54 protein-coding genes and 1 other RNA gene (1 of these 55 only partly in view) are annotated in these 49,301 nt (G+C 34.8%); 3 read left to right on the top strand and 52 right to left on the bottom strand.

Annotation, left to right across the window (positions count from 1 at the left end; translation table 11 throughout):
- Positions 1-169: 169 nt before the first annotated feature.
- The 6 genes from rnpB to ACFFIS_RS01255 form a co-directional block, all read right to left on the bottom strand.
- Positions 170-551, bottom strand: an RNA gene (rnpB, locus tag ACFFIS_RS01280) — RNase P RNA component class B.
- Between the two features lie 64 nt (positions 552-615).
- Positions 616-930, bottom strand: coding sequence for a cell division regulator GpsB (gpsB, locus tag ACFFIS_RS01275; protein ID WP_320379030.1), 315 nt, complete (start codon positions 928-930; stop codon positions 616-618).
- Positions 931-1,045: 115 nt separating this feature from the next.
- A complete protein-coding gene (locus ACFFIS_RS01270) occupies positions 1,046-1,456 on the bottom strand; it encodes a cytidine deaminase (protein ID WP_320379031.1) in 411 nt (136 codons plus the stop codon).
- A 65-nt stretch (positions 1,457-1,521) separates the two neighbouring features.
- Positions 1,522-1,884, bottom strand: coding sequence for a DUF1798 family protein (locus ACFFIS_RS01265; RefSeq protein ID WP_320379032.1), 363 nt, complete (start codon positions 1,882-1,884; stop codon positions 1,522-1,524).
- 90 nt (positions 1,885-1,974) lie between these two features.
- Positions 1,975-2,196, bottom strand: a complete 222-nt coding sequence (locus ACFFIS_RS01260) for a hypothetical protein (RefSeq protein ID WP_320379033.1) — start codon at positions 2,194-2,196, stop codon at positions 1,975-1,977.
- 284 nt (positions 2,197-2,480) lie between these two features.
- The gene (locus ACFFIS_RS01255; protein WP_320379034.1) at positions 2,481-3,443 is read right to left on the bottom strand and encodes a DUF2515 family protein; all 963 of its coding nucleotides are present in this window, start codon (positions 3,441-3,443) and stop codon (positions 2,481-2,483) included.
- A 111-nt stretch (positions 3,444-3,554) separates the two neighbouring features.
- On the opposite strand from ACFFIS_RS01255, the gene recU reads away from it, so the two are divergent.
- Positions 3,555-4,136, top strand: coding sequence for a Holliday junction resolvase RecU (gene recU, locus ACFFIS_RS01250; RefSeq protein ID WP_320379035.1), 582 nt, complete (start codon positions 3,555-3,557; stop codon positions 4,134-4,136).
- Positions 4,137-4,155: 19 nt separating this feature from the next.
- The gene (locus ACFFIS_RS01245; protein WP_390185818.1) at positions 4,156-6,831 is read left to right on the top strand and encodes a PBP1A family penicillin-binding protein; all 2,676 of its coding nucleotides are present in this window, start codon (positions 4,156-4,158) and stop codon (positions 6,829-6,831) included.
- 25 nt (positions 6,832-6,856) lie between these two features.
- Here ACFFIS_RS01245 and nth read toward each other — a convergent pair whose 3' ends face one another.
- The 15 genes from nth to ACFFIS_RS01170 form a co-directional block, all read right to left on the bottom strand.
- Positions 6,857-7,522, bottom strand: a complete 666-nt coding sequence (gene nth / locus ACFFIS_RS01240; RefSeq protein WP_320379040.1) for an endonuclease III — start codon at positions 7,520-7,522, stop codon at positions 6,857-6,859.
- A 1-nt stretch (position 7,523) separates the two neighbouring features.
- Positions 7,524-8,213, bottom strand: a complete 690-nt coding sequence (locus ACFFIS_RS01235; protein WP_390185817.1) for a DnaD domain-containing protein — start codon at positions 8,211-8,213, stop codon at positions 7,524-7,526.
- A gap of 90 nt (positions 8,214-8,303) precedes the next feature.
- Positions 8,304-9,596 (bottom strand): asparagine--tRNA ligase, encoded by a 1,293-nt coding sequence (asnS, locus tag ACFFIS_RS01230; RefSeq protein WP_390185815.1) that lies wholly within the window; start codon positions 9,594-9,596, stop codon positions 8,304-8,306.
- A 26-nt stretch (positions 9,597-9,622) separates the two neighbouring features.
- On the bottom strand, positions 9,623-10,801 hold the full coding sequence (locus tag ACFFIS_RS01225; protein ID WP_320379042.1) for a pyridoxal phosphate-dependent aminotransferase: 1,179 nt from the start codon (positions 10,799-10,801) through the stop codon (positions 9,623-9,625).
- Between the two features lie 30 nt (positions 10,802-10,831).
- Positions 10,832-11,374 (bottom strand): cell wall elongation regulator TseB-like domain-containing protein, encoded by a 543-nt coding sequence (locus tag ACFFIS_RS01220; RefSeq protein WP_390185813.1) that lies wholly within the window; start codon positions 11,372-11,374, stop codon positions 10,832-10,834.
- 144 nt (positions 11,375-11,518) lie between these two features.
- Entirely contained in the window at positions 11,519-14,293 is a 2,775-nt protein-coding gene (locus tag ACFFIS_RS01215; RefSeq protein ID WP_390185812.1) for an ATP-dependent DNA helicase DinG, 3'-5' exoribonuclease type, read from the bottom strand.
- 275 nt (positions 14,294-14,568) lie between these two features.
- Positions 14,569-14,964, bottom strand: coding sequence for an aspartate 1-decarboxylase (gene panD, locus ACFFIS_RS01210; RefSeq protein ID WP_320379047.1), 396 nt, complete (start codon positions 14,962-14,964; stop codon positions 14,569-14,571).
- 12 nt (positions 14,965-14,976) lie between these two features.
- Complete coding sequence (panC, locus tag ACFFIS_RS01205; RefSeq protein WP_390185809.1) at positions 14,977-15,840, bottom strand: pantoate--beta-alanine ligase; 864 nt, start codon at positions 15,838-15,840, stop codon at positions 14,977-14,979.
- Positions 15,841-15,850: 10 nt separating this feature from the next.
- Positions 15,851-16,681, bottom strand: coding sequence for a 3-methyl-2-oxobutanoate hydroxymethyltransferase (gene panB, locus ACFFIS_RS01200; protein WP_390185808.1), 831 nt, complete (start codon positions 16,679-16,681; stop codon positions 15,851-15,853).
- On the bottom strand, positions 16,668-17,681 hold the full coding sequence (locus tag ACFFIS_RS01195; protein WP_390185805.1) for a biotin--[acetyl-CoA-carboxylase] ligase: 1,014 nt from the start codon (positions 17,679-17,681) through the stop codon (positions 16,668-16,670). The genes panB and ACFFIS_RS01195 overlap by 14 nt, the downstream gene beginning before the upstream one ends.
- Positions 17,648-18,847 (bottom strand): CCA tRNA nucleotidyltransferase, encoded by a 1,200-nt coding sequence (locus tag ACFFIS_RS01190; protein WP_390185804.1) that lies wholly within the window; start codon positions 18,845-18,847, stop codon positions 17,648-17,650. The genes ACFFIS_RS01195 and ACFFIS_RS01190 overlap by 34 nt, the downstream gene beginning before the upstream one ends.
- A gap of 14 nt (positions 18,848-18,861) precedes the next feature.
- On the bottom strand, positions 18,862-19,986 hold the full coding sequence (bshA, locus tag ACFFIS_RS01185; RefSeq protein ID WP_390185828.1) for an N-acetyl-alpha-D-glucosaminyl L-malate synthase BshA: 1,125 nt from the start codon (positions 19,984-19,986) through the stop codon (positions 18,862-18,864).
- A 5-nt stretch (positions 19,987-19,991) separates the two neighbouring features.
- Positions 19,992-20,399: a methylglyoxal synthase gene (locus ACFFIS_RS01180; RefSeq protein WP_390185802.1), complete on the bottom strand. Its 408-nt coding sequence runs from the start codon at positions 20,397-20,399 to the stop codon at positions 19,992-19,994.
- A gap of 160 nt (positions 20,400-20,559) precedes the next feature.
- Positions 20,560-21,333: a 4-hydroxy-tetrahydrodipicolinate reductase gene (dapB, locus tag ACFFIS_RS01175; protein ID WP_390185800.1), complete on the bottom strand. Its 774-nt coding sequence runs from the start codon at positions 21,331-21,333 to the stop codon at positions 20,560-20,562.
- Between the two features lie 13 nt (positions 21,334-21,346).
- On the bottom strand, positions 21,347-21,670 hold the full coding sequence (locus tag ACFFIS_RS01170) for a nucleotide pyrophosphohydrolase (RefSeq protein ID WP_320379052.1): 324 nt from the start codon (positions 21,668-21,670) through the stop codon (positions 21,347-21,349).
- A gap of 146 nt (positions 21,671-21,816) precedes the next feature.
- Between ACFFIS_RS01170 and ACFFIS_RS01165 the strand changes: the two genes are divergently transcribed.
- Positions 21,817-22,689 carry a YitT family protein gene (locus tag ACFFIS_RS01165; protein WP_390185797.1) on the top strand — a complete coding sequence of 291 codons (873 nt, stop codon included), beginning with the start codon at positions 21,817-21,819 and terminating at the stop codon, positions 22,687-22,689.
- 148 nt (positions 22,690-22,837) lie between these two features.
- Here the strand turns inward: ACFFIS_RS01165 and ACFFIS_RS01160 are convergent, their stop codons facing one another.
- The 31 genes from ACFFIS_RS01160 to ypeB form a co-directional block, all read right to left on the bottom strand.
- Positions 22,838-23,530, bottom strand: a complete 693-nt coding sequence (locus ACFFIS_RS01160; RefSeq protein ID WP_320379053.1) for a zinc metallopeptidase — start codon at positions 23,528-23,530, stop codon at positions 22,838-22,840.
- Between the two features lie 63 nt (positions 23,531-23,593).
- Entirely contained in the window at positions 23,594-23,854 is a 261-nt protein-coding gene (locus tag ACFFIS_RS01155) for a sporulation protein YpjB (RefSeq protein WP_320379054.1), read from the bottom strand.
- Between the two features lie 60 nt (positions 23,855-23,914).
- On the bottom strand, positions 23,915-24,499 hold the full coding sequence (lhaT, locus tag ACFFIS_RS01150; RefSeq protein ID WP_390185827.1) for a lipoprotein heptaprenylglyceryl N-acetyltransferase LhaT: 585 nt from the start codon (positions 24,497-24,499) through the stop codon (positions 23,915-23,917).
- A gap of 73 nt (positions 24,500-24,572) precedes the next feature.
- Positions 24,573-25,349 carry a menaquinol-cytochrome c reductase cytochrome b/c subunit gene (locus ACFFIS_RS01145; RefSeq protein ID WP_390185795.1) on the bottom strand — a complete coding sequence of 259 codons (777 nt, stop codon included), beginning with the start codon at positions 25,347-25,349 and terminating at the stop codon, positions 24,573-24,575.
- Positions 25,350-25,364: 15 nt separating this feature from the next.
- On the bottom strand, positions 25,365-26,039 hold the full coding sequence (qcrB, locus tag ACFFIS_RS01140) for a menaquinol-cytochrome c reductase cytochrome b subunit (RefSeq protein ID WP_320379055.1): 675 nt from the start codon (positions 26,037-26,039) through the stop codon (positions 25,365-25,367).
- Between the two features lie 6 nt (positions 26,040-26,045).
- Positions 26,046-26,558, bottom strand: a complete 513-nt coding sequence (locus tag ACFFIS_RS01135) for a QcrA and Rieske domain-containing protein (protein WP_390185794.1) — start codon at positions 26,556-26,558, stop codon at positions 26,046-26,048.
- 138 nt (positions 26,559-26,696) lie between these two features.
- Positions 26,697-27,158, bottom strand: a complete 462-nt coding sequence (locus tag ACFFIS_RS01130; RefSeq protein ID WP_320379056.1) for a DUF2487 family protein — start codon at positions 27,156-27,158, stop codon at positions 26,697-26,699.
- Between the two features lie 91 nt (positions 27,159-27,249).
- Complete coding sequence (locus ACFFIS_RS01125; protein ID WP_320379057.1) at positions 27,250-27,810, bottom strand: ReoY family proteolytic degradation factor; 561 nt, start codon at positions 27,808-27,810, stop codon at positions 27,250-27,252.
- A 47-nt stretch (positions 27,811-27,857) separates the two neighbouring features.
- On the bottom strand, positions 27,858-29,111 hold the full coding sequence (locus tag ACFFIS_RS01120; RefSeq protein WP_320379058.1) for a tetratricopeptide repeat protein: 1,254 nt from the start codon (positions 29,109-29,111) through the stop codon (positions 27,858-27,860).
- Positions 29,112-29,262: 151 nt separating this feature from the next.
- Positions 29,263-30,543: a 3-phosphoshikimate 1-carboxyvinyltransferase gene (gene aroA, locus ACFFIS_RS01115; protein ID WP_390185793.1), complete on the bottom strand. Its 1,281-nt coding sequence runs from the start codon at positions 30,541-30,543 to the stop codon at positions 29,263-29,265.
- Positions 30,544-30,567: 24 nt separating this feature from the next.
- On the bottom strand, positions 30,568-31,641 hold the full coding sequence (gene aroB, locus ACFFIS_RS01110) for a 3-dehydroquinate synthase (protein WP_320379059.1): 1,074 nt from the start codon (positions 31,639-31,641) through the stop codon (positions 30,568-30,570).
- Positions 31,641-32,807, bottom strand: coding sequence for a chorismate synthase (aroC, locus tag ACFFIS_RS01105; RefSeq protein WP_390185825.1), 1,167 nt, complete (start codon positions 32,805-32,807; stop codon positions 31,641-31,643). Before aroC ends, aroB begins: the two co-directional genes overlap by 1 nt.
- 122 nt (positions 32,808-32,929) lie before the next feature.
- Positions 32,930-33,703, bottom strand: a complete 774-nt coding sequence (locus ACFFIS_RS01100; RefSeq protein ID WP_320379060.1) for a CheR family methyltransferase — start codon at positions 33,701-33,703, stop codon at positions 32,930-32,932.
- 64 nt (positions 33,704-33,767) lie between these two features.
- Positions 33,768-34,214: a nucleoside-diphosphate kinase gene (ndk, locus tag ACFFIS_RS01095; RefSeq protein ID WP_390185791.1), complete on the bottom strand. Its 447-nt coding sequence runs from the start codon at positions 34,212-34,214 to the stop codon at positions 33,768-33,770.
- Between the two features lie 77 nt (positions 34,215-34,291).
- On the bottom strand, positions 34,292-35,266 hold the full coding sequence (hepT, locus tag ACFFIS_RS01090; protein ID WP_320379061.1) for a heptaprenyl diphosphate synthase component II: 975 nt from the start codon (positions 35,264-35,266) through the stop codon (positions 34,292-34,294).
- A gap of 27 nt (positions 35,267-35,293) precedes the next feature.
- On the bottom strand, positions 35,294-35,995 hold the full coding sequence (gene menG, locus ACFFIS_RS01085; protein ID WP_320379062.1) for a demethylmenaquinone methyltransferase: 702 nt from the start codon (positions 35,993-35,995) through the stop codon (positions 35,294-35,296).
- Positions 35,988-36,758 carry a heptaprenyl diphosphate synthase component 1 gene (locus ACFFIS_RS01080; protein ID WP_390185789.1) on the bottom strand — a complete coding sequence of 257 codons (771 nt, stop codon included), beginning with the start codon at positions 36,756-36,758 and terminating at the stop codon, positions 35,988-35,990. The genes menG and ACFFIS_RS01080 overlap by 8 nt, the downstream gene beginning before the upstream one ends.
- A gap of 89 nt (positions 36,759-36,847) precedes the next feature.
- Positions 36,848-37,072, bottom strand: a complete 225-nt coding sequence (mtrB, locus tag ACFFIS_RS01075; protein WP_320379065.1) for a trp RNA-binding attenuation protein MtrB — start codon at positions 37,070-37,072, stop codon at positions 36,848-36,850.
- A 168-nt stretch (positions 37,073-37,240) separates the two neighbouring features.
- Positions 37,241-37,513 carry a non-specific DNA-binding protein Hbs gene (hbs, locus tag ACFFIS_RS01070; RefSeq protein ID WP_320379066.1) on the bottom strand — a complete coding sequence of 91 codons (273 nt, stop codon included), beginning with the start codon at positions 37,511-37,513 and terminating at the stop codon, positions 37,241-37,243.
- A 771-nt stretch (positions 37,514-38,284) separates the two neighbouring features.
- The gene (spoIVA, locus tag ACFFIS_RS01065) at positions 38,285-39,763 is read right to left on the bottom strand and encodes a stage IV sporulation protein A (RefSeq protein ID WP_390185788.1); all 1,479 of its coding nucleotides are present in this window, start codon (positions 39,761-39,763) and stop codon (positions 38,285-38,287) included.
- Between the two features lie 227 nt (positions 39,764-39,990).
- Positions 39,991-40,713, bottom strand: a complete 723-nt coding sequence (locus tag ACFFIS_RS01060) for a YphF family lipoprotein (RefSeq protein WP_320379067.1) — start codon at positions 40,711-40,713, stop codon at positions 39,991-39,993.
- Between the two features lie 19 nt (positions 40,714-40,732).
- A complete protein-coding gene (locus ACFFIS_RS01055; protein WP_390185787.1) occupies positions 40,733-40,930 on the bottom strand; it encodes a DUF2768 domain-containing protein in 198 nt (65 codons plus the stop codon).
- 254 nt (positions 40,931-41,184) lie between these two features.
- Complete coding sequence (locus tag ACFFIS_RS01050; RefSeq protein WP_320379069.1) at positions 41,185-41,439, bottom strand: stage VI sporulation protein F; 255 nt, start codon at positions 41,437-41,439, stop codon at positions 41,185-41,187.
- Positions 41,440-41,496: 57 nt separating this feature from the next.
- Positions 41,497-42,537, bottom strand: coding sequence for an NAD(P)H-dependent glycerol-3-phosphate dehydrogenase (locus ACFFIS_RS01045; RefSeq protein ID WP_320379070.1), 1,041 nt, complete (start codon positions 42,535-42,537; stop codon positions 41,497-41,499).
- A gap of 12 nt (positions 42,538-42,549) precedes the next feature.
- A complete protein-coding gene (gene der, locus ACFFIS_RS01040; RefSeq protein WP_390185786.1) occupies positions 42,550-43,860 on the bottom strand; it encodes a ribosome biogenesis GTPase Der in 1,311 nt (436 codons plus the stop codon).
- Between the two features lie 126 nt (positions 43,861-43,986).
- Entirely contained in the window at positions 43,987-44,574 is a 588-nt protein-coding gene (locus ACFFIS_RS01035; RefSeq protein ID WP_320379071.1) for a YphA family membrane protein, read from the bottom strand.
- A gap of 118 nt (positions 44,575-44,692) precedes the next feature.
- Positions 44,693-45,823: a 30S ribosomal protein S1 gene (rpsA, locus tag ACFFIS_RS01030; protein WP_390185785.1), complete on the bottom strand. Its 1,131-nt coding sequence runs from the start codon at positions 45,821-45,823 to the stop codon at positions 44,693-44,695.
- Between the two features lie 147 nt (positions 45,824-45,970).
- Positions 45,971-46,543: a lysophospholipid acyltransferase family protein gene (locus ACFFIS_RS01025; protein WP_390185784.1), complete on the bottom strand. Its 573-nt coding sequence runs from the start codon at positions 46,541-46,543 to the stop codon at positions 45,971-45,973.
- The gene (gene cmk / locus ACFFIS_RS01020) at positions 46,540-47,235 is read right to left on the bottom strand and encodes a (d)CMP kinase (RefSeq protein ID WP_320379072.1); all 696 of its coding nucleotides are present in this window, start codon (positions 47,233-47,235) and stop codon (positions 46,540-46,542) included. Before cmk ends, ACFFIS_RS01025 begins: the two co-directional genes overlap by 4 nt.
- Positions 47,236-47,268: 33 nt before the next feature.
- The gene (locus ACFFIS_RS01015; RefSeq protein WP_320379073.1) at positions 47,269-47,925 is read right to left on the bottom strand and encodes a flagellar brake protein; all 657 of its coding nucleotides are present in this window, start codon (positions 47,923-47,925) and stop codon (positions 47,269-47,271) included.
- 108 nt (positions 47,926-48,033) lie between these two features.
- Positions 48,034-49,301, bottom strand: partial view of a germination protein YpeB gene (gene ypeB / locus ACFFIS_RS01010; protein ID WP_390185783.1) — the 3' portion only. It continues 82 nt past the right edge of the window; the window shows 1,268 of its 1,350 coding nt (coding positions 83-1,350); its start codon lies off the right edge, out of view; the stop codon is at positions 48,034-48,036.

Here is a 49,301-nt window from a genome sequence, read left to right as displayed (position 1 = left end):
TTTAATTCTACAGGGAAACTCACTTGTTTTCTATTTTTACTAATACTAAAAATAGTGTTAGTGAATTTTTATCACCAACACTATTTATTGTAGAGCCAAATAACCTTACCATTGCGACATACAACAGTAAGGTTATGAATAATATATACGTTCAATAAACCATTGAATACTCGGTAAGCCATGTTCTGTTCCATTGTACTGCAAACGGTGGTTAGCCTCGTACTTTGGTCGTAATCATCTATCTACAAGTATTGTCAATACCTGTCCCTTTTTCGGTTCAATTCCCTAATCAAGGATGCCCCTACCATTATTTGGGTTGCTCACTCGTGGGGTTTACCGCGTTCCACCTAAATTGTTTCCAATTTAGTTCGTCACTGTGGCACTTTCAAGTATACTCGTCCATATCATAAGACTTAGGACTTTTTACTGCCGTTAACGTATATACGACGTTACCTTGACTTATGAATTCGTCAAGCACGAACACTACAAACATCGCAGTTTGTGTGAGCATGGACTTTCCTCTGCACAATGTGCAGCGATTACGTAAGTATTCAATTTGACTATGAGGTTATTATATCATAAATCTTTATGTTTAGCATTGGAAAATAATGTTTTTTAAGATTCAGTGTTAGCATTTGCATATTTAGCGCCAAACACAGCTTTTTCTAAATTAGATAATCTTTTTAAAACATCATAATTTACTTGATGATTCGGTGTCGCGCTTCTTGTCCTAGGTTGTTCAGTTTGTTGCTGTTTTAAACGTTCATTTTCTTCTGTCAAGGTTTGAATTTTTTGTTGAAACGCTTCATAATCTTGAATAATTACATCTAAAAATTTATCAACTTCTTCTTGATTATATCCTCGCATCGAGACTTTAAAATCTTTTTCAAGAATATCCTTTGCATTTAACTGTTTTTTACTTTCTGCCATTACATTTAACACCTCTCTTGAATTGAAATACAAGCTTTACTCTATTTTATTATAGCGTGTAAACAATATGTATAAATATTATACCATTAAAATAAGAAGCTGAGAAATCAGCTTCTTATTTGTCTACTCCATTATTCAAATCATCTGGATGAAATGAAAATGGTAACAAATCTTCCATTGTAACTGTTTTTATATCATCTTGTAAATTTGTTAAATGAATTTTCATATTTGGATCAAAGAATTCACTCATAACTTGTCTACATGAACCACATGGTGGTACAGGACGATTTGTATCTGCAACAACTGCCATCTCAGAAAAGGACGTTTCGCCATCTGAAAGTGCTTTAAAAATTGCAACCCTTTCCGCACAACATGAAACTGGGTAAGCTGCATTTTCAATATTACAGCCAGTGTACAATTTCCCAGACTTCGTTTTTATGGCTGCACCTACAGGGAATTTCGAATAAGGCACATAAGCTTTCTCTCTTATTGCTTTTGCTTCTTTCACTAATTGGTCCTTGGACATGTCTTCCCCCCTCAACTATATGTGGAACATCATTATAAAAAAAGAAAAAGGAAATGTAAAGCGCTTTAGCTCCCACTTTGTAAATCATGTAAAAGTTGATCCAAAACATACTGTACAGACTTATACATTTCCATATATATTCTTTTCCTAGTATCGATATAGTAACTATGCATGATCAATAATCTCATGTTTTCCTTCGAAGAAATAATTTGTTGTGGATACACATGTATTCCTTGTCGTTGTTTCAATGTATGAAGGGCCTTTTCCTCCCATTCCGCCAGTAAAATATGTATAGGCTCTGTTTGTGTTTTAACAAAGGAAAAGAACTCGTGGTCCCTTCTGTTTTTAGGTGGTTCATGACTTTCATAGTACGCTTTTAAATCCTTCATATGACGTTTTAACAAAGTTGTTAATTGTATCAAATCCATCATTTATTCACCTGACATCTTTATAATAATATACCTAATATCCTTATTTTAGCATTTCTTTTATAAAGATGATACGTATATTACGAGCTTTTAAAGAATTTGTCGTTTTATACTTGCATATTGTTGGTGCAATGAAGCTATGGTTTGCTGTTGAGTAGTATAATAAGCATGAATGGTATGCTCGAATTCCAGTACGGTCTTTTGTTCCATCATTTGTACCTGATCATATAAGGACTTTAAAATCACTTCCACTTTCTGTTTTGAAATACCGTTTGTGGCATAACTATCAATTTGTTTTAATAATTGTCCCATGATAAGCCTCCCTATTTTTTTGCTTATGTAAACCATTCTATCTTGATGCATAAACTCCTGCTCATTCGACAAAACTAGAAGTAATGTTTCAAAACTAGTGCATTTGTACAATTTTTATACAAAGGAGGCATCCCTGATATGACTGAAAAAAATAAAAACAAAAATAAACAACACGGAAAAGAAGAAACGTTTAAAGATTTACAAAAAGGTGACAAAAAATTATCTGGCCCGAATCGTCCTTCCACATAAATGTTATGAAGAGGATTTGCATTGTAGCAAATCCTCTATTTTTTTTGCAATAAATGCTTTAGTCTTACATAAACTTCAAAGAGCTTTCTTTTTCGATAAAATTGTTTGGAAATTACTTGGTACCTCCTAATTTCTATTTGTTTGAGCCATTTACTAACATTTTTTGTTTGATTGTACCAATCGGGATATTGCTTATATTCATGTTCTATTACTGGAAAAGCAGCACGTAGGTCTACTGTTTGTGACTTTAACTGATTACATGAAAACTGTTCATAATCATGACGTGATCCTGTATGGGGAACAGATAGACAAAAATCTTTCACGCGAAAATATATAGAAGGTGTAAATAATAGGTGAAAGATTTTTTTACCAAGTTTTATTCGATTCTCTACTTTTGTGAAGCCAGGAACAAAAAACCCATATAATTCCCTCTGTTTTGTTGGTAGCAAAACAGCATTCATTCTTAGTATATTTTGTAATAGATAAGGTATTTTTAAAAAAACATGTTTTTTATAATAGTTATTTTGCATAATTGGCCTATCAATGACGTACTGCTCGTTAATAATTAAAGCATATACCATTCTGGTTAAATCCTTTTTTCTCCAAAACAAATACCATTCCCTTATCATGAAAAGAGACACATTAAAATATTGTAATAAATGGAACTTAGCCTCGTTTTGTTCCGTAGATAATTGATATATAAGTAATTGTGGATATGCGTCGGAAAAAATGAGCCAATTTGCTTTTTCATATGTGTGAAATAATTGGTTGTTCTCTATTTCGCCTAAAGTTTGTTTAAAGACTGGTAATACTAAGTCCGTCATATTCCAACCAGCATTTCTAGACACGACACTAGCTAGAAATGCCCATTTTATCTCTGGATGCTTTAGGTAGAACGCAAAATATGCATTTGTACGTGAAATGTTATCCAAATTATGTTTTTTTGTCTCATTTGTTATAAAATAGATATAGTTGGTATCTTTACTTGCATCTGTCATGAAATCACCTATCTTTGCATGATATTCTACATTCTTGTTACATTTAAGGAAGAATAGTTATCAAAAATTGCTTTTTTTGGTATGATACTGTAATACACTAGGGGGATGTACATGAATTATCCAAATGGATTAACAAAAAAGGTACCTGCACCAGTAAAAAACAATACATCGTTTGCAAATCGTGGTATGTCACTAGAAACAGATATTAACGAAACAAATATGTTTTACTTGGCAACAGACCGTGCAATTATTCATAAAAAGCCAACACCAGTACAAATCGTAAATGTAAATTATCCAAAGCGAAGTGCTGCTGTTATTACAGAGGCTTATTTTAAACAAGCATCAACTACAGATTACAATGGACTTTATAGAAATAAATATATTGATTTTGAAGCGAAGGAAACAAATAATAAAACAAGTTTTCCTCTAGCAAACATCCATGAACACCAGATTAAGCATATGCATGCAATTGTAAAGCATGGTGGTATTTCTTTTATTATTATCCGATTTACACAATTAAATGAAACTTATTTCCTATCAGCAGAACACTTATTTACATACTGGGAAAATCAGTTTAATGGAGGTAGAAAATCTGTACCTTATGCAGATATTAAACAGCATGGATTTCAAATACCATTTCAATATCAGGCGCGAGTGAATTATTTAGCCATTATTGATCAGCTCTATTTTTAAACCTTGGAGGTAAAGTAAAATGACTGCAAATAACGATAGCCGTATGGCTCGTAGAACAAAAAAGAAAACCAAAAATAAACCATTATGGAAAAAAATATTGCTTTCCATTCTCTTATTATTTTTAGCAATTGGTATCGGAATTGGCGCCCTTTTTACATATTATATTGCAACAGCGCCATCCATTGATGCAGAAAAACTGTCCGATCCTTTTTCTTCGCAAGTATATGATATAAATGTTGATCTAATTGCAGATTTAGCACACGATGAAAAAAGAACTAAAATAGAATATGATGATTTGCCACAAAATCTAATTGATGCAGTTACATCAACAGAGGATGCTCGCTTTTTTCAGCATCATGGTATAGATTTGAGAAGAATTGGTGGCGCCGTTTTAGCAAACTTTAAACGTGGCTTTGGTGCTGAAGGTGCAAGTACAATTACACAACAAGTTGTTGAGCGTTCCTTTTTAACACCTGAAAAGAAGATTAAATTAAAAGTCCAAGAAATGTGGCTTTCTTTAAAATTGGAACGCCAATATTCTAAAGAGCAAATTTTAGAAATGTACTTAAATAAAATTTTCTATGGAAGTCATGCATACGGGGTTGCAAGAGCAGCGGAAGTATATTTTGGTAAAACAGATTTAAAAGAATTAACGTTACCAGAAGCAGCAATTTTGGCTGGGTTACCACAAAGGCCTACTGCCTATAACCCATTTCATGATCCAGAACTTACAAAAAAACGTATGAAAACTGTTTTAACTTTGATGGTGCGTCATGGAAAGATTACACAAGCAGATGCAGATGAAGCAATGAAAGTTGATATTAAGTCATTGTTAGTTGAAAAACAAGAGCAGGCAACACCTTATGAAGCATTTATGCAACAAGTAGAAAATGAGGTTAAAGAAAAGATTGATGGTGCAGACATCTACACAGATGGGCTCAAGATATATACAACATTGGACCCGAAGGCCCAAGAATATGTAGAGCATTTATTATCTAATAGTGAGGATAGTCCAATTAAATATCCTAATGATTCTATGCAATCTGGAATGGTTGTATTAGATACAAAAACAGGTGAAATTCGAGCAATTGGAGGACGAAGAAAAACTGAAGAAGGTCAAAAATTACTAAATTATGCTATACAGGGTAAATTTCAAGCGGGTTCTACTGCAAAACCTATTGTATCTTACGGTCCTGCTATTGAATATAATAAAATATCAACATATCACCAAATTAATGATGATAAACCATACCTAGTAAAAGGCACTACACATTCCATTCAAAACTGGAATCGCCGTTATCAAGGTTGGATGTCAGCACGTTATGCCTTAGCAAATTCATTAAATGTCCCGGCATTAAAAACTTTAGAGGAAACTGGTTTAGATAAAGCGAAAGAGTTTGCGAAAGGCATTGGTTATACATTTGCTAACGACCAAATAACAATTGGAGATGCAATTGGAGGAACTGATACAGCTGTAACGCCACTACAAATGGCTGGTGCATTTAGACCATTTGGTAATGAAGGGATTTACAATGAGCCTTACGCCGTAACAAAAGTAGAATTCCCTGATGGAAAAGTCGTTGATTTAAAACCTGAACCTAAAGCTGCCATGTCTGATTATACGGCTTATATGATGACAGACATGTTGAAATCTGTTATTCATGAGGGTACAGGTAAAAATGTAAATATCGCAGGTTTGCCAATGGCAGGTAAAACAGGAACGACAAATGAAAATAAAGATGCTTGGTTTGTAGGTTATACGACGAACTATACCATTTCGGTTTGGTCTGGTGGATATAATGAGGATGGAAAGAAACGTCAAAGTATTCCGGATGGATACACACACATATCCCAAGATTTATTTAGATTAACGATGACCGAGTTATCAAAAGATCTCGAAACTCCTGATTTTAAAATGCCAAGTTCTGTTGTTCGAGTTGGTGTAGAAAAGGGATCGAATCCAGCATCATTACCTAGTAGTTATACACCTAGTTCTCAAATTGTGACAGAGCTATTTGTAAAGGGTACTGAGCCTAAAGCGAGATCAGAGAAATTTGATAAACTGGATCCCGTTAAAGGTTTGAAAGCTGCATATGATGAAGACTCAAATTCGATTCAGGTGGATTGGCAATATAAAAATGATGCCGACGTTGAATTCGAGATTAGTTCTAGTGTGAATGGCGGTTCCATGAAAGTACTCTCTACAACAACAGATACAACATTTGATATTTCAGAAGTAGAACCAGGTGCCGACTACACCATTCAAGTTGTTGTTGTGGATAAGGGTGACAGCTCAAATCGTAGTGATGCTGTCACGACTAAACTAACACTTCAATCTGAAGAAACTGAAGAGCCCGACGAAGATGATGAACAAGAAGAAGTGAAAAATGTACCACCTGTTAGTAACCTAGATGCAAAATATGATGGAGAAAAGTTGATTGTGAAATGGAATTATGATGGACCACCCGCAAAGTTTGAAGTTTCCGTAAATGGCCAAACACAAACTGTCAAATCTCAAGGTATAGATATTAAAGGAGTGCAGCCGGGTCAATCTTATACAATAGTAGTCACATCTATTTCAGATCAGCAAGATAATATTAGAAGTGAACAAAAAAGTGTCACCATTCAAATTCCAAAGGATACAGATGAAGATGAACCTGTTGACGGTGATGGTGAAGACTCAGATTCCGATTAAAAAAAAGCGCCTTAGGGCGCTTTTTTTAATTGGCTTCATTTGCTAATTCTTTTTTCATACGTTTTTTACCTTCTCGACATAGAGGCAATAGCGGACATGCTGGGCAGTTAGGATTACGTGCTTTACAATGGTATCTCCCAAAGAATATAAGTCGGTGATGTGTTTCACTCCATTCATCTTTAGGTATCTTTTTCATTAAGGTTTTTTCTACTTCTAAAACAGAATCTTTCCATCTACAAATTCCCAATCTCTTGGAAACCCTCTCTACATGTGTATCTACTGCGATAGCCGGTTCGCCAAAAGCGACCGATGCTACAACATTTGCTGTTTTTCTACCTACCCCAGCTAACTGTACAAGCTCTTCTTTAGAGGATGGTACTTCCCCATTGTAATCATCTAGCAATTGCTGGCATAATATTTGAATGTTCTTTGCTTTATTCCGATATAAACCAATGGAACGAATATCATTTTGTAATTCAATGAGTGAGACTGCTAAATAATCTTCAGGAGTTTTATATTTTTTAAATAAATCCTTTGTTACCTTATTCACTAGCACATCTGTGCATTGTGCAGAAAGTAATACTGCAATAACAAGTTCAAATGGGTTATCATGAATAAGCTCACATTCCGCTTCTGGAAACATTTTCTTCATTTCATCTAAGCAGAAACGGATTTCTTTTTTATTTAACAATTTATTCCTCCCCTTTTAACCAATTATAATAAAGGGTCTTATCCCCTGTCGCTTCTTCTTTATATTCTCTTGTATTCGTTTGTCTTGTTTGTCTTATTGTTCTACTAGCATCTCTAGCCTGTTCAACCGTCTGTATACCTTTTTTTTGCCAATCCCGTAATATTCGGTCAATGTATTTAAAGTTTAACTTCCCCATTAAAACTGCTTCTCTTAAACCAGCCTTTATTAAAGAAGGTGCGATTTGATCTTCGTCAATCCATGCATTTATCATTTCTATTTCGAAAGGAGAAATAGGTCGTCCGAACTCTTGTTCAAATAAAACGAATATTGTACCAAAATGTTCTTCCTCGACTTTTTCAAGCTTTTCGTCATATAGGTTTTTCCAAAGAGTTTCTAATGAATATACTTCACTTACCTGATTTTCTGCATTTTCACCTTTTTCAATTGTTAGAAATTGCTTTCGTACAAGTTTTCTTAGTATTTTAGAACACTCATCTTCGCTTACAGACATACATGACGCAATGTCAAATGGTGTCGGAAAGAAATTTCCCTCATATGCAAAGCGATGAATTTGTATAAGAACCATTACTTCTTTTTCATCGAGTCCTAAAGACGTATAGGATGATAGTAGTGATGTTGAAATCGAAAGCTGATCTAGTAATATTTGTTGTATGTTATACCCCTTTGTCATTGTTTACACCTCTTAACTAGTATAGCATGTCTCATTCCATAAGCGACTATAAAATCCCTTGCGCATGTGGCAAGGGATTTATCATGTAGATCATGGATATAGTCGATTTAATAGTCTTGGGAACGGAATTGTTTCACGTACATGTTCTACTCCACTAATCCAAGCAACTGTTCTTTCAAGTCCCAAGCCAAAGCCGGAGTGTGGTACACTACCGTACTTTCTAAGTTCTAAATACCAGGCATAAGCAGGACCTGTTAAATGATATTGTTTATAGCGTTCTTCCATTAATTCAAAGTCATCAATTCTTTCAGAACCACCAATAATTTCACCATATCCTTCAGGCGCGATTAAATCGGCACATAAAACCAAGTCAGGATTTTCAGGATGTGGCTTCATATAGAATGCTTTTATATGTGCAGGCCAGTTAATAATAAATACTGGCATATTATATTCCTCTGCAATTGCAGTCTCATGAGGCGCTCCAAAGTCATCCCCATAATCGATGTCGGTAAAGCCCTTATCTTTTAATAATTGAATTGCTTCTTTATATGTTAGTCGAGGGAATGGTGCTTGTACCCTTTCCAATTTACTCAAATCACGATTTAAAGTTTTTAATTCTGTTTGACAGTTTTTTAACACAGACTGTACAATATGTGACACATATTGTTCCTGCACCTCTAAACTTTCCTCATGTTCCACGAAGGCCATTTCTGGTTCCATCATCCAAAATTCAATAAGATGACGTCTCGTTTTTGACTTTTCCGCACGGAAGGTAGGGCCAAATGAGAACACTTTACCTAATGCCATAGCCGCAGCCTCTAAATAAAGTTGTCCACTTTGTGATAAATATGCTTCTTCATCAAAGTATTCCGTATGAAATAACTCCGTTGTATCTTCCGCAGATGCACCTGTTAATATAGGTGGGTCGATTTTAACAAAACCATGTTCATTGAAAAACTCATATGTCGAACGAATGATTTCATTACGAATTTTCATGACTGCATGTTGTCTTTTAGAACGCAACCATAGGTGGCGGTGATCCATTAAAAATTCTGTACCGTGTTCTTTTGGAGTAATTGGATAATCAATCGCTTCATGAATTAGTTCAATATCTTTAACATGCATTTCAAAACCTAAAGGTGAACGGGTATCTTCAACGATTGTTCCCGTAATATACATAGACGACTCTTGATGCATATTTTTTGCTAACTCAAAAGTTTTCTCATCTACATCACTTTTTGCAACGACCGCTTGCATAAAGCCAGTTCCATCTCGTAGTTGTAGAAAGGCGATTTTACCACTTGACCGCTTATTCGCTAACCATGCGCCAATTTTTACTTCTTTTCCTTCATAATCTTTTACATTTACAATAGTAGTTTTCAACATTCATTCCTCCATTAAAACAATCATTAGTGTTTTTCTACAAATCGTTTAATTCTTTGAGCAGCTTCTACGAGCACGTCTTCTGAAGTAGCGTACGATAGTCGCACATTATTAGGAAATCCAAATCCAGATCCTGGAACGAGTGCAACCTTTTCCTCAATTAATAATGCTGCAACCCAATCGTCAACTGTGTCATAGCCACATTTTTTGGCAGCTTCTATTACGTTTGGAAACAAATAAAATGCTCCGTTTGGTTTTTTACAAGAGATACCAGGTATATCAATTAATAAATTATAAAGGACATCCAATCTTCTTGAAAAAACATCTCTCATTTTAATTGTTGGATCTGTTTCATTTTCATATGCTGCTAAAGCAGCATATTGTGCAATTGAAGTTGGATTTGACGTTGCATGAGAGGCATGATTTGTCATTGCTTTAATAATCACCTCTGCCCCCGCTGCGTAACCAATTCTCCAACCTGTCATTGCATGTGATTTTGAAACACCGTTAATGACAATCGTTCTCTCTTTTAGTTTCGGTGAAAGTTGGGCAATCGAAATATGTTTATCATTTGTATAAATTAATTTTTCGTATATTTCATCCGAAACAATAAATAATTCATGCTTTTCACATATATCGCCAATTTTTCTTAATTCCTCTGCTGTATACATCATACCTGTTGGATTACTAGGTGAATTGATGATTACAGCTTTTGTACGTGGTGTTATTGCAGCCTCTAATTGTTCTGGTGAAATTTTAAAATTATGATTCTCTAGACCATCAATATAAATTGGAACACCTTCTGCCAATTTCACCTGTTCAGGATAACTCACCCAATAAGGTGTAGGTATAATTACTTCGTCCCCTTCATTTAAAAGGACTTGAAATAGTGTATATAATGCGTGTTTTGCTCCTGATGTAACGATAATCTCTGTTTGCGTATAACTTAGTCCATTATCACGCTGAAATTTATGTATGATAGCTTGTTTTAACTCTTGAATACCTCCTGTGGGTGTGTATTTCGTCATTCCTTTATCCATTGCATCTTTGGCAGCATCTATAATAAATGATGGTGTATTAAAATCAGGCTCACCAACACCTAAACCAATTACATCATGACCTTCTTGCTTTAATTGTTTTGCTTTCGCTGAAATAGCTAAAGTGGAAGAAGGTGTTAAACTATTCACTCGATTTGCTAATTCCATAAATATTACCACCTTTACAAAGTTTTTAAGTTATTTATGAAGTGATGGTCGCAGACGTAATTGTTCATAAAGCGTTCCATCTTCCATTGTAAAGTATTCAAAGACATATCGTCCAGAATGATCATAATATGTGATCTCCCATATTGACTCTTTATTGACAATGCCAGGTTTGATGTCAACAAAACGACACTCATTACAACTACTCATCCATTTTTTCAAAATAACATCCTTCGATTTCACATCAGATTGATGAACAACTGTCAGAGCTTGTTTCTTCCCATCTTTAGATTTAGGAATAAAAACAATTAACTTTTGATGATCCTTTGTACTTCCGCTTACAACATGATAAAGTTGATTCCCATGAAAACGTTCAATGGATTCGACTGTTTCTATATTAGCTTCTTTTTTAGCTATTTGTTCGGATTCCAAAAAGCCTGTTTCTTTCGATACTAAAATGGAATGATATAACCAAATACTAAAAACCAAACAACTTATAAGCACAAGGGCCACAATGGAAAGCAGCCATATTAGCCGGTTTGATTTTTGCTTTTCAAATTGATAATAATTTTTCATCATAGCCACCTACATTTTACTCACTCTGTTTTTTATCAATATTTACTACTTATAACTAAACTTATCATGTGAACACTATATATAAATACACCAACCCATACCAATTTATCATACTGATGGCGACATCAGTATGATTTTACATAATTAAAACCACTCTTTTGCGTGTTCCATTAGTTTTGTAGTTGAAAGATGATATATCGGTACCTCTGGTATGGAATTAATAAAATATTGACCGTATCGACTATCTACAATGCGTGAATCACATATAAAAACGATACCTCGGTCCTTTTTCGAGCGAATAAGACGGCCAAATCCCTGTTTAAAACGAATAACTGCATGTGGTAATGCTAAATCCATAAAAGCATTTTTCCCTTGAGACTTCAAATGTTCTGCTTTGGCTGCATATACAGGATGATTGGGAGCTTGAAAAGGCAATCGTACAATCATTAAGCACGATAAATCTTCACCTGGAATATCAACACCTTCCCAAAAAGAACTTGTTCCGAGTAAAATAGCCTTCTCAAACTTTTGGAAATTCTTTTTTAAGCGCGATCTACTCCCACTAGAAATTCCTTGGGCAATCACCATATACTCTTCTTGATCCATTATTTCCTTCATTAAATAAAAACATTTTCTTAACATGTCATATGAAGTAAATAGAACAAGCATACGACCATTTGTAATTTCCGCTAGTGATAGAATGGCTTCCGTTGTGGAATAAATAAATTCATCTGTATCATTTTTAATATTTGGAAAATCACTTGGAATAAGTACTTGTACTTGATCCTTATAAGAAAATGGTGAAGAAATGCGATAACTTTGTGTATTTTCCTTTGGCAATCCGAGTCTATTTTCTATAAAGTGAAAAGAACCTTGCATCGTTAGCGTGGCACTTGTTAAGACGATACTCTGTTTTTTTGCAAATAGATGTTCTGACAATATATGTGATATTTCTTTTGGTTCACTATAAGTATAAACAGCATTTTTTGCACCATAGGAGTCAATTTCAATCCATTTTATTGTCGATGAATCTTCTGTGAGAAATAAAAATTCAAGTTCATCCAAATACAATTGTAACTGCTTCATACTTGTTTCAGTATTTTCTTTGATTGCAGAATCTGTACTTTTATATTGAATTAATGATAACAAGTGAATTAAATCACGAATATACCGAGTAAGTCGGGCTGCCATTTCCTTTATTTGTAACCAAGTTTCAGTTTTTTCATTATCCTGAACATGATATTGGATACGGCCAACATCACTTAATGATTTTTTTGCTCTCTGCTGGTCTGTAACATAGCGGTAAATGGTACGAAATAATATATCTAGTTCAAATTTTGCATCTTGATATATTTTATCCCATTCATCTTGCAAATCTTGAAAATTGAAGTTTTCCCCCGTATTAACTTTTGCAAACCATTTACTGTCCATCGTATGCCCTAATTGATTAAATGTAAATGCTATATGCATATAGTCAAGCTTTAATCCATAATGATGTGCAGCCGTATCTTCAAGATGATGTGCTTCGTCAATAATTGCCTTATTATATTTCGGCAAAAATTGAAAGTTATTTACCATATCTGTACATAATAATGCATGATTTGTTATAACTAGATGCGCTTGTTGTGCTCGTTTTCGGGCTCTTTGATAATATGACCTGGAAAACCAAGGAGACGTTGGATCAAATGTACCTTCTGATTCAGCTGATAATTTTTGGTAAAATAACGTACCCCTAGATGGTAAATGCACCTCATCTATATCGCCAGTTTCAGTCTCTAATAACCAAACAAGAATCATTGCTTTTGTTAGAACAATATCATAATTGTCGTCTTCTATTTGTTCTAATTCCCGTTCCAATTTTTCAAAACTAATGTAATGCTGCTTCCCTTTCAATAGTGTTGCTGAAAAATGAAAAGGTATAAGTGAACGAATTAAGGGTATTTCTTCTTCTAGTAATTGACTTTGTAATTGTGTCGTATGCGTACTTATTACAATTCTCTCGTCGTTTCTAACAGCTTCGTAAATTGCTGGAATTAAATAAGCAATGGACTTACCGGTTCCTGTTTCAGCTTCAATTAATACATGTTTTTTTGCATCAAAACCCTCTTGAATATACTCGGACATTTGTCGCTGACCTTGTCTTTTTTCATAATGTTTTAACTTAGTTTCCATTACACCGTTTGATTCATACAGTTCATCTAAAAAGTCTCCATATGAACAATCATACCCACCTGGATTTGGATTATCTTGGACAGGTTTTTTATAGGCAATTCCCCGATAAGTTTCAATATGTGTATAGATGTCTTCTGTATACTGTAAGGCCTTTTTCTGTGCATACAAAAGAGCAAAAAGATCTGAATGAAGCTTTGGTTCCAATTGAAGTAAATGGTCAATCGTTTCAATTGGAAGTGTATGAAGCTTTTCCTTTATTTTTAGAAATAACTTTGCAGTGACATATGCATCAGATAAAGCACGATGTGGATCTTCATGCTCAATATCTAGAAACTCTGCAAGCTTTTCGAGCTTAAATCCTGCCGAAGTTGGAAATAAAATTCGTGCTAATTCAACCGTGTCCAAGACGGGATTTTTTAGTTGAGGAATATTAAAATTTGCTAGTTCTGCATTTAGAAAACCAAGATCAAACGAAATATTATGTGCGATGATATAACAATCCTCAAAATAATGCGCAATTTCATATGCCTTTTCTTCAAAAGTTGGCGCATCTGCCACATCATCATTAGAAATACCAGTTAGATTAACAATAAATGGTGGAATTGTTTGCTTCGGATTTAAAAAAGTTGAATATGTATCCACTATCTCGTCATTTTCAATCACAACAATCCCGACTTCGATGATTTTATCATTATTCTTTGGTGAATGCCCCGTCGTTTCTAAGTCTATTACAACATATTTATCCATCAGCCTCTCCACCTTTCTTTCCTGCTTCAAAAAGAAGACTCTTATCAGTTGATAAGAGTCTTTGTCATCATAAAGTGAAACTCCATCTTGTGAAGAATTTTAAATAACTCTATTCTTCTCATGCAGATAGTTCGCCCACCGGAAGTGGGTTGTATAGACCTAGCCCACAGATGTAGCATGCTAATTCCAATGTAATATGTGACTTTTCGTGGCAGTTATTTCCCTGATAAACGTTTATAATTATCACTTTTATAACATAGGTATCGTATGAATACTTATGATAAATGTTTTGTTTTGGTTAACGGTGGCTCTTGTTCAATAAGTTGTGTAATTGTATTTTGTTGCGACATAATGGCAACTTTCGGTTTAAATGATGCTAATTCTTCTGCAGAGATAAGTGCATAAGCAATGATAATCACTTCATCACCTGGTTGTACTAATCTTGCTGCAGCTCCATTTAGACAAATAACACCAGAACCTTTTTGGCCGGCGATTACATACGTTTCAAATCTAGCACCATTATTATTATTTACTATTTGTACCTTTTCATGAGGTAAAATATCAACTTGTTCCAATATTGCTTCATCAATCGTAATACTACCGACATAATTTAAATTTGCTTCAGTCACAATTGCTTGATGAATCTTTGCTTTCATCATCGTTCGAAACATCTATCTATCCCCTTATGAAAATTTGTTTTCCAAATTTCCTTGTTCATTGAAAATTAGATTATCTATAATTCGTGCCTTTTCAAAATATAAAGCACCAGCGAGAATAACGCGTTGATTAATCTGATCAACTTTTTTTAAGTCTGGATATGATAATATATCTATATAATCTATTTTTGATGAGGTGTTGTTCTTCAAATAGTTTTTTACCTCTTTTTCTATCATAACAGGATTTGTTTCTCCGTCAACTACTAACTTCCTACCATAATTTAATGCTTTATACAGTTCTGTTGCTTCTTTTTTTTCCTGCGGTGATAAATGAACATTACGGCTACTAATTGCCAATCCTGACTCTTCCCGAACGGTAGGAACACCAACAAGTTCAATTGGAAAATTTAAATCTTGAATTAAAGCATCAACAACGGCAACTTGTTGGGCATCTTTTAAGCCAAAATATACTTTCGTAGGATTGACAATATGAAAGAGCTTAGCAAGAACAGTTAATACGCCATCAAAATGACCTGGGCGACTTTTGCCGCATAATTGGTCAATGCGCTCGTTAATACTTAATTTTATTTTCATCTTATTCGGGTACATATCCTGAACTTGAGGTATAAATACAATGTCTACTCCAATTTCTTTCGCAAGCTCTACATCTTTTACTTCATTCCTCGGATAAGTCTCGTAATCTTCCGTTGGTCCAAATTGTAATGGATTTACAAATATACTCACAATGACAAGTTCATTTTCTTGTTTCGCTCTTTCCATTAATGTCATATGTCCTTTATGTAAAAATCCCATCGTTGGAACAAAACCTATTTTTTTTTGCGTCGTTTTGGTTAATTGTTGTAATTCAGAAATAGAACGAATCACTTTCATGATCAATCACCTACTCTTTATGTGGTAGAAACTCTTCGTTTTTAATAAGAAACGAATGGTCATCGGTTGGAAAAGCAAGTTTTTTAACATCTTTCACGTAATTTTTTATAGCTTTTGTGCCATGTTCATTAAAATTGCCATATGCCTTTACAAATTTAGGCAAACGATCCACGCCGTATATTAAAAGATCATGGTAAACGAGAACTTGACCATCACAATGAATACCTGCCCCAATTCCGATCGTAGGAATTTCAATCTCAGCTGTTATCATTTCCGCTAATTCTTTTGGTACACATTCTAGCACAATTCCAATCGCACCAGATTTTTCGAGTTGCTTTGCTTCTTGAAGAAGTTTCTTACCAGTTGCTTGATCTTTTCCTTGTACCTTATATCCGCCAAGTACATTTACGGTTTGTGGAGTAAGACCGATATGTCCAACTACCGGAATACCTGCGCTTGTTAACTTTTCTACTAAAGTTACAACTTCTCTCGATGCACCTTCTACTTTTAAGGCTTGTACATTTGTTTCTTGAAAAAGCCTTCTTGCATTTTCTAATGAAGCTTCCAATGAAATGTGGTAGGACATAAAAGGCATATCTAAAACGATGAAAGTGTCTGGAGCCCCTCGTTTTACTGCCTTTCCGTGATGAATCATATCATCAACCGTTACTTGTATAGTAGAATCATATCCAAGGACAACCATTCCTAATGAGTCCCCAACCAATATCATATCCACGTTTGATTCTTCAGCTAATTTCGCAGATGGGTAATCATATGCGGTAAGCATCGTAATTTTATCATTTTCAGTTTTCATACTTTTTATTTTGCTAGTCGTTAACAATTCCATTTTCCCCCTTTTTAAACCAATCTATTTCAGCTGAATATAACTTGGTCTTTTCTCCTAACTTATTTGTTACGAGTAGAGCGCCATCTTCAGCAATTCCACAAAATTGACCTGTCCATTTTTCATGCATTGTTTTAATTGTAATCATTTCCCCGATCTTAAATCCATAACCTTCCCAGATTTCTTTTATAGTTTGAAAACCAAACTGAATAAACTGTTCATATTTTTTTTCAAATTGACTTAGTAATTTTTGAATGAGTTCACTAATAATTAATGATTCTTGGAGTTCTATTTTTAAAGAGGTTGCAATGTTTTGTATTTCTACCGGTAAATCAGTAATGGTCTGGTTTACATTGATTCCGATTCCGATTACGACATATTGTATCTGGTCTTGCTCGGCTTTCATCTCTGTTAAAATACCTGCAGCTTTTTTATTATTAATAATAATATCATTTGGCCATTTTATGTATGGTTGTAAACCAAGTTCACTGATAACGTGTGCTAATACAGTTGCAGTCAATAATGTTAATTGTGGTGCTTTATGTGGTAGAATGGCTGGCCTTAAAATAAGACTAAGCCATATCCCCTTCCCCTTTGAAGAATGCCAGGCTCGATTCATTCTACCTTTTCCAGCCGTCTGCTCGTCAGCTACAACAATTGTACCATGCTTTGCTCCATCCATTGCTAATTCATGGGCAATTGTTTGCGTTGATGTCGTAGAATTTTTATGAACGATATGTTGCCCAAGCCATTTAGTATTTAAGCCCCACTGTATTGTGTTTTCACTTAACTTATTTGGAAAAGATATAATTTTATATCCTTTTCTAGGTATACCTTCAATTATATAGCCATCCCTTTTTAATTCTTGCATATGCTTCCAAATTGCATTTCGAGATACGTTAAGTTCATCTGATAACTGCTGACCAGATATATACTTTTCTTGAGTGTCTGCAAGTAATTCAATTAATTTATTTCTGGTGGATTGCATAAGATCCATTCCTTTATCATCGTTTTATCATTTTTTATTTGACGAAGAACAACTAATTTTTCTACCGTATTTAATATTTCTTGTACCCATGGTCCTGGTTTAGATTGAGGAAACATATCAAGTAAGTCATTGCCATTTAACTGTAATTCTTTTCTTGAATGGATCGCTAAATCATGATAGAGAGAAAGAAAAGTAGTTTGATCAATCTCTCCGAACAATATTTTTACTAACCTAAAGAATTGCTTATGATAATCTTGTTTCACTTGATAAACAAGCCACGGATCAAGATCATGTGCTCTATAATATAATACGTTATCTACCAAATGTGTTGCTTCTTTTTTAATGACATTGGCACACTTCCATTTTTTTACCCATTCTAGAATCGAAATGTTTGGATGAACAAGATGGAGTAACGCTATTACCTCACTAAAAGATGAAAGTGGTAAAATATTTTCAGGTATTTTTTTAATCAATGTTAAATTGTCCTTAAAAACAGGTAGAAACTGGTAAATCTGAGTTGCATATAAATACCTTAAGCCTATACAGATGTGTTTCCCTGCAAAAAACTTGGTCATTTCATGTAATATGCGTTCAATTGCAACTTGTTCTATTTCGGCTTTTAGTTGTTGTATAGCCTGTAATGTATTTACTTCAATTGTAAACCCTAGTTGACTTGAAAAGCGCAATGCTCTTATCATTCTTAATGCGTCTTCATTGAATCTACTTAGGCTATCTCCAACCGTTCGAATCGTTTTCTTTTTCAAATCTTCTTTTCCAGAAAATAAGTCAATAATATTTTTCTCTCTATCCATTGCTAGTGCATTGATAGTAAAATCTCTTCTAGCCAAATCTAAATCAATTTTATCAATAAATCGCACAGAGTCAGGATGACGTTGATCTGAATAGTCCCCATCTATACGAAAAGTTGTTACTTCATAGGAATTTTGTCGGTGCCTTACAATGACGGTCCCATGTTCAATTCCGACAGGTATGACTTTCTCGAAAATTGTTTGTATTTGCTTAGGTGTAGCAGAAGTAGCAATATCAATATCACCAACATCTCGTTGCAACACATAATCACGAACACAACCGCCTACTAAATAAGCAGAAAAGCCGTGTTCTTCAATTATTTGTAAAACTTCAAATGCACGATGAAATGACTCATCCATTTTCATGTTATCACAATTCCTTATTCATTTAACAATTCATGATATAAATCTACATATTGTTGTACAATATTATCAGAGTAAAACATGTTATGTAACCTATTCATCGCAGCAGTAGCGAATGTTTCATGTAATTGGTCGTCTTCTAATAGTTCAATGGCATATTTGGCTGCTTGCTGCACATCTCCTAATTCAACTACAAAACCAGTTTCATTATGATGAATCACTTCTGGAATCCCGCCTACATTCGTACCTATACATGGAACCGCACATGCCATTGCCTCTAGTAATACGAGTCCAAAACTTTCCTTTTCTGACAGAAGTAATTTTAAATCGGAAATAGATAATAGGTCATTAATGTTCTTTTGTTTTCCTAAGAATAAAACTTTATCTTGTAGATTGTAAGACTCTACTACTTGAACAGCGGTCGAAAACTCGGGTCCATCTCCAACGAGTAATAATTTACTATCAATCGTTTTCTCGATAAGTGCAAAAGTTTGTATCACGTCCTCCATACGCTTTACTTTTCTGAAATTGGAGACATGAATAATCACTTTTTGTTCTGGTTGAATACCGTATTGTGTTTTAATCGATGTCATATTTTTTCTTTTGTACTCATATTCATTGACAAAATTATATATCACTCGAATATTTTTATCGGTGCCTGTTGTTTCTTTCGTTTGATTCACAAGATCGTGTGAAACGGCCGTTACGGCATCTGACTGATCAATTGCATATCGTATCATTTTATTAAATGTACGATCAATGCCAAGTACGGTAATATCAGTACCATGCAATGTTGTTACAATTTTAACATCACGCTGTGCAATTTCTCTTGCTAATATGGCACATATAGCATGTGGCATTGCATAATGAACGTGAAGGATATCCAACTTCTCACGGTCAATAACTTCGGCCATTTTAGATGCTAACATTAAATCGTACGGCGGATATTGGAAAACGGGATAATGACTTAGCTCCACTTCATGAAAATAAATAGCTGGATTTACTTGTTCTAAACGAAAAGGTAAGCTTGATGTAATGAAGTGAATCTCGTTACCAAGTTGTGCTAATCTCATCCCTAATTCCGTCGCAATTACTCCTGAACCACCTACAGTTGGATAACAGGTGATGCCAATTTTTGTCATACTCGTTAATCCTTCTTCCCTTTTACTATATTTCTCCATTCAAAATCACCACGTGCCAACCCGTGCATCATTATTTCACCAGATGCCATATTGGTCGCTAATGGAATTTGATGTACATCAGAAAGCCGCATCAAAGCACTAACATCTGGTTCATGGGGTTGCGCCGTCAGTGGATCACGAAAGAAGATGATCATATCAATTTCCTTTGTCGCAACTAGTGCACCAATTTGTTGGTCTCCACCATATGGACCAGACTGAAATCGATGAACGGGTAAACCTGTTGCTTCAGAAATTAATTTTCCAGTTGTACCAGTTGCATATAAGTGATGATGATGGAGAATATGTTGATAAGCGCTTGTAAATACAATCATATCTTGTTTTTTCTTATCGTGTGCAATTAACGCTATATTCATGATAAACCCCTCTTTTTTTAAAGTAAAAAATTAAGCTTTTGACACAATGAAAAATACCTTCTTGCCAGCTCTTGTAGAAACAACATGCCCAAAATTTTGCACACGCTGACATTGTTCATTAAAAGTCAACTTACTAACGAGAGAATGTAATATCTAATAGTTATTTTATAATATGTTCTAACCCATATACGAGCTGTTGTAACTCTAATACTTTTAATATAGAAAATTTAATTCCCGACATAAATGAATCACGATTATATGAATCATGTTGTACTGTCAATGTTTGTCCTGGACCACCAAATATGATTTCGTGGTGTGCAACAAGACCAGGTAATCTTACACTATGTACTCTTATACCATCTACTTCTGCACCACGTGCTCCTGGAATTAGTTCTGTTTCTTCTTTATGACCTTGGTGTTTGTTTCTTCTAGTTTCTTGAATCATCTGAAACGTTTTTATTGCTGTACCTGAAGGTGCATCCAACTTTTGATCATGATGCTTTTCAATTATTTCAACATCCGGGAAATATTTCGCAGCAATTTGTGCAAATTCCATCATTAATACTGCACCAATTGCAAAATTCGGTGCAATAATGCAACCAGTTTTTTGTTGTTCAGCAAGCTGTGATAATTCCTCTACTTGTTCCTTGGTAAAACCAGAGGTGCCTACTACCGGTCGGATTTGATGGAGTAATGCCTCTTTTGTATGATGATATCCAACATCTGGAACTGTTAAATCAATTAAAACATCTGCTTTAACATGTTGAAAACATTCCTTTGCATCCGTATAAACTGGTACATTAAAATCATAATTTTGTTTCAGTCTTCTATCGATACAAGCTACTAATTCTAGTTCTTTATCTTGGGATATCATGCTTAATGCCTCTGATCCCATTTTACCTCTAGGTCCAGCTAAAATTACTTTTATTGTCATATCAAGATACCTCCTATTTTCGGGTCCAGCGGTCTTTATCACGTGTTTCAAATTTACGCATAGAGCTTTCAAATGCTTCAGATAAGTCGATATTCAAGGAATTAGCAAAACAAGCCATCACAAACATGATGTCACCTAATTCGTTTTCAACTGTATTCTGTTCTTCTGATAATTTCTTTGGTTTTTCCCCATAATAATGATTAACCTCACGGGCCAACTCACCAACTTCCTCTGTCATCCGTGCCATCATACTTAATGGAGAAAAATATCCTTCTTTAAATTGTGAAATATATTGATCTACACGTTTTTGAATGTCATTTGTAGTATAGCAATTCATTATTTCTCACCTCATTATTCTTCTTTATGTTAGCTAAACGAACAAGATTTGACAAATTTTTTAGCTATTCATTGTTCTTAGTACTTAACTTTATTATAATAGTAAAAGCCCTACAAAGAGCGTATTACGATATAAGGAGAATTCAAATGGTTTTTGGTCTAAAGTTAAGAAACATATTTTTTATCCTTATAGGTGCAGCTATTTTTTCTTTCGGTCTTGTCCATTTTAACATGCAAAATAACCTTGGTGAAGGTGGATTTACAGGTATAACGTTAATCTTGTATTATTTGTTTCAGTGGGACCCTGCTGTAACTAATATTTTATTAAATATTCCTGTGTTTTTTATTGGTTGGAAGTTTCTGGGAAGAAAGACATTTTTTTATACAGTTATTGGTACCATTGCAGTTTCAATCTTTTTAAAGGTTTTCCAAGTATATTCCTATCACATTCATTTAGAAAATGATATGGTGCTTGTTGCACTTTTCGCGGGTGTTTTTATCGGGGTTGGATTAGGTATCATTTTTCGTTTTGGTGGGACAACTGGTGGAGTTGACATCATTGCGCGCCTCGTACATAAATATGTTGGTTGGTCTATGGGAAAAACAATGTTTCTCTTTGATTTTATTGTCATAACAACTTCTATTTTCACATCCTTAAATTTGGTTCAAGGTATGTATACTCTAATTGCAGTATTTGTTGGTGCACGTGTTATTGATTTTATCCAAGAGGGTGCATACTCTGCACGGGGAGCCATTATTATCTCCAATAAGAGTGATGAGATAGCTAGTAAAATACATCATGTGATGAATCGAGGTATTACCATTTTAAATGGTCGTGGAAGCTATACGAAAGAAGATAGAGATGTATTATATTGTGTTATCGGCAGAAATGAAGTCGTACGCTTAAAACAGATTATTGAAGCAATCGATCCCCATGCCTTTGTGTCTATGAGTGCTGTTCATGATGTATTAGGCGAAGGATTTACGCTAGATGAGAATAAAAAGCCAATCCGAGATTAACTAAAAACATTTGCCCCCTATATAAAATCGGTTGTAAAAGCTTTGATTTACATATTTAAAAAGAATTTAGAGCAGAAAGAAAGGAAGTTAGACGAAGCCATTTCAAAATAGGCCTACCTAACTTCCTTTTTTCATTTAATATTGAACTTTAATCTCTATTACTTGCTAAAATCATTAAAACAAAGCGTAATAGCTCAGCTACGGCTACTAATGCAGCAGCAACATAAGTGAGTGCAGCAGCATTTAGTACTTTCTTTGTTTGTCTTTCTTCGTTATTACGAATGATACCAGTAGAAACTAATTGTGCCATTGCACGATTTGATGCATCAAATTCAACAGGTAATGTAACAAGTTGGAAAAGAACAGCTGCAGACATAAAGATTACACCAGCGACTGCTAATCCTGTTAGATCTAACATAAAACCAGCTATGATTAAGAAAAACGAAGCATTTGAACCAAAATTAGCAATTGGTACAAGTGCACTTCTAAATCTTAAAAATGCGTATGATTCCGCATCTTGAATGGCGTGTCCAACTTCATGCGCAGCAACTGCTGAAGCTGCCATGGATTGACCATGAAAATTATTTGTTGACAATCTAACGACTTTTTTGCTCGGATCATAGTGATCGGTCAATATACCTTTCGTCTCTTCAATTGTCACGTCGTATAACCCATTATCATTTAATATCTTTCTAGCAACTTCCGCTCCAGTCATCATAGAAGATGTTGCTATTTTCGAATATTTACTATACGTACTCTTTACCCTTGATTGAGCCCATAAAGGAATAATCATTAATAGTATAAAGTAGATGAGATAACTACCACTAATTCCATAAAACATCATTGTTCCTCCACTTATCTTAGTTGTATCCTTCTAAGGTCAATTTTAGTCAAAAACATATGTTCAGTCAAATGTTTTATCTTTTTTTGCTCTTTTTTTTTGCTCTCCTTTATACTTTCTCCAACTTACATAAGATAATGTAACTGCAATACAACCACCTACTATAAATACCATCCAGTAAAATGGTACCATTTCAGAGCGATTTAAATTTGCAGGCTCAGTCGCAGACGCAAAAACTGTTTGATGATTGCTAAAGATTAAAAAGAATATCCCTATGACCCCTGTTACGTTAGGTTTTATTAATCTTTTCATATCGTTTATCATAGAGATCCCCTCACATGTCTTTTTAACTAATGTATGTGAGGGGAATTTAAAATATCACTTTTATTTATATGTCAATGTAGCATTCTTACGTAACGTCACACAATATGTAACAATGATTGTCACGATACTCAACCAAAAAGTAAAATATCCTATTTCTTGCATACGACTTGTTAACGAAGAATATATTGGCATCATGCCAAAAACATAGTCAATTATATCATTATGTAAAATCCAAATTGAAGCCACAACAAAATGTCGTAACTTTATTTTAAAATAAGATGCATAAAGTAGACCTTCCACCGCCATTGCTGCATGAGAGAAAATAAGCATATACCCTTCCCAACTCAAATATCCGTCCACATAAAGTGTAAGTCCATTCATTGCAACAGCCCAAATACCGTACTTGAATAAGGACATTATCGCCAATGCTTCAATATATGGCACATTCTTACGAAATATAAAAAATAAAAGAAAGATAGTGAAAAATAAACTTGCAGTCGGACTATCAGGGACAAAGGCAAGAAATATGGAAGGGGTTATTGCTAACTGGTAACGATACCAATAATAGCCATATATCGTTCCGAACAGATTTATGATAAATAACAGGATTAAAAATCGTCGATCCGTCAAATAATGTTTTAACATATTCATGATACCTTCCTGTAGTAAAATGGTAAAAAAGCACCCTTACCAATGTCATGGCAAAGGTGCTTGATTATTATTCTTCTTCATCAAGAGATAAAATAAAATTAACTAATTGCTCCAATTCTTCATCGGTACCTTTAAATTGATCTGCCGGCATGCTACCAATTCCGTTAACAGCGATGTCAGCAAGCTCTTCCGCAGTATGCCCAGAACCAATAAGTGGTGGAGCAGCAGCAGAACCTGATAAATCTTCACCGTGACAAGCCATACAACTTTGTTTGTATACATCATACCCAGGATCACTTTCATCAATATCAACAGTGGCACCTGGTGGTATTGGTTTATTTGCTTCCGCACGTTCTGCCCAATTTACATGTGATGCAGATTCGTATGTTAGCCAAATAACAGCAGAAAGCGCTAATAACATCATCCCTACAGCAACAGGTCGTTGGTGTGGACGACGTCCTGGACCATTATCTAAAAATGGCGCTAGGAATAATGCACCAAAGGCTAGCCCTGGTAAAACAATAACACCCATAATAACATAATCTCCACCAGCAAACGTATATTTCAGTAATTCATATAGAAATAAGAAATACCAGTCTGGTAAAGGTATATATCCCGGAGTTGTTGGGTCCGCAACACCTTCTAACGGAGAAGGATGTGCTAGCGTTAAGCATAGAAACCCTACTAAAAATACGGAACCTGCTAACCACTCTTTGAGAAGAAAGTTCGGCCAAAATGCTTCCGTTCTACCGGGATATTCTGAATAATCTTTTGGAATTCTGGATATATGCTCTGCGGAGACACGAGAGTCTCCAACAAACTTCATTCCTTTACCCCTTTTCACAGCTTACCCCTCCTTTTATAGTGGTCCGGATATACCTTGTCTACGAATTAAAATAAAGTGGACAGCCATTAAAGCGAACAATGCACCTGGCAAGAAGAATACATGAATAGCAAAGAACCTTGTTAATGTTAATGCTCCTACAATCTCAGTATCTCCTGCTAAAAGTGTTTTTAAATAATCCCCAATTAATGGTACTTCTGCAGCAATATTTAGTCCAACTTCAGTTGCAAAGTAAGCTTTGTTATCCCACGGAAGTAAATATCCCGTGAAACCTAAGCCTAGCATTACAAAAAATAGTAAAACCCCAACCATCCAGTTTAATTCTCTTGGCTTTTTGTATGCTCCCTGGAAAAACACACGTAAAGTATGTAATAATAGCATAACTATCACGACACTAGCGCCCCAATGGTGCATTCCTCTTACAATTTGTCCATGGGCTACTTGTGTTTGTAAGTAATAAACAGATTTCCAGGCATTTTCTATATCAGGAACATAATACATTGTTAAAAACATTCCTGATAAAATCTGAATAACGACTACGAAAAATGTTAATCCCCCGAAACAATAAACAAATGCTGAAAAATGATGGGCTGGGTTAACATGCTCAGGAACTTCATGATCCGCTATATCCCGCCAAATCGGCGTAATATCTACGCGTTCATCAATCCAGTCGTACATTTTTTGTAACATAAATGATTACGCCCCCTTCCTAGGATATGCTTTTCCGAGATACAGGACTCCATTTTCAACTTTATGTTCATACACATGTAAAGGCTCAGTCGGTGGAGTTCCTTTAATATTTGTACCATCTTTATAGTACCGCCCATCATGACATGGGCAAAAGAATTCATTTGGGTATTTTTCATTACCTTCCCATGAGACCATACAGCCTAAATGTGTACAAACTGGGGAAAGTGCTACAATTTCATTATTATCATCTTTAAATACCCAAGCAGACTTACTAACTTTTGATTCATACCATGCATCTACTTGATCAATCTTCCAATCAACTCTTTGTGGTTCTGTAGTGATATCGTTTACATCCAATCCTACGTTTGCTAATTCTCCACTAGAAGCTGGTTGTAATACAGGGTCAATCGCCATACGCAAAGGCGAAATAAGTAAACCAGCGGCCATAAAGCCACCAACACCAGTTAATGTGTAGTTTAAAAATTGTCGACGGGTTACTTGTTGCTTTTCGTCACTCATGATTTTCCCCCCCTCTTTTTTTTATCACGGACAATTAATTTTATTCATATTACTAGGACATAACCATGATAGCGTAAACTATTGGCTCGGTCAAACAAAAACATATAATTGTTAGAACTTGATATATTTTGATACTTTTCACCAATACGAGCGAATAAGTTCACTAATCTGCGATACTTGCTCACGAATCATTTTTTGCATCTCACTGGAATGAAGTTCTCCTGTTTGAATATGAGGAAACCACAATAGATTTCCATTTAATTCTTTTTCAACTTTTTTCCATGTTGCATCAAATGTGATTAGAAAGATATGTTCAAACGGTTGCTTTTGTATGTGAGATAGCCATTGATTAATCCGGATTATTTCCTCATCTAGCTTTGATGACTTCCAATATGTATAGCTTGGAATAAGTAATGTACGTCCTGACAATTCCTGTTCCAATTCTTTTGTGAGCACTGCTAGTACCTCTTTTTGATAAGCAATTTTACTTGGAGCTTGATCCGCTTCAAGGCCAAAGGGACTTAATGGCATAATGATTGTATCAATGTATTCCTTTGCTTCGAGATACTTTTCAACATCATGATGGTTTGTCCATTTCACTATGAACCTCTCCTTATTATGTACTAACTTCATGAAAATATAATCATATATGTCATCTTAGCGTATTTAAACAAAAAAAATCAACCATAATCTAAGGTTGACTTTTTCTGTTTACCTCTAATTGTTGCATTTCTACTGTCAATTGCTCAAATGCATGTCGGTCATTTTGATCTAATGCTTGATCAATTGCACGCTTCAGCATATCACGCTTTGATTCATATAGGACTTTATCCAACAATTGTTGGGCAATTTCTTTATCTTTTTTCGTAATAAAATATTCATCAGGTATAAAAGGATTATCTTCTAATACCGAAACATAATTTGGTGTTTGGTGCGCATTTTTAAAATTTAATTGTATATATAACTCTTTATGGCGATTCATCCGTATATCATGAAAAGATTTTTCGGCATCTGTTGTTACAACATGATTTTTGTAAAAACGGAAAGGAATTTGATCAGAACAGTAGCTAGACATTACGATACTCCTTGGACAAAACTTTGCATCACTAACAAAGTGCGTGTTCTTTAAAATATCTTCATGATTTACGATGTAATTGAGAATCCATACACTTTCTCTTTTTTTCAGTTGGTAATGATTTAAAAACCAAACGATGAAGCTTTTTTTATCTTTAACAGAAATTGGAGCTTGCATATCGACCGTCCCCTCCTTGCCACCTTCTTTTCCTTTTTGTTTTATGTTTAACCCAGTTGTTCGTTTAAACGGTTAACAAATTCGCGTGTGTCATCATCGTCAGCTTCATGTGATAAGTATAATGTAAGTACAGGTAATGCTTCGTTCATCCTCCCTTCCTCACTTAAAAAGAAACCATATTCTTTAAGAAAATCACTATCATATTTTAAATTAGTATATGCACGGTTATAAGCATTTAATGCATGTTCATATTTTTCTTCTTCTCGATAGGCACGTGCCAATTCCCAATTATAAATAGGATCCTCTGCTCCTGTATCTTGTATGGACACGATGAGCTCAATAATTTGGTCACCCGCATTTGTTTCTTTTAATATATCAATTAGGAGTAACACAGCTTGTTTATAATCTGGTTCTAATGCAATTGCTTGACGTAGCAATGATTCACTCTCAACGTTTTCTCCTAATTTATGTGATAATACACCCGCGTAATAATACAACTCTTTGTTGAAATCATCCCACTTCAAACCTTCTTTAACCATTTCATATGCTTTTTGAATATTATTTTCCTTTTCATAAGCCTCTGCCAGTACTCGGTATACTGTTTGATAATAAGGATCCTGCTCAATAACTTTATGCCATAATGATATCGCGATATCATATCTTTTCGCCTGAAAAGCGGTTAAACCATGTTTATATAATATGTCAATAGATGGTGTATCAATTTGTGAGAAATAATCTAACGCTTTTTCATATTCTCCACAGGCAGCGAGGGATTCTGCTAACCGTTCATGAATGGCTACATGTGCAAGTTGATCTGACTTGATTTGTTCGTAATAAAGTACTGCCTTTTTAAATTCACCAATGGAAAAATACAATTCACCTAAAGCTAAGTCAATTACTTCCTCATTTGGTGCTTTATTTTTTGCTAATAACAATTTCTGTTCAGCTACTTCGAATAGTCCTTGCGATTCGTATAAGTCTGCTAATTGAATGAGAGCCTGTAAATAAGCGGGATCGTCTGTCCCAATTTCATCTAAAATTGCAATAGCAGCTTCATCGTTTTCTAGTTCAGTATAAGTTTCCGCGAGTAAGATTTTAAATTCTGCCTCATCCGGATAGGATTCTAATAATGTTTGCAAAACTTTACTAGCTTCCAATAAAAAGCCCCATTCCATGTAGAATAATGCAATTGTGTATTTTTCTTCATCATTTGCAATCGGATAAAACTTGGTTAGTTCAGCCAGTGATTCCTCTACTTTGTTCTGTTCCATAAGCTCTGTTGCTTTCAAAATACGATCCATCTATTAACGCCCTTTCTTTTAAACGAACTCTCTTTATATAAATAGTATAGTTTTTTATAAAATAAGTAAATGGGGCTGGGACAAAACCAAAGTGTCAGATTCCTCAATTACTAAAACAAGGAAGTCAGACCCTTATGTCCCAGCCTCACTCTTATGACATTAATTGATTTAGATGCTGATGAAAATTAGGATATGAAATATTAATACATGTATCATCGTCCATTTGTGGCAATTCTTCCATAATCAACGAGGCAATGCTAATCATCATTGCAATACGATGATCATGATATGTAGAAACATATCCCGCATGTAACTTCGTTTTACCATGGATAATCATTCCATCATCTGTTGCTTCAATCTTAGCACCAAATGTTGTTAAAACTTCTACAACAGCATCAATTCGATTTGTTTCCTTTACCTTTAATTCCTCTGCATTTCGTACAATTGTCGTCCCGTTTGCTTGGGTCGCAATTAATGCTAAAATTGGCAGCTCATCAATTAATCGCGGTATGATATCCCCTTCAATAACTGTTCCACTTAACTCACTGTAAGTAACAGTTATATCACCAATCTCTTCACCGTATCCATTCTCTCTTTGCGCAATCGAAAGTGTAGCCCCCATCTCCTGTAAAACATCTAATATACCAGTCCGTGTGGGATTAAGCCCAACATTTCGAATAGTGATGCAGCTATCCTCCTTCAGTAAAGCCCCTCCAATAAAAAAGGCTGCAGAAGAAATATCACCAGGTATATGAATGCTTGTTGCATGGAGTTCTGCTGGTGGAGTGAGTATGATTTTATCATCGATAGACTGAACTTGAACACCAAATGCTCGCAACATCTTTTCCGTATGGTCCCTTGTGTTACTCTTTTCTTTTACAATCGTTTGTCCCTCCGCAAAAAGTCCAGCAAGTAAAACGGCTGATTTTACTTGAGCACTTTTAACTGGCATTTGATAAGAGATACTTGCTAATTTTTTTCCACGTATTGCTAATGGCAAATTGCTCGCATTGTTTCTACCATCTACTTTTGCCCCCATTTGCATAAGTGGCTTTACGACACGATCCATTGGCCGTTTTGTTAAGGATGCATCACCGTAGAGTACAGTAGAAAATCGTAATCCAGCTAGTATTCCTAATAATAACCTGGCTGTAGTTCCAGAGTTTCCAATATATATTGGCTCCAATGGTTCTTTTAACCCTTCTTTACCTAAACCACTTATTTGTATGCGAGAGCCTTCACTTTTAATATGGACACCTAACGATTGGAATGCAGCAACAGTACGCTGGCAATCTTCACTATCTAAAAAATTAGTGATGGTCGTTATTCCTTGCGCTATCGACCCTAGCATAATGGCGCGATGTGAAATTGATTTATCTCCTGGGACATTTAATTCACCTCGTAATGGTTTCTTATTCCATTGTTTAGGCATTTTGATCACCTTGTTTCTTCACGATTATACGTTATTTATTTTTTTGAAAAATTGTTCTAGTAATCCTTCTAATTCTGCTTCATCCATTTTTTGTAAAATAGGTTCACCGATAGCCTGTAATAAAACCATTTGTACATGATTACTAACAACTTTTTTATCTAACTTCATTTGTTTAACTAATGAAGTTGATGAGAGTTCCTGTAAATGAATTGGATAATCATTATCTAACAACCATCTGTACATATCTTTAGTCGGTAACTGCGCGGAAAGCTTTTTTTCGCTCACAAACATCGCGAACAAAATGCCAATCGCAACTGCTTCTCCATGTGCCAGGGTTCCATATCCTAGAGTTGTTTCTAAAGCATGACCTAGCGTATGTCCAAAGTTCAAATACTTTCGTTCGTTTGCTTCCTTTTCATCTTTTTCAACAAGATTAGCCTTAATCATGATTCCATTTCTAACATGCATTTTTAATTGCTCCACGACAATATTATTTATTTTAATAGACAAAATCGAGTTATAAAGAGTCGGTTCAGCAATTAATGCCTCTTTTAATAATTCTGCATAACCGGAACGCACCTCTTTAAGCGGAAGGGTCTGTAGTGTCTCCATATCATATATTACTGCTTGCGGTGAATAAAATTGACCAATTAGATTTTTCCCATACTCGTGGTTAATAGCAACCTTACCACCGACACTACTATCATGAGCTAGAATCGTCGTAGGCATTTGAATATAATCAATCCCGCGCATATATGTTGCTGCAACAAAACCGGCTAGATCACCAATAACCCCTCCGCCTAACGCGATAATCAATGACTGACGAGTTAATCCGAACTGTAGCGCTTTTGTATGGATGTCATAGAACGTCTGCAATTGCTTTACATGCTCACCTGGGGGCAAAGTGATTGTATAGACCTGTTCATGATGTAAACTGCATCGTATATCAGCTAAATACAACGTAGCAACATTTTCATCGGTAATCACGAGTATTTTATCGTAGTCCTTCGCTATATAATCGGAAAGTGAATGCCTTATTCCAGCTTGAATATATATTGGGTAAATATGAGTCGTCGCGTTTATTTGTAGTTTTTGCATTAGAAATTTCTAATCCTATCTCTATATTGAGTAATTTCCCGCTTTAACGTAGGAAAATGATCACTTGAGAATTGTTCTGTGATAGCACGTGCTAATTCAAAGGCTACAACATGTTCCATCACAACTGCCGCCGCCGGAACTGCACATGAATCAGACCGTTCGATACTAGCGTGAAAGGGTTCTTTTGAATCAATATCAACGCTTTGCAATGGCTTATATAATGTTGGTATTGGCTTCATCACACCTTTTACAATAATTGGCATCCCTGTTGTCATTCCACCTTCAAATCCACCTAATCGATTTGATGCGCGATAATAACCACGCTCTTTATTCCATAGAATCTCGTCATGAACTTCACTGCCAAATTTTTCAGCTGCTTCAAATCCAATTCCAAACTCCACACCTTTAAAAGCGTTAATACTCATTACACTACCTGCAATTCTACCATCAAGTTTACGATCATAGTGAACATATGAACCTATTCCTGCAGGCATTCCCTCCACTACTACTTCCGCAACACCACCAATAGAGTCGCCAGCTTTTTTTGCTTCATCAATGGCGTCCATCATTTGCTTTTCTACCTGTTTATCAAGTGTGCGTACTGGTGATTGTTCGGAAAGCTCTTGTTTTTCTTGTATCGTGAATTGATTTTTCTCCCCTGCTATAATACCTCTTATTTCTTTTACATAACCACAAACTTCTATTCCCAACTGTCTCAGTAATATTTTTGCAACGGCACCAGCGGCAACACGCGCTGCAGTTTCTCGTGCAGATGAACGTTCCAAAACATTTCTCATATCACGGTGACCATATTTTAATGCTCCATTTAAATCCGCATGGCCAGGTCGTGGTTTTGTAACAACCCTGCGCAACTTCGTGTCTTCTGATATAGGGTCTTCTCCCATAATACTTTCCCAATGTCGATAGTCGTCATTCGTAATTACTAATGAAATGGGTGAACCTAATGTTTCTCCATGACGTACACCACTCGTTATTTCAACAAGGTCTGTTTCTATTTGCATACGTCTTCCACGACCATATCCTTTTTGTCTTCGCAATAATGATTCATTTATTTCATCACGGTGCAGTGTCATTTTTGCAGGTACTCCTTCAATAATCGTAGTTAACTGCTTTCCGTGAGACTCGCCTGCAGTAAGATAACGTATCATTCTAATTCTCCTTCATACATATCATTCATATCATTATCATACATGTTGTATTTTCCATAATCTAATAATATATCTTGATGAAAAAACTCTTATCTATAGTTTAGATAAGAGTTTTCAATTCAGCTATTCTTTTGATAAAAGAACGTATCAATTAAAGATAAACGATAGTGATCTGCATTAAAAATTTGCTCAGTACTTCCAACAAATAAAATACCATTAGGACCTAAAGACTCACTAAATTGATGATAAATATAATCTTTAGCTTCGTCTGTAAAGTAAATTAATACATTCCGGCAAAGGACTAAATCAATATTTTTAGGGTATGGGTCAGCAAGTAAATTATGTCTTTTAAATTGAATAAGTTTTTTAATTGCCGGATCTATATGATGAACACCATTTTTATTTACAAAATATTTATTTTTCATTATCTCAGGTAAATCTCGCAAGGACTGTTCCGTGTATATTCCTAGTTTTGCTTTGCTAATTACAGCTTCATCTATATCTGTTGCAATAATTTCAAACTCCACATCTGGAAAATACTCATTCATTAGCATCGCAACACTATATGGTTCTTCCCCAGTAGAACAAGCCGCACTCCAAATTTTTACCTTTTTGCGATTATGTAATAGATTTGGAATGATTTTCTTTTCTAGCACTTCCCAACGCTTAGGATTACGATAAAACTCTGATACATTAATCGTCATTCGATCTAAAAACTCTTGTAACAATGTTTTATCTTTTGCTAAGGCTTGAAAATAATCTGCGAAGTTCTCATATCCCCGTTTTTCCCTTAAAGAAGTTAATCTTCTTTTCATTTGCGCTTCTTTATATAGGGATAGATCTATTCCGAGCTTTTGTTTAATTTGTACAGTAAATTGTTTGTAATCTCCCATGGTGTAGTCCCTCGATTATCATTTATAGTTTAAAAATACCCCCGTTTGTACGGAGGCAAATTTATTAATAAATCCATTCATCATTTATTTTTGTGTAAGAAACTAATTCTGCTTTTTTAAAGAACAAATTAATTTCTCGTTCCGCACTTTCAGGTGAGTCAGAACCGTGAATGATGTTTTTACCTACTGTTACACCAAAATCACCGCGGATTGTTCCAGGAGCTGCCTCAGCTGGATTTGTTTTTCCCATCATGTCTCGAGCAGTTTTTATGACATTTTCGCCTTCCCATACCATTGCAAAAACTGGGCCTGAAGTAATAAAGTCTACTAATTCCCCGAAGAATGGACGTTCCTTATGTTCTCCATAATGTTCTTTCGCCAACTCATCTGAAATTTGCATCAATTTGGCGCCAGCAAGCTTAAAACCTTTACGCTCAAATCTACTAACAATATCACCGATTAGATTACGTTGTACACCGTCTGGTTTGACCATTAAAAAAGTTTTCTCCATTTTTACACCCCTAATAAATTATGTATTAATGCCGATAAAATTTTATCAAAGTTCTTAGGAATTCACAACAATAAACACTAAAAACGTCTTTTTCCAATATATAACGCAATATTTACTAATGCTTTTTTCGCATCTGAGTTCGGGAAATCATTTAAAACTGTTAACGCTTTTTCCAGATACAAGTTGCTTACATGATACGAATAATCAATAGCACCTAACTCATTAATTTTTGTTATGATTTCCTTCATCTGATTCTCACTTATTTCTTCTTTTGTTAAAAAAAGATCTTGAATCATTTGTTGAAAAGATTTATTTTGAAGTGCATATAAAACAGGTAATGTAATGTTGCCTTGTATGAGATCATTACCTGCTGGTTTTCCGAGTTCCTTTTCATTGGAAGTAAAGTCGAGTATATCATCAATAATTTGATAGGACATCCCAATATAATAACCATATTTATACATCTGCAAAACTTGCTTACGATTTAATCCTGCTGCAATAGCTCCTAATTTACAACTTGTTGCAATTAGCAATGCTGTTTTCCGTTTAATTCTACGTAAATAAACACGGAGGTTTTGGTCCCATTTATATTTATATTTCATTTGTTCAATTTCTCCAGCACATACTTCAACAATCGTATGTGATAAACAACGCTGTACAGCTGGATTATTAATTTTTGTTATCGTTTCAAGTGCTCTTGCCAAAATGTAATCACCTGTGTACATTGCAACCCGATTACTGTACTGTTTTTTTACAGTGGGCTTACCTCTACGCAAATCAGCATGGTCAATCACATCATCATGTACAAGTGTTGCCATATGAATAAGTTCTAACGAAACAGCAATGATAGTTATTTGTTCAGCGTCATACTTTTCCCCTAATTTACCGGAAAGCAAAACAAAAGCAGGTCGAATCCTTTTCCCGCCTGCCTTAAGCAAATGTGTAGATGCTTCTCGTAATACGGAATGATCTGCTTGGATAACTGTGCCTAGTTCTTCTTCAATCAAATCCAATTCTTTTTTTAAAAAACTATATGTTCTGGCTAATTTCATGTCATTCACCTTTTGCCAAATAATAAATTATTTAATGCCCATATGCATGGCAGATACACCACCAGTATAACTCTTAACATTAACTTTTGAAAAACCTACTTCTAAAAACATCTTTTTTAATATATTCTTGTCCGGAAAGTCTTTTGCTGATTCATGCAACCATGCATATTCATTATAACTCTTTGCAAAAATCTTCCCAAATAATGGCATAATAAAACGAAAGTAAAAATAATATAATTGACGATAAACCGGAATAGTTGGTTGGGATGTTTCCAAACAAACTACAATACCCCCAGGTTTTACTACTCGATACATTTCCTTTAAAACTTTCATATAGTCTGGTACATTCCGGAGTCCAAAACCAATTGTAACGTAATCAAATGAATCATCAGCAAATGGGAGTTCCATTGCATTGCCATGAACATATGAAATGTTATTTAATTTTAGATTGTTAGTCTTTTCTTTGGCGACTTTCAGCATATTTTCACTAAAATCAAGACCAATTACTTCCCCTTCTGCCATTGCTTCCGCTAAAGCAATGGACCAATCACCCGTTCCGCAACATACATCAAGTGCTCTTCCATTCGTTTTAACATTCATTCGCTTCATAACATCCCGGCGCCAAGCCTTGTGTCGCTGAAATGAAATAATAGAATTCATGGAATCATAACGGCCATATATTGTTTCAAATACATGATGCACACGTTCCTCTTTTGACTGTTCATTCATTGCCAATCATCTCCCATGTTTTCCGATGGTTTAAAAAATTACTTAAATAGTTTTTAAAACGTTCATGTTCTCGTGGTAGTTCATTTATAAGATGCTCAAGTATAGCAAAACTTTTCAGTATTTCAGTTTTAATCCCAGGAACAGTTTTTAAGATTTCTTGAAAATCAAGATGATTCATTAAACGATTGTTCGAATGATGAGCAAGGGATATAAGCTTTTTTAAAAATAACCATTCTTCAATAACTTTCTTCAAATACGGCTTATTTATAAATTGGGCAATATGTACATATAATGGAGCTTCTATTTGTTTAACAAGGGTAGAAAAATCTTGAAACGTTTGAAATTCTTTATAATACAGCTTCATTTTCGCCTCATTAATATCGCGAATCGCACTCGCAAGTTTTTGAATTAATGACACCTCATCTATTTGCGAAAGCATCAAATAATACATACCACTATAATAATCTCCGGCCAACACGTAAAGTTGTTGCGCAATATATTGTTGTTCATGTTCATCGTACATTTTATCCGTAACCAGGTCATGTGTATCTAATGCTATTTGGATAAGCATTGTTGTCACTATATAAGTTTGTTTCGTTTCTAAGGGCAAGTTTACATTTAACATGACATCATGTAAGAAAAACAGCTTATCTTCATCGATTGAAACTTTTTGAATGTGTTGATCCATGTAAGAATGTTTAAGTTTCTCTGCTAGTAAATATTTTAAATCTCGTATCTCTATTCCAGTTATCACTTTTTTCACCTATGCCCTTTCAACCAATCCAAGCTAACTTTTGCTATTATAACATAATTTCATCTATGAGATAACAAGTTACGACAAAATGCGTGATTTTATTCGTTTTTTAATTCTCCATGGCTTGTTTGAATAATTGCTTTACCACGGATTTTTACCGCAGATGTATGTTCTGTAAATTGCGCAATCATCACTTCATCTTTATCCAATTTTTCGGAATGATGAAATCTTGTATCCGTTCCCCGGGTTAAGCCAATGACATTCACACCATCTTCTAATGCCTTGACTACGAAAAAATCGGTTTTATTTGTTATTTCACTCATAAACCCACCACCTACCTGTTTATTCGATATTTTTACGCCTATTTATACTATATATGAAAAAGTAATCCTTTGATATCACTATATATCATATTACAATGTGGTTATTTCAAATCAAAATAAAAAGGATGCGTTTAAACGCACCCTTTTTATACCCTATGTAAATTCACCTTATTTAACGGCATCTTTTAGGGCTTTTCCTGGTTTGAAAGCAGGAACTTTACTTGCTGGAATTTGAATTTCTTCTCCAGTTTGTGGATTGCGACCTTTACGAGCAGAACGCTCACGTACTTCAAAGTTACCAAAGCCAATTAATTGTACTTTTTCACCTTTACTAAGTGAATCCATGACAGCTTCAAAAACTGCATCAACCGCTTTACCTGCATCTTTCTTTGAAAGTTCGCTTTTATCAGCAACCGCATTAATTAAGTCTGTTTTGTTCATGACATTCACCTCCTCCCAAATAACTTCAGCATAAAGAACAAATAAAATCTATCTTCATTTGTTCACCAATTAGCCTGATTTTATACCTCGTGTTGCACCAAATTCAATGGCGACAAGGCTTATAATAACCGAGTTCAGAATAAAATTCAACAAAAACTTCTCATTTCTACTATTTTTTTATCATATTTTAAAGAGATTGTAACAATTTATTCCAATTTAATCGCTTTCATATATTTTTATGTAATTTTATCTATCATAAACAATATACGACATAAAGAAGGAAAGTCCTGCTATTTTTTAAAAAAATAAAAATTGTTTTTTTCACAAGTTGTGCTTTTAATTTTTATGGTTGTTGTTAGCGAAAAAGTAACGTTAGAATAAATAGAGCTACAAAAATATAGTTCACTTTCCGAGGAGGATATTGACTATATTCGAGCCTACCACATATAGACTCACAATCGTCGACTGATACACACAATGAATTCACGTCAACGTTATGTACAAACCTTGTACTTCGTCTATCTGCTAAATATAGCTTGTCCTGTACGTTGGAGGCTAACGCTATACATTAAGCATACAAAGTGTTTTGCCGAATGTGTATCAGCGGCAAACTAAGTTGGTGTATGAAAAAAACTCATCATAGCAATTGTAAGCCTGATTTAATCACCAAAAGGGAATTTTTAAGAACAAACTAAAATAAAACAGCAACTATATGAGTAGTTGCTGTTTTATTATAAATAAGGCCTTATAAAAAGTATTTTTAAATAAAATTTACAGGATAATGGCAATTAAGCCACCAGAACCTTCGTTAATAATACGCTCTAACGTATCTTTCAGTTTATAACGCGCATTTTCTGGCATAAGGGCAATCTTGGCCTGAATTCCTTCGCGAACGATAGAGCTTAATGATCTTCCAAATATATCGGATTCCCAAATAGATAGTGGATCTTCCTCAAAGTCTTGCATTAAATAACGTACAAGTTCTTCGCTCTGTTTTTCCGTCCCGATAATTGGAGCAAACTCTGATTCTACCTCGACTTTGATCATATGAATGGAAGGAGCAACGGCTTTTAACCGTACGCCATACCTTGAACCTTGTCTAATAATTTCTGGTTCTTCCAGTTCCATGTCTTCTAAACGAGGTGCAGCAATTCCATATCCAGTTTGCTTTACCATTTGTAAGGCACCTGCAACTTGGTCATATTCCCGTTTTGCAAAAGCAAAGTCCTGCATTAACTCTAACAGATGATCCTTTCCACGAATCTCTTCTCCTACAATCTCTTTTAATACTTCATCGTATAAATGATCTGGTGCGTGCAAATCAATTTCTGCAACACCTTCTCCCATTTCCATTCCCGCAATGTTTGCTTTATCTATATAATCAAATTCAGAGAAGTTTTGTACGATTTGATCTACATCCCGTAATCGTTTTATATTTTTTACCGTCGTTTGGATTGCCTCTTGGTAACTTTCTCTTAACCAATGCGTTTCACGTAACACCATTACCCAACTAGGCAAATTTACATTAACCTCTAATACAGGGAATTCGTACAATGCTTCCCTTAGTACGTTATAAACATCATGTTCTGTCATACTTTCGATACTCATGGATAATACAGGAATATCGTAAAACTCGGTTAACTCTTGTCTAAGCATTTCCGTTTCTTGACTTGTTGGTCTCGTTGAATTAATAACCATGATAAATGGTTTTCCTACTTCCTTTAACTCTTCTACCACTTTAGCTTCTGCTTCTTCGTAACTACTTCTAGAAAATTCTCCTATCGATCCATCCGTGGTTACAACTACCCCTATAGTAGAATGCTCCTGGATAACTTTTCTTGTGCCTATCTCTGCTGCATCGTGAAAAGGTATTGGATCTTCATACCATGGCGTGTGAATCATTCTTGGGCCATCTTCATCTTCAAATCCTTTAGCACCTTCAACTGCATAACCTACACAGTCTACTAATCTAACATTGACATCTAATCCGTCTTCTACATTAACCGTTACAGCTTGATTAGGTATAAACTTTGGCTCGGTAGTCATAATTGTCTTTCCTGCAGCACTTTGAGGTAATTCGTCATGGGCACGTACGCGATCATTTTCGTCAGCAATATTTGGTAAGACAACAAGTTCCATAAACTTTTTAATGAACGTTGACTTTCCCGTGCGTACCGCTCCAACAATACCTAGATAAATATCGCCATTCGTCCGTTTTGAAATATCTTTAAAAATATCGACCTTTTCCAAATAATCCCCTCCCGATCTCACTTACAATTTCTTCATGAACAAGCTACGAGTAATTGACATTACAAGTCTATGATGTTGTCCTACCCAAATATGACTTGATATGCTAAAAGAATAAAATTAATTGTCTTTTTATCCTTTTATAGTTACGGTCATGTTGAAAAGCTAAAGGCATGAAAGAAACCCTTGCAACAATATATTGTTACAAGGGTTTAATTATGCTAAATAAATTAATTTAAAAAAATTGGTTCTCCGCTTTTATCTATTGTGTACGGAAGAGAATAAACAGGAACAAATGGTGAGTGGTGAACTAAAATCTCTCGGATATCGTCACCTTCTTTAAAAGTATGTTCATACTTTTGGAGTGCATCAAATAAGTCGATCCGGTAATCAATAAAAAGATTTCCATCTTTGTCCATAATAATTGGTAAATTTTCTTGTGTAAATGGACTTCTGACGTAAGGTGCATGGTCTAAACCCATTTTTTTATAATCAATCGTATATAACCCTGGTGCTACTTCTTCAGCAAAAGGTGGATATAAATGTTGGTCGCGATATATTTCTAACTTTACATTAATATTTCGGATACCTTCAGCTAAACGTAAATCAATTAACTTAACAGTTGGCTTATTTTCAGGATCGATAATTGTGTATTGATAAATCCCGCCATTTTCAAAAGCATTCCCCGGTATTTCATTGATTAAATGACTTTCCTTTAAAGTTGTAAAATCAACCAAATATTTTTCGTAAATAGGTGTTTCCATTGGTTTAGTCTTAATAGGTACAAGCCCATTATTCTGCTGTTTATATGTTTCAATAGCTTTTTGGACTGAATCCAACTGCACTTCATTGGGAACCTGATTTTTTTCTAATTCACTATTAGGATATAAACAGCCACTCAACAAAATAACGAAAAGTATAGAAAATGCAGTTTTAAAATATGTACGTTTCATTATAAACCCCTTTCATACACTACTGTGTCGGACCACTAAATACGATATAAAATACAATAAGTGCACCGATAACGAGGCATACGTATGCGAGTAAAGATACGACAGAAGCAATAAATCCTTTTAATTTTTTCCTGCTTAATTCAATAAATACTATAGCCAAAATTAAGAGAGCGATTCCACCAAAAGAAATGATCTCTTTTAGTCCTGCTGTAGACATGTACTTCACTCCTAGTTTATTACATAATGTTGCACCGCCTATTATAACATAATCAAAACAACAACGATGAATAATATGTGTTTGTGCTGAAAGTTGTATAAGCTTGTCTAACACAATAAAAAACCGAAATAAAGTGGGGCTATCTTTATCTCGGTTTGACTAAATAATCCCTATGCAACTCTATCCATGAATGCTTGTGCGTTGTATTTTATGCGAGGAAGTTCTATTTTGTATCCTCACTTGCCCAGATATGACTATTTTTTAAATAGTTTATTTAAAGACTGCATATCCATCGGCATGTTGTTTGATGTGATCATACTAACTATCTGGTCTTCTTTATCTTTTGATATTGGCTTATTTGCCATTTGAGCTAATTGACGGATTAACTGTCTTACAGTTCGTTCATCTGAAAAATCAGCATGTTTTACAGAATCAGCCACCTTATATATTTCATTGGGACTTAAATTCGCTTGTTTCTTAATTTTCTCAAATGGATTTTGGTTACTCACATACTCGCCTCCTTGCATCGTCATTCGAAATATTATATGCAAGGTGAACGTAAGTTGTTATCGTGTATTTCTATTCCTAATTAAAGAGGCTAATGCATCCATTTCTTCCCTCTTATCGCGATTCATTAACTGCTCTACTATATCTTTTGGCTTCTTATCCTCAAATAAGATTTGATAGATTCCATATGTAATTGGCATTTCTACACCTTCAGCTTCAGCAAATTTATAGGCTGCTTCTGCAGTTCGAACACCTTCTACAACCATTCCCATTTGGTCTAAGATGTCGTCCAATTTTTTACCTTTTCCTAGCAAGTTTCCTGCACGCCAGTTTCGACTATGTACACTTGTGCACGTAACAATGAGATCACCGACACCTGAAAGCCCCAAAAAAGATAATGGATTTGCTCCCAGTGAAGTACCTAGTCGCGTAATTTCTGCAAGTCCCCTCGTTATTAATGCAGCTTTTGCATTATCTCCATAGCCTAATCCATCGGAAATACCGGCTCCTAGTGCGATAATATTTTTTAATGCTCCACCAAGTTCAATCCCAATCATGTCATTACTTGTATAAACACGAAATGCATCATTAAAAAACAGATGTTGTGCCTGTTTAGCATTTTCCTCAGAGAGAGATGCAACTGTAACCGTTGTTGGTTGCCGCATAGCTACTTCTTCTGCATGACTAGGACCAGATAATACGACAATATCATCATAGCTATATTGTTCCATTTCTTCACTTATCATTTGGGAGACTCTTTTTAAAGTACCGGGCTCAATACCTTTGGAGGCATGTATTAAAACTGGTTTATGCTCTAATTGTTCACTTAAGTTTTGACAAACCTCACGAATAGCTTTCGTAGGAACAACAAGTACGATTGCTTCTACATCTTTTATCGCTTCATATAAGTCGTAATAAGCTTTAATCTGTTCTGGAATCATAATTTCCAAATACTGCTCATTTTTATGTGTTTCATTAATTTTATTTGCTTGCTCTTCCCGAAATGTCCAAAGTCTTACGTCGTGACCATTATCAGCTAATACAATACTTAAAGCTGTTCCCCAACTGCCTGCACCTAACACAGCAACTTTAGTAGTCAATTTCATTCCTCCTTATTGACGCTTTCTAGCAAAAAGATTAATTGGTGTACCAACAAATCCGAAAGCTTCCCTAATTTTATTCTCTAAAAATCGTTTATATGAAAAATGTAATAACTCAGGATCATTAACAAAAATAACAAATGAAGGTGGCTTCACCGCTACTTGTGTAGCATATAATATTTTTAATCGTTTTCCTTTAAATGTTGTAGTTGGATTTAAAGCTATAGCATCCATAATGACGTCATTTAACACGTTTGTCGGTACTCGCTTAGCATGGTTATCACTTGCCATTCGAATTTCTGGTAATAATGTATGAATACGTTTTTTTGTTTTTGCAGATAAAAACACAATAGGTGCATAATCCAAAAATTGAAAGTGAGTACGTATGTTTTCTTCAAACGATTTCATTGCTTTTTCATTACTATCTACAGTATCCCATTTATTCACAACAATAATGACCGCACGTCCTGCATCATGTGCATATCCAGCAATGCGTTTATCTTGTTCACGGATACCAGTTTCTGCATCAATTAAAACTAGCACAACATCCGAACGTTCAATTGCTTTTAGTGCCCGAAGTACACTATATTTTTCCGTAGCTTCATACACCTTACCTTTTTTACGCATACCTGCTGTATCAATAATAACATAACTTTGTCCATCGCGATCTAATCGTGTGTCTACAGCGTCACGTGTTGTTCCCTCTATATCACTAACAATTACACGTTCCTCATTTAATAACGCATTCACTAATGAAGACTTACCCACATTCGGTCGGCCTATTAAGCTGAAATGTATCGTTTCGTCATCTTCATCTGTTTCATCGAAAGAAGGAAAATGTTTAACAACATCATCTAGTAAATCACCTAATCCAAGCCCATGGGCACCAGAAATCGGATATGGCTCTCCAAAACCTAACGCATAATATTCATAAATTTCATTTCGCATCTCAGGATTATCTATTTTATTTACTCCTAAAACAACTGGTTTTTTTGATTTGAATAAGATCTTTGCAACAGCCTCATCTGCTGATGTAATACCTTCCCTTCCATTCAATAAAAAGATGATAACATCCGCTTCATCAATTGCAATTTCTGCTTGCTGACGAACTAAATCTAATAGTGGCTCATCCCCCATTGAAATACCACCTGTATCAATGAGGTCAAATAAAACAGTTAACCATTCTGCTTGTGCGTATACCCGGTCTCTTGTTACTCCCGGCTTATCTTCTACAATTGAAATTCTTTCGCCTACAAGGCGATTAAAAATAGTTGACTTTCCAACATTCGGTCTACCAACTATTGCGACAACAGGTTTCCTCATGAAAGGAACATCCTTTCTCTATTTACATTTTAACTTTATTCATTTTAGCAAAAGTTACTGTGATTAACAATTTTTATTCATGTTTAACAACGCAACATTTTACAATTTATAGACATTCTGTACTTTTTAAAAAGGATAATGACCTCTTAATTTTGCAAGTAAATATCGTTTCATTTGCATCCAAAAATTCAGGAAAGTCGTGAATAAAACTGTTACACATAATGTATCAAAGAAATACATTGCTCCAATAATATACGGCAAATTATAACTGTATAGGATAAGAGCATATAATAACTCCCCACCACATAATCCAATTACTACAACAGCCAACCTGTTAGTATGTTCTGTACATAGAAAATAGGTAATACCAACGATTATACATGGAATGAATATCATTCGGGGGAACAATAACCAAATTGGCGCTTCTTGTTCCCAAATTAAAATACTTGCATAAGCCACCATGACTGTTAAGCCAATTGCCAAATGAAAAACCTGTTTAACAACGTCGAAATAAATAAGGAAACAACCGAAAAATAGGATGAAAAAGGCGAATGAAAAATTAATATTTGAAACAGTAACGTATATTTTTGATGAGCAAATAATTAATAAAATCCATGTAATTAAAAAAGTTCTTTTTTTAGCTTTATCCATAAAAAAGTATACAATAATAAATAAAATCCAAGCAATCCATAAAAATAACAATCCACTATTCATAGTCCCATCTCCGAATTTTACATTTCGTTTACTATGTATAGTATGACGGATGAAGCGTGGTTTTAAACAGCTGTTTAAAAAAGTGAGTCTATTATACCGTTAGACTCACTCATTTTAATTATTTATATTTATCTAATTTATTTCCTATCAGATCGCCAAGCTGGAAGCTCGTATGGTCATCCTCTTTTTCGTATTGTTTAAATTCCTTTGCTTCTTGTTCCTCTTCAATTTCACGAATACTTAATGATAGGCGTTCATCTTGTACATTTATGTCGAGCACTTTTACATTGACCTTTTGACCAACCTTTAATACTTCTTGAGGTGTCCCGATGTGGCGATTGGCAATTTGCGAAATATGTACAAGACCTTCAACACCAGGTTTTACTTCAACAAAAGCCCCGAAATTTACAAGCCTTTTCACTATACCTTCTAACACTTGACCTGCATGAATATCCTCCTCTAAGCGATCCCAAGGTCCAGGTAGCGTATTTTTTCTTGAAAGTGAAATACGCTCGTTCTCACGATCAACGGAAAGTACCTCAACCTTCACCTTTTCACCTTCTGTTACAATGTTTGTAGCTGAATCAACATGTTCATGTGCCAATTGAGAAATATGTACAAGACCATCGATTCCACCTAAATCAACAAAAACACCAAAGTCTGTAATACGACTAACTGTACCTTCCAATACTTGGCCTTGTGCTAAGGAATCCAATAGTTCTGCTTTCTTCTGGGAGGCATCTTGTTCAATAACTGCACGATGTGACAGGATAATTCGGTTCTTTTCACGGTCTAGATCGACAATCTTTACTGATAATGATTGATTTACATAACCGGAAAAATCCTCCACATAATGGGTTTCTACCATAGATGCAGGAATAAATCCTCGTACGCCTACATCAGTTACTAATCCGCCTTTGACAACTTCCTTTATTGTAACATCAAATGTTGCATCATTTGCTAACTTTTCTTCTAAATCTTTCCAAGCATTATCTGCATCTACTGCCTTTTTCGATAGGATTACTTCATCATCTGACACTTTTTTAATAATTAATGTGAGTTCATCACCTAATTTCACAACTTCATTCATATCTTTCACAAATAAATTGGATAGTTCTTGTAAAGGTATTACTCCTTCAGTTTTGTAACCGATGTCTACTAATACTTGGCTGTCTTCAATTTTAACAACCTGTCCTTTAACTGTTTCGCCTACTTGTAAATTTGGAAAGTCATTCGCATTTTCACTCATGATTATGTCCTCCTTAGAAACCAAAAACGTCTTTCATTATTTAAATAAAATGAGTCCGTTTCGATCTTCTGTTTTTATGTTATCTTATCCCTTAATTATAAGTTCCAATAATCCGTTTTGTTTGTCAAGCAATATTTACTTCTATTCCTATTGTAATAAAATCTGAATCTCATCCATAATTGCATCTGCTGCTTGTTTTGCATTTACTTTTTGGGCACGTAAAGCTTCCATATCCATTGGTTTTCCATATGTTACAACGGTTTTATGAAAGGGTTTATAAGTACCTTTAATCGCACATGGAATAACGACTGCTTTTGATTTTAGCGCAAAAAAACCGACCCCTGGTAGTGGTTTTCCCAACTTCCCGGTTTTACTTCTTGTCCCTTCTGGAAAGAGTCCAAGCGTCTTCCCTTCTGCTAATATATTCATCCCTTTTCGCAATGCTTGTCGGTCACTTGCCCCGCGTTTTATTGGAAAAGCATTGATACCTGTTAATAATTTATTTAAAAACCTATTATCAAATAGTTCTTCCTTTGCCATGAAATAAATATCTCGAGATGAAGTTATCCCAACTACAGGTGGATCTAAGTTAGAAATATGGTTAGAACATATAATCACAGCGCCATTTTTAGGAATATTTTCACGGCCAACTACTTTAATACGATAAAGCGGAAAAAAGATGATGGCAACAATCCTTTTAGCAAATCTATATAATGTCATTCGCTAGCATTACTTTCCAAAATCCGTATTGCCTCATCCAAAATCCGTGTCGTAACATCATCTATCGACATTGAAGTAGTATCTATTTCAATGGCGTCTGGAGCTTTTACAAGTGGCGCAGTCTCTCTCTCAGAGTCTAGTTGGTCCCTTTCAATTATTTCTTGCTTTAATTGTTCAAAATCAGACTTAAATCCTTTTTGAAGATTTTCTTCATGTCTTCTTCTTGCTCTTTCATCCGCTGAAGCAATTAAAAATATTTTCAATTCAGCATGTGGTAAAACATGTGTACCAATATCACGGCCATCCATGACAATCCCTCGTTTTGCAGCAAGTTCTTGTTGCTGTTTTAACATTTGTTTTCGAATTGATGGATGTTTCGCTACAATAGATACATGATTGGTTACTTGTTGTGAGCGAATATCTTCTGTCACATCTTTTCCATCTAATAGGACGTGTTGACCATCTGGTTTGTAAACAAGCTCTATGTTAGTTTGCGCTAGTAAGGCAGCCAACTGTTCCTCTTGTTCTAAAGATATATTTTCATTTAACGCTTTTAATGTAATGGTCCGATACATGGCTCCTGTGTCTACATAAATGTAAGACAACTTTTTCGCTACCTTTTTTGCAACCGTACTTTTACCGGCTGCAGCTGGTCCATCTATTGCAATTTTTATATATGTTGAATTTTCCAATTAAAACACCTCTTATTTTACTTATCAAATACATTATGAATATAAACCTTTTCTTCGTGCTTCTCTCTCTTTTTGAAAGCAAAACTTTATTAATAATTCTTGGTTTAGTTTTGATATATTTTCAAATTTTATCGAAGCAACCATACGCGCTTTTTGTTCATAATGAATGCGTACAACATGCCCTAATAAATTCAAATACTGATGCTCACCTTGATCTGATTCTAACACAAGCCATAAATCTAAAAGTTCATCTTCTTTTAAATCAACACCTTGTGGAACGATAACGGAGAGTCCTCCCCCACTAATATCTCGAGTAATCGTAGTAAAAGGTGAAAATTGCTTATTTTTACTATGTATTGCCACGTCTACTGCTGTTTCGATTCTCATAAAATTTCTACGTTGAATACGGTGAATATCTTCATTTGTAGGCTTTTTAATGGCTATCACCGGTATTGGTATTTTGACAGGTTTTATTACTTTACTTGCAAATTGAAAAACAACATCTTGTTCATCAACAAAAGAGGCTATAATCTCCGTTTCACGTGGGAAGAATGTAGACTTTTTTGTTTTGATATTAATAGGATGTGAAATAAATACAAACTGTTCATCTACATCAATCAACTTACTATGGTACGTTGTTTCACTTTCTTTCCCCACTTCTTTAATCGTTAATAGTTGCCCAATCTTCATAAATTCACCAGCTTTTATCATTAGTATTCACTTGTACAATGACTATACACTAATTATTACAGAAAACAGTAAAAAAGGAAAGGTCATTTACCTTTCCTTTTAACACTTTTATATGCCAGAAAAATTCATTTCTGCATGACCTAGTTTTTCTACGATTTCTTCCTTTCCATCGTTCGCATTAATAAAAATACGATACGTATCATCATCTAGCGTGCCTAGAAATTCATATACTAATACTTCTTTTCCTAAATCATTTTCTACAATTGCAACAAAGTCTTCATGTATTTTCAAATTTGGATTTAATGAACGCTCTGCTTCCTCTTTCGAAATTTCTGGTTGTGGTATATCTCTTTTCTTATGATTCATATAAAAGTTTCGAGTTGTTAAACCGATAATATCTCCATTATCCAAAGCTACTTTCACATCTACTGAATCAGGGTATACCCGTACGCCATTATCCTCATAAATGAAAGAATATACACCAGTATCATCATATTCCGCACTCTGTAACAAAACCATCTGATCTAAGCCTAATTTTTTTATATACTTTCTTGCAGCTTCATAACCATCATTCAAACTTAATTTTTTCTCATCCATTGTCCTATTTACGAGTAATGTGATTGGATGCCCGCCTTTTTCGGAAATATCCATATAAGCCCGCTTATCATTTTCTTCGTACGAAAGGCTATATAACGGATTTGTTGCCCCATCTCCTGTTTTAGTAACTTTTACTTTGCTAGTATCTTTTATATGAAAAATTCTTTGCCCCTGTTCCAAAGCTTCCTGTTCAGAAATTTTCTTTCCTTTCACATTTTCAAACGTATGATCTTCCGTATTTGGTCCGATTAGTGGAGAATCATCGTTTCCTTCTGCATAGCCTTCTACTTTCTTTTCAACAGTTTTTAGCCCATCAATAATCGTATTATCAGCTTGTTCATCTTGTGTTGCCAAAGCTAGTTGTACATCCATCCATCTTAAATTATTATCTAAAACAAGGTGCTGTACTTGTCTTAACTCATTTTTAATATCATGTGCTTGACCGTAAAGATCTCGAAGTGTTCGCATTTCCTTCTTTGACAAAGGTTCCGTATCTAAATCTCTAACCGCTGTACGATACGTAAAATCTCCGATGTTTGAAAGAAATCCTTCCGTTTTATTAAACGGTAATAAAGTTAAAGGTAATTGTCCAACGTTTGACAACGCCTCCGATGTTATACGCCAAATTTCAATTAGTTGTGGCGATAGACTTGTTGGGGAATTCATTGCTAGAGCGGTTCCTATCTTATCATGTAACAAATCCATATGATAGGAAAGTTCATGGAACGAACGTTGATACGTATTTTCTGCTTGTATTAAAATAGCATTCTTTTCATTAT

Origin of the sequence: Paracerasibacillus soli, assembly GCF_042432965.1 — a bacterium.
Lineage (GTDB): Bacteria > Bacillota > Bacilli > Bacillales > Amphibacillaceae > Paracerasibacillus > Paracerasibacillus soli.
The sequence above is the reverse complement of the archived record's forward strand: the minus strand, read 5'-3'. Positions and strand labels throughout refer to the sequence as shown.

Bases quoted from the DNA above. Each gene is read 5' to 3' on its own strand.
- ACFFIS_RS01170 (WP_320379052.1), bottom strand. From the start codon at position 21,670: ATGAATTGCTATACTACAAATGACATTCAAAAACGTGTAGATCAATAT.
- recU (WP_320379035.1), top strand. From the start codon at position 3,555: ATGAATTATCCAAATGGATTAACAAAAAAGGTACCTGCACCAGTAAAA.
- ACFFIS_RS01160 (WP_320379053.1), bottom strand. From the start codon at position 23,530: ATGTTTTATGGAATTAGTGGTAGTTATCTCATCTACTTTATACTATTA.
- ACFFIS_RS01060 (WP_320379067.1), bottom strand. From the start codon at position 40,713: ATGAAACGTACATATTTTAAAACTGCATTTTCTATACTTTTCGTTATT.
- mtrB (WP_320379065.1), bottom strand. From the start codon at position 37,072: ATGAGTGAAATAACAAATAAAACCGATTTTTTCGTAGTCAAGGCATTA.
- panD (WP_320379047.1), bottom strand. From the start codon at position 14,964: ATGTTTCGAACGATGATGAAAGCAAAGATTCATCAAGCAATTGTGACT.
- ACFFIS_RS01120 (WP_320379058.1), bottom strand. From the start codon at position 29,111: ATGGATCGTATTTTGAAAGCAACAGAGCTTATGGAACAGAACAAAGTA.
- ACFFIS_RS01155 (WP_320379054.1), bottom strand. From the start codon at position 23,854: ATGATAAACGATATGAAAAGATTAATAAAACCTAACGTAACAGGGGTC.
- ACFFIS_RS01165 (WP_390185797.1), top strand. From the start codon at position 21,817: ATGGTTTTTGGTCTAAAGTTAAGAAACATATTTTTTATCCTTATAGGT.
- ACFFIS_RS01220 (WP_390185813.1), bottom strand. From the start codon at position 11,374: ATGAAAAATTATTATCAATTTGAAAAGCAAAAATCAAACCGGCTAATA.
- aroA (WP_390185793.1), bottom strand. From the start codon at position 30,543: ATGCCTAAACAATGGAATAAGAAACCATTACGAGGTGAATTAAATGTC.
- hepT (WP_320379061.1), bottom strand. From the start codon at position 35,266: ATGAAATTAGCCAGAACATATAGTTTTTTAAAAAAAGAATTGGATTTG.
- ACFFIS_RS01225 (WP_320379042.1), bottom strand. From the start codon at position 10,801: ATGGAATTAGCAAATCGAGTGAATAGTTTAACACCTTCTTCCACTTTA.
- ACFFIS_RS01180 (WP_390185802.1), bottom strand. From the start codon at position 20,399: ATGAATATAGCGTTAATTGCACACGATAAGAAAAAACAAGATATGATT.
- ACFFIS_RS01270 (WP_320379031.1), bottom strand. From the start codon at position 1,456: ATGTCCAAGGACCAATTAGTGAAAGAAGCAAAAGCAATAAGAGAGAAA.
- ACFFIS_RS01245 (WP_390185818.1), top strand. From the start codon at position 4,156: ATGACTGCAAATAACGATAGCCGTATGGCTCGTAGAACAAAAAAGAAA.
- ACFFIS_RS01235 (WP_390185817.1), bottom strand. From the start codon at position 8,213: ATGACAAAGGGGTATAACATACAACAAATATTACTAGATCAGCTTTCG.
- aroB (WP_320379059.1), bottom strand. From the start codon at position 31,641: ATGCAAAAACTACAAATAAACGCGACGACTCATATTTACCCAATATAT.
- ACFFIS_RS01035 (WP_320379071.1), bottom strand. From the start codon at position 44,574: ATGAATAGTGGATTGTTATTTTTATGGATTGCTTGGATTTTATTTATT.
- ACFFIS_RS01015 (WP_320379073.1), bottom strand. From the start codon at position 47,925: ATGAAGATTGGGCAACTATTAACGATTAAAGAAGTGGGGAAAGAAAGT.
- bshA (WP_390185828.1), bottom strand. From the start codon at position 19,986: ATGACAAAAATTGGCATCACCTGTTATCCAACTGTAGGTGGTTCAGGA.
- ACFFIS_RS01025 (WP_390185784.1), bottom strand. From the start codon at position 46,543: ATGACATTATATAGATTTGCTAAAAGGATTGTTGCCATCATCTTTTTT.
- ACFFIS_RS01195 (WP_390185805.1), bottom strand. From the start codon at position 17,681: ATGGATCTTATGCAATCCACCAGAAATAAATTAATTGAATTACTTGCA.
- panC (WP_390185809.1), bottom strand. From the start codon at position 15,840: ATGAAAGTGATTCGTTCTATTTCTGAATTACAACAATTAACCAAAACG.
- ACFFIS_RS01255 (WP_320379034.1), bottom strand. From the start codon at position 3,443: ATGACAGATGCAAGTAAAGATACCAACTATATCTATTTTATAACAAAT.
- ACFFIS_RS01055 (WP_390185787.1), bottom strand. From the start codon at position 40,930: ATGTCTACAGCAGGACTAAAAGAGATCATTTCTTTTGGTGGAATCGCT.
- rpsA (WP_390185785.1), bottom strand. From the start codon at position 45,823: ATGAGTGAAAATGCGAATGACTTTCCAAATTTACAAGTAGGCGAAACA.
- ACFFIS_RS01265 (WP_320379032.1), bottom strand. From the start codon at position 1,884: ATGGATTTGATACAATTAACAACTTTGTTAAAACGTCATATGAAGGAT.
- ACFFIS_RS01100 (WP_320379060.1), bottom strand. From the start codon at position 33,703: ATGGGAGATTACAAACAATTTACTGTACAAATTAAACAAAAGCTCGGA.
- gpsB (WP_320379030.1), bottom strand. From the start codon at position 930: ATGGCAGAAAGTAAAAAACAGTTAAATGCAAAGGATATTCTTGAAAAA.
- hbs (WP_320379066.1), bottom strand. From the start codon at position 37,513: ATGAACAAAACAGACTTAATTAATGCGGTTGCTGATAAAAGCGAACTT.
- ACFFIS_RS01135 (WP_390185794.1), bottom strand. From the start codon at position 26,558: ATGAGTGACGAAAAGCAACAAGTAACCCGTCGACAATTTTTAAACTAC.
- lhaT (WP_390185827.1), bottom strand. From the start codon at position 24,499: ATGTTAAAACATTATTTGACGGATCGACGATTTTTAATCCTGTTATTT.
- ACFFIS_RS01215 (WP_390185812.1), bottom strand. From the start codon at position 14,293: ATGGATAAATATGTTGTAATAGACTTAGAAACGACGGGGCATTCACCA.
- dapB (WP_390185800.1), bottom strand. From the start codon at position 21,333: ATGACAATAAAAGTAATTTTAGCTGGACCTAGAGGTAAAATGGGATCA.
- ndk (WP_390185791.1), bottom strand. From the start codon at position 34,214: ATGGAGAAAACTTTTTTAATGGTCAAACCAGACGGTGTACAACGTAAT.
- ACFFIS_RS01190 (WP_390185804.1), bottom strand. From the start codon at position 18,847: ATGAAAATGGATGAGTCATTTCATCGTGCATTTGAAGTTTTACAAATA.
- ACFFIS_RS01260 (WP_320379033.1), bottom strand. From the start codon at position 2,196: ATGGGACAATTATTAAAACAAATTGATAGTTATGCCACAAACGGTATT.
- der (WP_390185786.1), bottom strand. From the start codon at position 43,860: ATGAGGAAACCTGTTGTCGCAATAGTTGGTAGACCGAATGTTGGAAAG.
- ACFFIS_RS01125 (WP_320379057.1), bottom strand. From the start codon at position 27,810: ATGCAAGCTCCAATTTCTGTTAAAGATAAAAAAAGCTTCATCGTTTGG.
- menG (WP_320379062.1), bottom strand. From the start codon at position 35,995: ATGAATGAACAGTCAAAAGAGGAACGTGTGCATCATGTATTTGAAACA.
- qcrB (WP_320379055.1), bottom strand. From the start codon at position 26,039: ATGTTACAAAAAATGTACGACTGGATTGATGAACGCGTAGATATTACG.